This is a genomic window from Actinopolyspora mzabensis (genome assembly GCF_900101095.1).
Lineage (GTDB): Bacteria > Actinomycetota > Actinomycetes > Mycobacteriales > Pseudonocardiaceae > Actinopolyspora > Actinopolyspora mzabensis.
In genome coordinates this window covers 288,116-345,786 of the sequence record NZ_FNFM01000004.1, presented here as the reverse complement: position 1 = coordinate 345,786, position 57,671 = coordinate 288,116, and the positions used below count along the sequence as shown (strand labels likewise).

The window sequence follows — 57,671 nt, the reverse complement described above, 5'->3', positions numbered from 1 at the left end:
TCCCCTCGGGTGGACGAACGGCGATCGTGCACGGCGACTACCGGCTGGACAACGTGCTGATCGACGGGGACTGCGCCATCCGGGCGGTACTCGACTGGGAGATGGCCACTCTCGGTGATCCACTCACCGATCTCGGACTGCTGGTCGTGTACTGGGAGGGATTCAGCGGCATCGCGGACAACCCTGTCGCCAAGGGCGTGGGTCCGGAGTTCGGTTTTCCCTCCGCCCGCGAGATGCTGCGCCACTACGCCGAGCTCAGCAGTGTAGACACTTCCGACCTGGACTGGTACGTGGCTTTCGGCTTTTTCAAGATCGCGGTGATCCTGGAGGGAATCCACTACCGCTTCACGCAGCGTCAGACCGTCGGCGAGGGATTCGAGCACGTCGGCGCCCTGGTCGAGCCGTTGATCGAGCAAGGATTGAGCAACATTTCGGAGAAATGAATGGATTTCACTTTTGACGAGCGCACCGAGAACCTGCGCTCGGAGATCAACTCCTTCATGGCCAGCCACGTCCACCCTGCGGAGGAGGAATTCGAGCGGCAGGTGAGCGACACGGCCGCCCCCTGGTCGGTGCCACCGGTGGTCGAGGATCTCAAGCAGGAGGCGCGTCGGCGCGGACTGTGGAACCTGTTCCTGCCCGGCGATCACGGGGCAGGGCTGACGAATCTGCAGTACGCGCCGCTCGCCGAGATCACCGGACGCAGCCCGCACCTGGCACCGCCCGCGATGAACTGCGCGGCACCCGACACGGGAAACATGGAAGTACTCGACATGTTCGGTGACCAGCGGCAGCAAGAGCAGTGGTTGGGGCCGTTGCTACGTGGCGAGATCCGCTCGGCGTTCTGCATGACCGAACCGGACGTAGCCTCCTCGGACGCGAACAACATCGCCACCCGGATTCGCCGGGAAGGCGACGAGTACGTCATCACGGGACGCAAGTGGTGGTCGTCCGGGGCGATGAATCCGAACTGCCGGGTACTGATCGTCATGGGCAAGACCGACCCGACCGCCGAGCGACACCGGCAGCAGAGCATGATCCTGGTCCCGGTGGACACACCCGGCGTGACGATACGGCGGGGTATGCACGTGTTCGGTTACACCGACGGTGACCACGGGGGCCACGCCGAGATCGACTTCGACGAGGTCCGGATTCCCGCCGCCAACATCATCTCCGGCGAGGGCGAGGGATTCGCCATCGCGCAGGCCCGATTGGGTCCCGGTCGGATCCACCACTGCATGCGTGCGATCGGTATGGCCGAACGGGCCCTGGAGCTGATGTGCCGTCGGGTCACGCACCGGGAGGCCTTCGGACGTCCGCTGGCCGATCAGGGCGTGGTGCAGCACTGGATCGCCGAGGCACGGGTACGGATCGAATCGGTTCGCCTGCTGGTACTGAAAACGGCCTGGCTGATGGACACGGTCGGCAACCGCGGTGCGCACACCGAGATCCAGGCGATCAAGGTGGCGGTGCCGGAGATGGCCACCACCGTGATCGATCGTGCCATTCAGGCGCACGGCGGCGCGGGGGTCAGCCAGGACACCCCTCTGGCCAATCTGTACGCGCACGCCAGGACGCTGCACCTGGTAGACGGCCCCGACGAGGTACACCGCCGTTCGCTGGCCCGCCGGGAACTCAAGCAGTACCGGTGACACCGGAAAACCCTCGAACCCCGCCCGACACCGGACGGGGTTCGGCTGGGAGCGGGCTCTGCCCCACGGGATTCGGCACGACGGGGTTCGACCGCTGGAAGCCGAGACGCACCGGGCCCCCACGACGAGAACGACAACGCAGGACGACCAGGAGGCAGCACCATGACCGTGTTCAGCAGCGCCGATGAACTGCACGCCGCCAGCGGCACCGATCTGGGCAGCAGCGGTTGGTGGACGGTCACCCAGGACATGATCGACCGGTTCGCGGAGGCCACCGGCGATCACCAGTGGATCCACGTCGATCCCGAACGGGCCGCGGCCGGGCCGTTCGGCACCACGATCGCGCACGGATTTCTCACGCTGAGCATGGTCAGCGCACTCAACGCCGAGATCTACGGCGTACGAGGCGCGAGGATGGTCATCAACTACGGGCTGAACAAGGTCCGCTTCCCGAATCCGGTTACGGTGAACAGCCGCGTGCGCGCGAGCTCCCGCCTCGCAGACGTCTCCGAAACGGGCGAAGCCTCGCAGCTGACACTGCACACCACGGTGGAGATCGACGGGGCGGACAAACCGGCCTGCGTCGCCGAGGTGCTCTCGCGGGTGATGTTCTGACGGAGCGGTTCCGCTACCGACCCGGCCCGGCCACTCGGCCGAGGAGGACGAGCGACCGGGCCGGGTCGGACGGCTCACGACGGATCGGTCGCGGCCGAAACGGTCAGGTACCGAGCGGCGGGCTCGAAATCGCCGTTCCGGCCCTGCTCACCCGCCGCCCTTCCGGACGATGCGGTTACGAGTTGGCGTAAACCACCCGTCCGACGGTGTGGCCGTCGGCCACCGATTGCGTGGCCTCGGCCAGTTCCGACAGTCCGATCCGCCGGCTGACCAGCGGGGAAATCCTGCCCTCGTCGGCCATACGAGAGAGGCCGTCGTGGGCCTCGCGGACGGCCGCCGGGTCACGCTCGTTGTAGAGTCCCCAGTGCAGCCCGACGATCGAATAGTTCTTGATCAAGGCGTGGTTCAGCCCGGGAGTCGGGATCTTCCCACTCGCGAAGCCGATGATCAGGATTCGTCCTTCGAAGGCGACGCACTTGGTGGACCGCTCGTAGGTCTCCCCGCCGACCGGATCGTAGATCACGTCGGCCCCTCGACCGCCGGTCGTCTCCTTGACCACCCTCACGAAGTCCTCACTGCGTCGGTCGATCACCACATCGGCGCCGAGCTCGCGGGCCACCTCGGCCTTTTCCGGCCCGCCCACGACTCCGATCACGGTGGCCCCGGCTGCCTTGCCGAGCTGGACCGCGGCACTTCCCACCCCGCCGGAGGCCGCGTGGACGAGCAGCGTCTCGCCCTCCCGCAGCGCGCCCCGACGGTGCAGCCCGAACCAGCCGGTCTGATATCCGATGAACAACGAAGCGGCCTCGGCATCGGACAGGGCGGAGGGTGCGGGGAAGGTACGCGCGGCGTCCATGAGGGCGTACTCCGCGAATCCCCCGGTAGGTACGGCACCGGCTCCGATGACCCGTTCCCCGGTGCTGAAACCGCCGACCCCCGAGCCGAGCTCGACGATCTCACCGCAGAGCTCCACACCAGGGGTGAAGGGCGTTTCCGGCTTGACCTGGTACTGGCCCCGACACATCAACGCGTCGGGGAAGTTCACCGGAGCGGCCGCCACCCGAACCAGAACCTGATTCGGGCCGGGCTGCGGTAAGGGGGACTCGACGAGTTCGAGCACGTCCCGCGGTTCGCCCAGTTCCGAAACTCTGAGTGCCTGCACTGGTCACCTCCAACATTTGTCCCGCGACCGCGGCGGCCGCGGGAGCGATCCGAACTCCGGGAGTTCACGACAGAACTTGTTCGACCGCCCGAGACTTGTTCGGGACTATGGTTCCGTCCGGCGGTATCTGCGTGTCGACCAACCGCCGACCCCGCCCGCTCGGTAACCGCACAACGGACCTGCGGGGGGTCACGCCGGAGCGACAGGCATTGCACCGACCGGTCGGTACGCCGTTTGCCCAGTGGTTTCTCGCGGGGAACAACCTGCACGGCGCTTCTCGCGCCTCTCAGGCCCGCAACGCGTCCAACAGCAGGTCCGCGAACTGATCACCCACCTGCTCCCCGCTCATCGGCCCGTCCCTGCGGTACCAGCTGCCGAGGTGATGCACGGCGCCGAAGAAGAAATCGACCACGAGCTCGGGAGAACGATCCGCGCGGAACACTCCGGCACGTTGTCCCTCCTCGATCAATTGCCTCACTCGTTCGTGGTAGCGCCGACGCTCGGCGCGTACCTCGGCCTGCTTGTCGGCATGCAACAGGTGCATGGAACGGAAGAAGATCACGGTGTCCTCCAGGTAGGCGACCGTGGTCACCACGACGTCCGCGGCCACCGCGCGGAGTCGCCGCTCGACGGACTCCGAACTGTCCGCCGCCTGTTCCATCCGAGACATCTGCACGCGCAGCACTCGCGCGTAGATCTCGTAGAGCAGGTCGTCCTTGGAGCCGAAGTAGTGGTACATGGCTCCCTTGGTGACCCCGGCCGCGTCCACGATCTGTTGCACCGAGGTCGTCTCGAACCCCTGCTCGGCGAACAGTCGCGTGGCCGCACTCAGCAGCCGCTGCGGCACCGGCTCCTGCCCACTGGGTTGCGTCCGGGCGACGGGCTCCCCGCCTTCCTCGGTGAACGAGCTCGGTGCCATCGCTTCCTCCCTGACTGCTGCCACTGGGTACCCAACAGGGTACCGACCGGTCGGTCCCCGTACGCGTCCGTCGACGGGCCCGGCTACGAGGGCTCACTCCGACCCGGCTCCCGTCACGTAGTGGTTGTCGTCGAACGGCTGTAGGTCACCACCACGTCGTCGAGCCCGGTCCCGGAGTCTGCCGCGGCCCCGAGCCGAAGTGACCGATCTCAGTCGGGCCGTTCGATCTTCCTACGCAGTGAGCGCATCCCGGACAACCAGCGATCCGGGTCCGTTGCGCGCTGAACATAATGTCCGGCCACGTCGGGATGCGGCAGGATCAAGAACTCCCCACCCAGCGAATCCGCGACGACCTCGGCTACCTTGGTGGGCTCGACGGCATCGGCGTCGAGCAGCCGCCGCCCCGTCTGACCACTGTCGGCGAGCATTCCGGTCCGCACACCCTGCGGGCACAGTGCCTGCACCGTGACACCTCGATCGGCGTAGGTCGCCGACAACCATTCGGCGAATCCCAGTGAAGCGTGCTTGGTCACCGAGTAAGGCGCGGCTCCGAGCATGGTGAGCAGACCGGCGGCCGAGACCGTCGCCAGGAAGTGACCGCCGCCCGCCTCCAGCCAGTGCGGCAGCACCGCACGTGCCGCACGCACGTGCGACATGACATTGATCTGCCACGCCCTGTCCCAGTCCTCCTCGGGGGCCTCCGGACCACCCGCGGTGGCCACACCGGCGTTGGCGCAGAACAGGTCGATGCCGCCGTAACGCTCCAACGCGGTGTCGACGAGTTCACGCGCCCCGGACTCACCGGCCGCGTCTCCGACCACGGCCGTACCGCCGACCTCCTCGGCCACTTCCCGCGCCGCGGCACCGTCGATGTCGTTGACGACCACACTCGCACCCCGTGAAGCGAACTCGCGACTCATCGAGGCGCCTATACCGTTGCCCGCGCCGGTGATCACGGCCACGGAACCGGCCAGTCGCATGCCGACCTCCTGTCCCCGTCGTTACGAAACTTCCTGTCGATTCGGACGCCCGCGCTGTCGATTCGGACACCGCGCCGGGCGAGCCCCGCGACGCGGTGATCAACCGCTCCGCGCGGGTGCCGCGAGCCCCGCCCGGGCTTACCGGCCGCAGGCGTTCACATCCCGCCGGTGAGCGATACCCCGCCGTCCAGGGTCAGGATCTGGCCCGTTACCCAGGACGCCTCGTCGGAAAGCAGGTAGGCGGCGGCGCCGGAAACATCGGAGGGCACCCCGAGCCTGCGCATCGGGTACTGTTCGGCGACCTCTGCCTCGTTGTCCTGATAGAGCGCGGTGGCGAACTGCGTCTTGACCACCGCGGGGGCAACCGCGTTGACACGCACGTCCGGGCCGAGCTCGACGGCCAGCTCACGCGTGACGTGGCTCAGCATCGCCTTGGTCGCTCCGTAGTACCCGATGCCGGGGGCCGGATTCGACCCGGCCAGCGAGGTGACGTTGAGTACCGCACCGCCGTTGGCGGACATCCACTTCCGGTGGACCAACTGGGTCCAGGCCAGCGAAGCCAGGACGTTGACCTCGAAGGTCTTGCGGGCGATTTCGTGATCGAGCTCGATCAGCGGGCCGTAAGCGGGGTTGATCCCGGTGTTGTTGACCAGCATGTCGACACGGCCGAAAGTGCGCAGGGTGCGGTCGACCGCGTCGGACTGGTGCTCGCTGTCGTCGGCCTTGCCCGCCACCGCGATCGCGTGTTCCGCACCGCCGAGTTCCTCGACGGCCTCCTGCAGCGCATCGGGTTTACGCGCCGTGATGCACACCCGGGCGCCCTCGGACACCAGGCGCTGTGCGATACCGAAACCGATTCCCCTGCTCGCACCGGTGACGATCGCCACCCGACCGTCGAACCGCTTGCTCATACGTTTCCTCTCCTAGTAGTTGTCGCTCAACCGCGCGCTTCGTCCCGAAGCCGCCGCCGAAGGATCTTGCCGGTGGTCGTCTTCGGCAACTCCCCGACCAATTCCACCTCTCGGGGATACTTGTACGCCGCCAACCGCTGTCGGCAGTGGTCGGCGAGCTCCTCCCCGGTGGTGCTCTCACCGGGCACCAGGCTGACGTAGGCCTTGACCGTCTCGCCCCGGTACTCGTCCGGCACGCCCACCACAGCCGCCTCCCGGACGGCGGAGTGCGAGTAGAGGACGTCCTCCACCTCGCGGGGCCAGACCTTGAACCCGGAAGCGTTGATCATGTCCTTCTTCCGGTCGACGACGTAGAACCAGCCCTGCTCGTCCATGAAGCCGACGTCCCCGGTGTGCAGCCTGCCCTCTGGGATCGATTCCTCGGTCTGTTCCGGCTGGTTCCAGTAGGAGGGCACGACCATCGGCCCCTCCACGACGATCTCGCCCACCGACCTCACGGGCAGGTCCACCCCGTCGTCGTCCACCACGCGCAGCACGCAGTTGAACGTGGGGACACCGACGCTGATCGTGCCGGTCTCCTCGTCGACCGGAGCCTCCAGGTGCGGCGGCACGGAGGTCGCCGTGGCCGTGGTCTCGGTGAGTCCGTAGCCGTTGCGGATGTAGAGCCCGAAATCGGAGCGGAACCGTTCGACCATCGCGGCCGGAAGCGGCGCCCCACCCGCGTACACCTGTTCGAACGAGCGAAAATGGTCGGCGGTGGCTTCGGGGTGATTCATCAACGCGATGTAGGCCGTGGCCGGACCGATCATGTACCGCGGACGCCACCGGCGCAGCGCCGCCAGTACCGCCGACGGCTCGAACCGGTACACGAGGTCGAGTCGTCCTCCCAGGGCCAGCACGGCACCGAACTGACACACGAGGCCGGTTATGTGGAACAGCGGAGCCAACGCGATCATGCCGCTGCCGTCGTGGTTACCCGTGCGCTGAGTGAACGCCTGGGCGTTGAAACTGATGTTGCGGTGGGTGTTCGTCGCCCCTTTGGGTGTGCCACTCGTTCCGGACGTGTAAGTCAGCAGTGCGATGTCGTCCGGATAGAGTCGAACGCTCGGAGGAGTAGCGGTCCGGCGTTCGGTCGCCGTCGCCACGAGATCCGCGGTAGCCGCGGGCCGCCGACGCTCCACCCCCCGCAACGGAGTCTCCTCGTGTTCGGCGGCCAGATCCAGCTCGCTGGTGGTCAGTGTCACCGCCACCCCGGTGGCGGCGACGACTTCACCCAGCGCGTCGTGCCAACCGTTCTCGGAGGAGATCACCGCCGCTGGTTGGGCGTCCGCCAGGATGGTGGTCAGTTCGTGGGAGCGGTACATCGGGTTGAGCGGGACGACGATGCCACCCAGCTTCCATCCCGCGAGCACGGCGATCGCGAACTGCGGAACGTTCTGCAGGTAAACCGCGACGCGGTCACCCCCGCCAAGCCCCTGCTCGGCGAGGTACTCGGCCACCCCGTTGGCGAGCTCGTCCAGCTCACGATAAGTGATCTCGGTACCGAAGTAGGTAAGGGCCACGCGATCGGGAAACCGCGAACGGGTGTCCGTCAGCACGGACAGCATGTCCTCGTACGGTGGGGCGATGTCCGCGGGCTCGTCCGCGGCATAGCACTCCAGCCAGGGACGTTGATCGTAGATACCGGACATGAACACCTCCGCAAGACCGACCAGTCGGTACGTCCAGTAGACTGATTACGACGGTCCACGTCAACCCACCTCCGAAACACGGCGAAAAACCGACCACATCTTGACGAGATCCATTGGTCTAGTCCAACTTCGGTGATTCAACCAGTGACACCGGAGGTTTCGATGCACATTCGCCGCATCACCGCCGCCATCGCCGCCGCGGCCATCCCGTTGACGATGACAGCGGCCCCAGCCGTGGCAACGCCCCACAACGAAGCAACGGCAGGCCAGCCGAGCGCCGCGACCGAGAGCGCCGCGCTGCCCGAACACCAGCTCACCGGCTATTGGCAGAATTTCGTCAACGACGCCGAACCATTACGCGTAAGCGACATTCCGGACAACTACGATCTGGTGGCGCTCGCATTCGCCCAGTCGGATGCCACCCGCCCCGGCGCCGTGAAATTCAGCGTCGATTCCCAACTCTCGGGCGCACTGGGCGGTTACTCCGACGCGCAGCTCAAGGCGGACATCGCCGAAAAGCAGAGCCAGGGCACGGATTTCGTGATGTCCATCGGTGGCGCCAAGGGGTCGGTCGATCTGAGCACCGAACAGCGCGTGACCAACTTCGTGGACTCGATGACCACGATTATCGAGAACTACGGGCTGGACGGTCTCGACATCGACCTGGAACACAGTTTCGACACCGCCGGGATGACCAGTGCCGCGCGCCAGCTCCGAAATCACTTCGGTTCGGACTTCATCCTGACCATGGCGCCGCAGACACTGTACGTACAGCCGGGCGGCTCGTACATGCAACTGATCGACAACCTGAGCGACATCATCACCACGGTGCACACCCAGTACTACAACTCCGGCTCGATGCTGGGATGCGACCAACAGGTGTACAGCCAGGGTTCGGTGGACTTCATCACCGCCCAGGCGTGCATTCTGCTGGACAAGCTCAGCGCCGACCAGATCGCCCTGGGGCTGCCTGCCGCACCGTCCGCCGCGGGCAGTGGTTACGTGCGACCCTCCGTCGTCACCGACGCCCTGGACTGCCTGGCGACGACGAGCAACTGCGGACGGTTCGTCCCAAGTCAACCGCACCCATCGATCAGCGGAGCAATGACCTGGTCGATCAACTGGGACGTCAGCAACGGCACCACCTTCTCCACGACCGTCGGCAACCATTTGGACACCCTGCCGTAACCCGGCGCCCGGAGGCCGTGAAGCCGTCACGGCGGGTCGAGCGAGCCCCGGCATCCCGGGTGAGTGAGCCGGCGGGCTACCCCTGAGCGAACGGAGCCCGCTTTTCCGGACCGGGGAAGGGGACGGAACAGCCCCTAACACATTCCCGGGCGTGACGCCTTGTTGAAAGTGGACGACTCGAAGCCCGCAGCGGTGGAAAGTCGTCCACTTTTCGTACCCTTTCCCGAACTTTGATTACACAAAGCAATATTCTTGTCACTTAATGTGATTCTGCTGACAACCCGCACGTTGGCGCACACAAACTCGCCACCAGGGGGTAAGCTGGAGCCATGACAGTCGCGCTGGAGACCGTGCTCGCCAGAGCCGGTCTGAAGGTCACCGCGCATGAATTCCTCGTACTGGTCGAGGACGCGGCCAAAAGACTCACGCCGCCGCAGGCGGATCCCAGCGCGCACTTCGACGAATCCGAACGCGCGACGCTGACCGAGACGGGTCTGGATCTCTCGCCGCTCGCCGAGCGGGAAACCGATCCACGTGCGCGCGCGGTGGCGGAACAGACCGTGCTGCGCGACACCGCGCTGTCGGTGGGCCAAGCCGCCGAGATCGTGGGGGTGGACAGCAGTCGCATCAGACACCGAGTGGCCTCCCGCCGGCTGATCGGGTGGAAGGACCGCGGTGGCTGGCGACTGCCCGCCTGGCAGTTCGCCGAGGACGACGTACTGCCCGGTCTGGAAACGGTACTGGCCGCCATGCCCGGTGACCAACCGGCGCTGGTACTGGCGAACTTCATGACCACACCGCAGCAGGACCTGGAGCTGGGAGACCGCCCGGTGAGTCCGCGTGACTGGCTGATGGCATACGGTAATCCGCAGCGAGTCGCCGAACTCGCTTCGGTCATCGGAACGCCCGCTTAGTCGACGACGGACACAGGACCACCAATGGCTCGGCTCCCACAGCCGCCAGCCCCAGCTGTGCTGCAGGCGCTTCTTCGCCGAACCGAGGACGTCGTCGCGCTCCCCGCAGGGACCCGGCTCGTGCGAATCTTCGCCTCGGGGGGTAATCACCCACAACACTGGAACAGTTTCCGCTACGCGGGGCCACTGCCGCACGCCCGCTTCGACCCGCATCCCCCGAAGCCGCAAGGCGGCCCCACAGTCACCAGGGAACACGGCGTGCTCTACTTCTCACTGGCGGTACAGACCTGCATCGCCGAGGTGTTCCAGGCAACATCCACAGTGGATCGAAAAACGCGCGCGCCGCAACTGGTGATATTCCGACCACGTCGGACGGTCCGACTGCTCGACCTGTCCGGACTCTGGCCGACCAGAGCCGGCGCCTCCCAGGCGATCAGCAACGGCACGAAGGAACGCACCCAGTCCTGGGCACGGTGCATCCGCGCGGCCTACCCGGAGCTGGACGGTCTCTGGTACCGATCGTCGATGGACGCCGGTGAGCCCTCGGTCTGCCTGTGGGACCCCCCGGCGGCAACGGTAATTCCGGAAAGTCCCGACCTACTGCTGCCGCTCGAGCACCCCGGCCTGGACCTGCCGTTGGGGAGGGTCTGCAAGGAGCTCGGCTACACCCTGCTGAACTAGTGGGGTCTCGTTGAGCGGATGGGTCGGTGAGGCGCTCGCCCCCTGAGCGAACGACGAAAACCCCCGGCGAGCTCTCGCCACGAACGAGCGGAGACATCGGAGGAGGGGCCTGCCCGACAGCGGGCCGGACACCTCGCACGCGAGGCGTGCTCGCGAGCAACCTGTCCGGCCCACCACGCAGCCCGGCGGACGCCGCTGTTTCAGCCGAGCTCCGCGTTCTCGGCTTCACGCTGCTGTCGACGCGACTTGAGCAGACTGGCCACGGCGGTGACCAACAGCACGAGAACGATCACACCGAGCGACAGGAAGTTTCCGATCTCGAGCCAATCGGGGGCCAATCCGTAATCGTGCAGCGCGTGCACGATCAGCTTGAACCCGATGAAAGCCAGGATCACGGACAGCCCGGTGGAGAGATAGACCAACCTGTCGACGAGATCCCCGAGCAGGAAGTACAGCTGCCGCAGCCCCATCAACGCGAAGGCGTTGGCGGTGAACACCAGGAACGCATCCTGCGTGATCCCGAAGATCGCCGGTATCGAATCCACCGCGAACATGACGTCGGCGCTGCCGATGGCCACGATCACGATGAACATCGGTGTCAACCACCGCTTACCGTCGATCCTGATCGACATCCTGGTGCCGTGGAACTGCTCCGTTACGGGATAGGCCTTGCGAACCCATCGCACGACCGCGTTCTCCGGATCATCGCTCTCCTCGTTGTTACGGAGCATGCTGATAGCGGTCCAGAGCAGGAAAGCGCCGAAGACGAAGAACACCCACACGAAACGGGAGATCAACTGAGCGCCAACGGCGATGAACAACCCGCGGAAGACCAGCGCGAGCACGATACCGATCAGCAGCACCCGGTGTTGATGGATCGAGGGAACCGCGAAACTGGACATGATCACCATGAAGATGAACAGGTTGTCCACGCTCAGCGAGTACTCCACCACGTAGCCCGTGAAGTACTGGATCGCGAAATCGTGGCCGCCGAACCACCACACCCCGAGACCGAACAGCAGAGCACAGGCGACGTAGAAAACCACCCAACGAGCGGCCTCACCCGCCTTGACCTCGTGGGGCTTGCGGTCCACGATCACGAGGTCCAACAGCAGCAGCACGACCAGCCCGGCCAGGGTGGCCAGCCAGACCCACCAGGAAACACCCAGCGCTTCCTGTTGAGTCCGCTGTGCCGCCTCCGCGAGCACATGCGTCCCGACGTACATCGATCACCTCCGGTACAGGGCTTATGCCGGGGACCGGAGGTCTCTCCCGCCGGCTGAGCCGGCCGGCGGCACCGGGAAAGAACACCGGACATGCCGGAGTTCGTTCCGTGATGACGACACCGCCGCGACAGGAATACTCCCCTCCAAACCTCGTGAATTGTCACCCACGTTCGGCGTGGACCACTATCGGGGGTAGGCACCGAGCACCGTCCACCGAGAACGCCATGACCCCGGAAAACACGGGCGACACGCGGGTCGAACTGTAGCCAAGGTCACTCCCGCGTGGTTAAATGAGGAATCCACCGGCAGTGACGTCTTCGGCTGGGGCCGGTTCCGCCCGACGGAAGGTCCCCGCGGAGCACGGTCGACATCGCGGGGAGGCCGCCGAACCGAGAACGACGGGTCCGGTTCGGTGAGGAGAGAGCGAGCCACGGACGCGGCTCGCGCTCCCTCTACGACGGCTGTGGAATATTCCCATCGCGATGCGATTTCATCCCGGTATCCGATTCATAGCTTCTTCGGTCGTATCGGATTCACGGGACCCCGTGACACGATTCGTTGCCCTAGAGTCACCCGCGTGTTCCAGTCCCGCCGGTATGTCCCGAACTTCGCGTTGCTGCCGATCGTGCTGGTGGCTCTGATCGTGGCAGCCACAGCGATGTGGTCCTCCGAACAGGATTCGGCTGATCGTGTTCCCAGCGTCGCCACGCGGGACGCGAGTATCGACGTGTTGGACGGACCCGAGCGGCAGCAGCGAATACAGCTCGACCTCAGACTGTTCGTTCCCGAACGCACCCCGGCGCCATCGGTGGTACTGGCACACGGCTTCGACGGGGACAAGACCGAACTGGCCGCTCCCGCACGGCGACTGGCCGCACGTGGCTTCACCGTGCTGACCTACTCGGCACGCGGTTACGGGCAGAGCACCGGCAGAATCGCGCTGAACTCGCCGAATTACGAGGTGACCGACGCACGTCGGATCCTGGACTGGCTGGCCCGGCAGCCCGAGGTGGCGACCCAGGACGAGGAGGATCCCCTCGTCGGAGTGGGTGGGGTCTCCTACGGCGGAGCACTGAGCATGCTGCTGGCGGGTAACGATCCCCGCGTCGACGCGATCGCCCCGCTGAACACATACAACGACCTGCGTACCGCGATGCTGCCCAATGCCGCCTCGAGCGAGTCGATACCGACCGCCACCGCCGCGCGCGGCAGCGACGCGGGGCCGGGTGTGTTCCGGCGGGCATGGGCAAGCTCCTTGTTCGGGATGGCGACGCGCCCGCAGCCGGAACAACGGAGCTCGCGGAACACGGAAGCCTCGTCGACCACACCACCGCCACCCGAGGAGAACGACGAGGCGAACCACACGAGAACCCCCCTGACGTGCGGCGACCTCACCGCAGAAGTATGCCGTGCCTACACCGAACTGGCCCGAACCGGACGAGCCGGATCGAGCACGCTCGAACTGCTGGCCGCGGCCTCGCCGAGCAGCGTGACCGGCAACATCGACATTCCCACCCTGCTGGTGCAACGTCAGCGCGGCGAACTCTTCGGATTGGCACAGGCCGACGCGAACGCGCGTCAGATCAGTGCCGCGGGGGGAACCGTCAGCATGATGTGGCTGCACGACGAGGGCAACGCTTCGCTTCCCGCACACGTATGGGAGAAGGTCGGCGACTGGTTCTCGTACTATCTGCACGAGTCCGACGAACCGCGGCCGCCTCGCCCGGAAACGGGATTCCGGTACCAGTTGGTCGATCGTCTCGCCTCGGAACGTCGACCCGCGACGACCTGGCGGACGACGGAGTACCCCGGTCTGGACTCGAACGAGGTGACCCGAACCGAGCTCTCCCTGGAGGGCGAACCCTCCCGAGTGATCAATCCGCCCGGCAACGGTGCGGGCACGAGCGGGCTCTCGAGCACTTCTACGCCCGTGAGCGGTGGGGAAACGGCAGCCGGGAACGACGGCGCCTCGGCGACCCGTGGCAAGGCCACGCCGGGGAGGGTGGCGGTCTTCGAGACCGCACCGGTGGAACGGGCCACTCTGATCACCGGAGTACCCCAGACCCGACTCGCGGTGGCTTCGATTCCGGAACAACCCGGCCACGGCGAGGCGGTGCTGTTCGGCAAGCTGTTCGACATCGGGCCGAACGGCTCCCGGACGCCGGTCGGCGACGGCACCTCTCCCCTGCGAATAACGGGACTGCCCGACGACGGGAGGGCGGTTCGGGTGGACGTCGCCCTGCCCGCCACGATGCACACCCTGCAGCCCGGCCATCGGCTGGCACTGCGGATAAGCACCACCGAAGCCGCCTACACCGGGCCCAGGGACACGGCGGTGCACCTGATCTCCCCGGCGGGTGCGGGAAGTGTCTCGCTCCCCGCCGTTCCCGCCTCCCGGGTCGATGAAGCGTCGATACCGGTGGGTGCCCTGATCGGTATCGCGGCGTTCGTGGTGCTACTGCTCGTGGCGGGGATACTGGCGATCAGGTTCGAGCGTGCGCGTCGGAAACCACCGAATCCGGAGTTGACCGGCGTGCCGATTTCGATCGACGGGGTGAGCAAGTCCTACCCGCGCCATCCGGATGCGGTGAACGACCTGTCGCTGCGAGTCGAGGCCGGCCAGGTGGTGGGACTGCTCGGTCCGAACGGTGCGGGCAAGACGACCCTGCTCCGCATGGTGCTGGGTATGACTCGGGCCGACACCGGCCGGATCCACCTGTTCGGACACTCGGTGACCCCCAGCGCACCGGTACTGTCGCGCGTGGGCGGACTCGTGGATTCCCCGGGACTGTTGCCGCACCTGACCGGCTTGGAGAACCTGCGCAGCTACTGGCGAGCCACCGGCAGACCCATGGAACAAGCCGGGCTGGACGAAGTGATTCGGATCGCCGGACTGGGTGCCGCGGCTGATCACAAGGTACGTACCTACGGACCGGGGATGCGGCAACGAGTCGCCCTGGCACAAGCCATGCTGGGGCTGCCCGACCTGCTCGTGCTCGACGAACCGATGAACGCGCTGGACCCCGCGCACACGCAACGGATGCGCGAGGTCATCCGGGAGTACGCCAGGACCGGCCGCACCGTGCTGATGTCGAGTCATCTGCTCAGCGAGGTCGAACAGACCTGCACACACGTCATCGTGATGCACGAGGGGCACCGAGTGGCGGGCGGAACGGTCGACGAGATCACCGCTGGGGACTCGATGATCGCCTTCCACGTCGATCAACCCGAACTCGCCGCGCGTACACTCCGCTGTCTGGAGGGAATCGGCAGCGTACGGGTCGGCACCGATGTGGTCTACGCCGAACTGGCCGGACACTCCACGGCCACTGCCGTGAACGTGTTGGTCGCCTCCGATGTCTCCATAAAGCGCGTGGGGCCCCACCGCAAACTCGAGGACGCGTTTCTGGAACTGGTCGGAGAGGACCACTGATGCAGCACGAGCGGGACCGCTCGGCCGAACGTGCCGTGGAACCGGCGACTCGCCTCCCGGTAGGGCCCGACGGCAGCGCACCGGGATACCGTGCCAACCGCACCCTGCCACTGCGGGTGGAGCTGCGCAGGCAGCTGGCACGTGGCAGGACCAAGTTGGTGCTGTGCTGTCTGGCGGTACTGCCCCTGTTGCTGGTGGGAACCTTCGCTCTCGGCAACGAGGGGACAACTCCGCATCCCCCTGCCGACTTCGGTGACCTGGCCACGAGCAACGGGACGAACTTCACCGTCTTCACGCTGTTGCTGTGTACCCATCTGTTGCTGGTGCTGCTCGTGGCGCTGTTCTTCGGGGACGCCATAGCGGGTGAGTCCTCCTGGGCGAGTCTGCGTTACCTGATCGCCATCCCCATACCCAGACACCGACTGCTCCGACAGAAAGCACTGGTCGCGGGCCTGCTGTCCTGCCTGAGTCTGCTCGTGCTGACCGGCGCGGCACTGGCTACGGGCACTTTCTGGTACGGCGCGGGCGTATTGCGTACCCCGCACGAGGGAGTACTCCACTTCCCGTGGAACGTGCTGGTTCTGCTGGCGATCTGCGGCTATCTGGCGATTCACCTAACCTGGGTGGCCAGCCTGGCACTGCTGTTCAGCGTGATGGCCGACAACCCGCTGGCGGCCGTGGGTGCGGCGGTGGGTGTCTCGGTGATCTCGCAGATCCTGGACGAGATTCCGAGGCTGGAGCAGTTCCGCATCCTGCTTCCGAGCCACCATGCGACAGCGTGGACCGACCTGCTGGATACCAACATCGACTGGACCGACATGGCGAACGGCACACTGTCTGCGACCGCTTATGCGGCTGTGTTCATCACCGCCACGCTGGTGCGGTTCCACCGGGCCGACATCACCGACTGATGGAGGATCCCTCGGAGCGGATCCTCCCCGGCGGGGTTCGACCACCGGGGAGGAACCGTTCGCGTGGAGCCACTCAGTGGTGCGGCACGTCCCGGTTCTCGGCAGCACCCCAGCCGTGCCAGCGATCCACATCGATCCAGGCACTGACACGCTCACGGCCACGCACGTGGTAAGGGGACCCGGTGTAGTGCCGTGCGAGCCGGTCTATGTCGGCAAGGCTCGGATCGTCCAGCAGTTCGGTGACACGTCCCTGCAGGCTGACATGGGTGTACCAGTCGTCGGTGGCGAGCACGGTCAGCGACACCCGCGGTTCGGCCCGCATGTACTGCAACCGCTTCCGCCCCTCGTCCATGTTGACCAGGATCCGACCGTTCTCCAGTAGATACCAGGTGGCCACCGACACCGGCTGACCATCGGCTCGCACCGTGGTTATCACCGAGGGATTCGGCGCGGACAGCAACTCGGTGACCTGTTCGGGCAACGGTGGCTTCGGCACGGACAAACACCTCACTGTTCGAACAACGCTCGTACTGGGGTCCGGCCGTTTCGTGCCGGCCCGGTCATTTCGTGCCGGCCCGACCGCTGTGGCGCGAGCACCGATTCATGCCGGACCGGGTGCTCACTCGGCCGGTCGAACCAATCGTGGCATCCCCGCGGAGCGCCGACACGCGTATATCCGTCGGCGTGCTTTCCGAGCGCCACACTCACCTTTACGGAGTAGCCTCGGCCACGATGGAGATAGTCCGCCCACGTTGTTTCCTCGCCCTCGTGGCGAGTCTCCGTTTCCCGGGTCGAACGCCGACTCCGAATAATGGCCGCCTACCCGCTCCTCTCCCCCGGGTGCGTGACACCTCCGACGGGCGGAACCGCTCGCGACCACACTCCCGTGGAACGATCCCAGTAGGAGACGGGTGATCACCATGGCAACAACCGCCAACACCGATTCCGACTTCTTCGGATTCGAGGAACTGCTCACCGACGAGGAGCGTAGCGAGCTGGCCGGGATCCGCGAAGCCCTGCAGCGGGAGATCAAGCCGCTGGCCAACGAGGCCTGGGAGCGTGCGGAGTTCCCGTTCGAGACTTTCGAGACCTTCGCGGAACTCGGCATCGCCGGTTTTGAGTTCCCGGAGTACGGCGACGGGGTCGCTCGCCGACCGCTGTTCAACGGGTTCCTCAGCGTCGAGATGAACAAGGTGGATCCCTCGCTGGCCGTGGCCTCGGGAGTGCACACCGGGCTGGCGATGGGCAGCATTTACGGCGGCGGTGACCAGCACCAGCGGGATCGCTGGATGCCGGACATGGTCACCTGGAACAAGATCGGAGCCTTCGGGCTGACCGAGCCCGAGGGAGGTTCCGACGTGGCCGAGGGAATGCGCACCACCGCACGCCGCGAGGGCGACGAGTGGGTGCTCCACGGCTCCAAGCGCTGGATCGGCAACGGCACGTTCGCCGATCTGGTCGTCATCTGGGCCCGCGACGAGTTCGACGGCAACGTCAAGGGCTTCGTGGTGGAGAAGGACATGCCGGGCTTTCGCGCTAGCAAGATCGAGGGCAAGATCGCGCTGCGCTCGGTACAGAACGCGGACCTGTGGCTGGACCACGTGCGCGTGCCGGAGGAGAACCGGCTGCAGCACATCGAGAACTTCCGCGACACCGCGAAGGTCCTGGCCAGGACGCGGGGAAACGTTGCCTGGCAGGCGCTCGGCGTGGCCGCCCGTGCCTACGAACTGGCACGGGAGTACGCGGTCACCCGCGAGCAGTTCGGCAAAACCATCGGAGGGTTCCAGCTCGTGCAGGACTTGCTGGTCAAGATGTTGGGCAACATCACGGCCATGTTCGGGATGCTCACCCGACTCGCCCAGAAAACGGCGGAGGGCACGGCAGGTCCCGATCACGCCGCGCTTGCCAAGAGTTTCACCACTACCAGGATGCGCGAGTGCGTGGCGTGGGCACGCGAACTGTTCGGCGGTAACGGCATCGTGCTGGACTACGAGGTGGCCAAGTTCTTCGCCGACGCGGAGGCCGTCTACTCCTTCGAGGGCAGCCGGGAGATGAACACGCTGATCGTGGGCAAGTCGATCACCGGGCAGAGCGCCTTCACCTGAGCCCCGGAGCCCGATCCCCCGGCGGGGACGAGCGAACAGGTCGTTACCCGTCCCCCGCGAGGTTCAGCTCACGCCGGCTTCGTCCATGGCCCGAAGCTCCTTCTTGAGATCGTTGATCTCGTCCCGCAACCGCGCGGCGAGCTCGAACTGCAGCTCCCTGGCCGCGTTCATCATCTGCTCGTTGAGCTGCTGCACCAGGTCGGCCAGCTCCGCACGCGGCATCGACTTGGTGTCGCGATCCTTGAGCACACCGGAGCTGGTGGTGGCCGAGGCCTCCCCGCTGGGCTTCTTGCCACGCGAGGCGTTGCGCCCGGATCCGCCCTCGGGAACGGTCTCCTCAGTGTCCTCCGACTCCGAGTACACCCGATCGAGGATGTCGGCGACCTGCTTGCGCAGCGGCTGCGGATCGATGCCGTGCTCGGTGTTGTAGGCGATCTGCTTGGCCCGCCTGCGGTTGGTCTCGTCGATAGCCCGGCGCATCGAGTCGGTCACCTCGTCGGCGTACATGTGCACCTGCCCGGAAACGTTGCGGGCGGCACGGCCGATGGTCTGCACCAGGCTGGTCTCGGACCGCAGGAACCCCTCCTTGTCCGCGTCCAGGATCGAGACCAGCGAGACTTCGGGCAGGTCGAGCCCCTCCCGCAGCAGGTTGATACCGACCAGCACGTCGTACTCACCGAGCCGGAGTTGGCGCAACAGCTCCACCCTGCGCAGGGTGTCCACCTCCGAGTGCAGGTACCTGACCCGGATCCCGAGTTCGAGCAGATAGTCCGTGAGGTCCTCGGCCATCTTCTTGGTCAGCGTGGTGACCAGTACCCGTTCGTCCCGGCCGGCACGTTGCCGCACCTCGGCGACCAGATCGTCGATCTGTCCCTCGGTGGGTTTGACCACCACCTCGGGATCGACCAGCCCGGTGGGCCGGATGACCTGCTCGGTGAACTCCCCTCCGGAACGCTGCATCTCGTAGCTTCCCGGGGTCGCCGACAGATACACCGACTGGCCGATGCGATCGGCGAACTCCTCCCACTTGAGCGGCCTGTTGTCCAATGCGCTGGGCAGCCGGAATCCGTGGTCGACCAGGGTGCGTTTGCGCGAGGCGTCGCCCTCGAACATCCCGCCGATCTGCGGCACCGTCACATGGGACTCGTCGATGACCAGCAGAAAGTCCTCGGGGAAGTAGTCGAGCAGCGTGGCCGGGGCCGAACCTGCCTCCCGACCGTCGATGTGCCGTGAGTAGTTCTCGATACCGGAGCAGAATCCGACCTGACGCATCATCTCGATGTCGTACTGGGTGCGCATCCGCAGCCGCTGTGCCTCCAACAACTTGTTCTGGCGCTCCAGCTTGCCGAGCTGTTCGGTGAGCTCCTCCTCGATACCGCGAATGGCCTGTTCCATCCGCTCCGGCCCGGCCACGTAGTGCGTGGCGGGGAAGATCCGCAGGTCACGCACCTCGTGCACCACATCGCCCGTCAGCGGATGCAGGTAGTAGAGCCTGTCGATCTCGTCGCCGAAGAACTCCACGCGCACCGCGAGTTCCTCGTAGGCCGGGATGACCTCGACGGTATCCCCCCGCACGCGGAAGGTGCCGCGCTGGAAAGCGAGGTCGTTGCGCTGGTACTGCACGTCCACCAGGGCACGCAGCAGCACGTCGCGGTCGATCTCCCCGCCCACTTCCAGGGCGATCGAACGATCCAGGTACGACTGCGGCGTACCGAGACCGTAGATGCACGACACGGAGGAGACCACCACGCAGTCCCTCCTGCTGAGCAGGTTGGAAGTGGCCGAGTGCCGCAACCGTTCGACGTCCTCGTTGACCGACGAATCCTTCTCGATGAAGGTGTCGGTCTGCGGCACGTAGGCTTCCGGTTGGTAGTAGTCGTAGTAGCTGACGAAGTACTCCACGGCGTTCTCCGGGAAGAACCCGCGCAGTTCGTTGGCCATCTGGGCGGCCAGCGTCTTGTTCGGCTCCATCACCAGGGTGGGGCGCTGGATCCGCTCGATCAGCCACGCGGTGGTGGCGGACTTGCCGGTACCGGTGGCTCCCAGCAGCACCACGTCGGTCTCGCCCGAGTTGATCCGACGTTCGAGCTGATCGATCGCCTCCGGCTGGTCACCGGCGGGTTCGTAATCACTGACGACGCGGAACCGTCCGTCCTTGCGCGGGATCTCACCGACCGGGCGGAACTCGGAGTGCGCCAGCACGGGGTACTCAGTCGCGAATGCCACTCTCCCAGCTTACGGACTCGGTACGACATCACGCCGCCGACTGCGGATCGCACTCGGATGCGGACAGCACGGCCCCGCAACTCGTAGAGTGGCACCGTGACGACGCAACGGGAGATCGCCGCGGACCTCGGGTTGCCGATTCATCCCCCGAAGGTGGAGATTTTCGATCTGACCGACCGGACGAACACCGACGCCAAGCAACGGGTGCGTCGGGTGGACGAGTACCGAGCGGAACCGTTCGGGCTCTACATGGCACGCCCCATGATCGACCACCCCGATCTGGATTACCTCGAGTCCTGGCTGCTGCCCGGCCTGAACCTGCGGATCAGTGACTACCGAGGAAGGCCGGGACGCGAGAGGAACCAGGACTTCTACGTCGACATAGTGCGAATAGAGCCGGGCGAACACCGCTGGCGCACCGTCGACCTCTACCTGGACGTCGCCGTCAGGCAACGGCAGGACGCACGGGTGCTGGACAGCGACGAGTTCGTCACGGCGCTGCGGGCGGAGCTGTTGGACGACGAGACCGCGCGCCGCGCGATGGACACCACCCACCGGGTGGTGGACGGGCTGGCCCGGCACGAGTACGACCTGCCCGCGTGGTTGCACACCCTCGGTATCGAGCTGAGCTGGCGGCACACCGGTTGACGGAACCCGGGTGCGGCAACACGTGTCCGCCCCTCGGAACAACCGCCGAACTTCGTAATCCGCCGAACGAGATCCGAACGTGACGTCTACAACATTCAAAAGTTACGTAACGGATTCATATTGTTGATCATTTCACAGTTTCCGTGCGGCTATGGTCGAGTTCGTGGGTTCGGTGATCACTCCTCAACACGTTGAAGTCGTCGATGTCGCCAGTGGGCAGCGGCACCTGGGCTCCGGGATCACCCAGCAGCTTGACGACTGCCGTCTCGAGCGGTGGGGGTTGTGCCTGGAATGCAACACGCCCGACGACCCCGTGCACGGCAGCGAGGTGACCTGGTTACTGCCCGGCCTCGGGCTACGCCTCACGCGCTATCGGCCCCGCAGCAGACACGCCCGTCCGGACGGCAGCCTGCTGACAGCGGCCCGGATCGAACGGGACGCGCGTTCCTGGATCACGACGGATCTGCTGCTGGGGCTGGAGGTGCCCGAGCACGGCGCCGCTCGCATCGTCAAGTCCGAGGAGTTCGCCGCCGCGGTCAGCGACGGGATGCTCACACTAGAGGAAGCAGATCTGGCGGTGTGTACGGTGCACCGAATCTACGAGGAGATCCGGCTGCACCGGGATGTCGAACAATGGTTGGCCTACCGAGGCGTGTTCACCGCTTGGTAGCCGAACACGGCGCTGGTACCGGCACTCCGGAACCTATCGAGCTCCCGGAATCGACTCGGCTTCCCGTCAGCACGGTCGCCGGCGGGCCGTGGACGACTCACAGCGGCGGTGGCTGCCATCCGATCTCGGAGGCCCACCGCTCCGCCCGGGGCAGCGCCTGCTCGAACCAGGGTCGTTTCGCCTCGACGTAGCGGCGGGTATCGGAATCGGAGCCGAACCGTGCCGCGAGGTCGCGCTTGAGTGAGGCGTACTCCCGACGAGCCCCGTCATCGGCCCGCAGCCAGGCCGGCAGCAGCAGTGCGAACCGCCAGTTGGCCGCACCCGCGACCCGTAGGTGCAGCTTCGCTCGCAGCCCCGGGTCGGCGGAGACGTGGGTGCGGTTGCGCCACTGCTCCGGATCCGGCTGAGGAGACTGCACATCGTCCGCGGCGGCGTCGGGCCGTACCGGCATCCCGGCTTCGGCCAACGGCTCGGCGATCGCGTCCGCCTCGGCGATACTCCGCACGGTGAGCTGCAGGTCGATCACGTCGTTGGCGGGCAGGCCGGGCACCGAGGTGGAACCGACGTGATCCACGCGCAACGCGGAATCACCGGCGGTCTTGGAGATTCTTGCCAGCAGCCTGCTCGCTCGGCGCGGCCATTCCGGGTCAGGGTCGACGATTCGGGGGCCGGTGAGCGGTAGCGGGCTACGAGAGCGGATGTTGGCCTCGAAGGGCACGAGCCGCTCCCGCCAGAGCTCGTCCACGCTCGACCGGATCCGGTCCAACTCCGCACCGTTGTCCAACCAGATGTCGGCAGCGTCCCTGCGCTGCGCCTCGCTCGCCTGCGCCCCGATACGTGCCCTGGCGTCCTCCTCCGGCAGCCCGCGCTCGACCAGCCGCCGCACTCGCTGCTCCACCGGAGCATCGACGACGACCACCAGGTGGTAGTCGGCCTGGTAACCGTTCTCCACGAGCAACGGGACGTCGTGAACCACGATGGCGTCGGCACCGGCTTCGGCCATCAGCTCGGCGGTCCGTGCGGCGACTCTGGGGTGAACGATGCCGTTGAGGTCGCTCCTGGCGGACTCGTCGGCGAAGACGAGGCGTGCCATGGCGGCACGATCCAACGCGCCGTGGTCATCCAGCACCTGGGACCCGAAGCGGGCGGTTATCTCGGCCAACCCCTCGGTTCCGACGGCCACCACCTCCCTGGAGATCCGGTCCGCGTCGATGACGCGAGCGCCGTGTTCGGCCAACCGGTCGGCGACCGTCGACTTGCCCGAACCGATTCCTCCGGTGAGACCAACGCGCAACATCGGCTTCATCCTGCCAGGCGGTTCACGCCCTGCCGAAACGGTCCGTCGCACGGTGGCGCGAGCCGACCGGTCGACGAAAAACGGCCCCGTCCCTGTTCGCGAACAGGGACGGGGCCGTCGTTGACGGTCTCAGCCGTTCACCGCCGGACTAGCCGTCACGCGCCACCGGAGAGCTTCTCGCGGAGAGCGGCCAGCTGAGCATCGCTGGCCATCGCACTCGGCTCCTGCTCTTCCTCCTCGGCGGGAGCAGCGGAGGTGTAGTTGCCCTCCTGCTGCTGCTCCTCCTCGCCACCGGCGGCAGCCGCGGCGGCGTCGGCCTCGGCGGCCTTGGCGACCTGGCGCATGTGAGCCTCGTAGCGCTCGAGGGCCTCGGCGTACTGCCGCTCCCACTCCTCGCGCTGGGTCTCGTAGCCTTCCTGCCACTCCTGGGTCTCCGGATCGAAGCCCTCGGGGTAGATGTAGTTGCCGTCGTTGTCGTACTCGGCGGCCATGCCGTACTGCGTCGGATCGAAGTCCGAGTCCGGCGTGAAGCCCTCGTTGGCCTGCTTCAGCGACAGCGAGATGCGCCTGCGCTCCAGATCGATGTCGATGACCTTGACCATGACCTCGTCACCGACCTGCGCGACCTGCTCGGGAATGTCCACGTGACGCTCGGCCAGCTCGGAGATGTGGACCAGACCCTCGATGCCCTCGTCGACGCGGACGAAAGCACCGAACGGCACGAGCTTGGTGACCTTGCCCGGCACGATCTGACCGATCGCGTGCGTACGGGCGAACTGACGCCAGGGGTCCTCCTGCGTCGCCTTCAGCGACAGCGAGACCCGCTCCCGGTCCATGTCCACGTCGAGCACCTCGACGGTGACCTCCTGGCCTACCTCGACCACCTCACTGGGGTGATCGATGTGCTTCCAGGACAGCTCCGAGACGTGAACCAGTCCGTCGACCCCACCCAGATCGACGAACGCACCGAAGTTGACGATGGAGGAAACAACGCCCTTGCGCACCTGGCCGTTCTGCAGCTGGTTGAGGAACTCGCTGCGCACGGCCGACTGGGTCTGCTCCAGCCAGGCCCGGCGGGACAGCACGACGTTGTTGCGGTTCTTGTCCAGCTCGATGATCTTGGCCTCGAGCTCCCGCCCCACATAGGGCTGCAGGTCGCGGACACGCCGCATCTCCACCAACGAGGCGGGAAGGAAACCACGCAGGCCGATGTCGAGGATGAGACCACCCTTGACGACCTCGATGACGGAGCCGCGCACGGGCTCGTCCTTCTCCTTGAGGTCCTCGATGGTGCCCCAGGCACGTTCGTACTGCGCGCGCTTCTTGGACAGGATCAGACGGCCTTCCTTGTCCTCCTTCTGCAGGACAAGAGCCTCGACAAAGTCGCCGACGGCCACGACCTCGGCGGGGTCGACATCGTGCTTGATGGAGAGTTCCCGGGAGGGGATGACTCCCTCGGTCTTGTAGCCGATGTCGAGCAGGACCTCGTCCTTGTCGACCTTCACGATAGTGCCTTCGACGATGTCGCCATCGTTGAAGTACTTGATGGTCTGGTCGACGGCGGCGAGGAAGTCCTCCTCCGTCCCGACGTCGTTCACTGCGACCTGCGGCTTGGTGGCGGCTGCAGTCGGGACGGTGGTGGTGTCGGTGGACATCAGGTGGGTTGCTCCGGTACGGGTAGGTCGGTTGTCGAGTCTCTAGGTTCTCATGCACCCGGATCGGCTCCGCACGGACCACCCCCTGCTACCGCCGAGGCACCCCACGGGCGGCGGGAACCGCCGTTGACCACACCGACGTTTTACTTCCCTCCGGAAGCCGCAGCTTCCGGCGGGAAGCAGCACGTGCGGTGGCTTCCCGCGCGGTGTTTTTTCCGAGAATGACCGCTTCCGGAACGAATCCCGAAGGCGGACGGACCACGCGAAAACGGACTGCTCCGGCGCCGTGCGGTAACACTGGCCCTGGCGGAGACAGACCCCTGGTGCGAGCGATAGCGTACCCGTCTCGGCGATCGTGGGGCAAATCGCCCGGCGGTTCCCGAAAGCGATCGGCATCGGTACGCACCGCACACCACACGAGCCCAGGGAGGCGACCGTGACCAATCCCACCCCCGATCCGACGGGCCAGGCGGCGGAGTCGCAGCACAGCAACGCCGAGAGAATTCTCGGGACGATCGGGGTGGCCAACCGCGCGGCCGGAGCGACTGAGTCCCGTTCGGCGAGCAGGATGTGGTGGGACGCCGACGCGGACGACTACCAGGCCGAACACGGTTCGTTCCTGGGGGACACCGAGTTCGTGTGGTGCCCGGAACGACTCAGGGAACGCGAGGCGCGCCTACTCGGCGATGTGGCCGGCTCACGCGTACTGGAGGTCGGCTGCGGAGCGGCGTCCTGCTCCCGCTGGTTGGCCGCCCGTGGAGCACGGCCGGTGGGGCTCGACATCTCCGGCGGCATGCTCGGGCACGCCCTCGCGGGCAACGAGCGCAGCGGGATTCACGTCCCGGTGGTACAGGCCAGTGCCGACATGCTGCCCTTCGCCTCCGACTCGTTCGACATCGCCTGCTCGGCGTTCGGCGGGGTGCCGTTCGTGGCGGATTCGGGGGCCGTCATGCGTGAGGTGGCGCGTACGTTGCGCCCCGGAGGACTGTGGGTGTTCGCGGTAACGCACCCGATCCGCTGGGTGTTTCCGGACGACCCCGGCCCCGAGGGGCTCACCGCCGTGGGCTCCTACTTCGATCGCAGTCCCTACGTGGAGATAAACGGCACGGGCAGGGCCACCTATGTCGAGCACCACCGAACCCTGGGCGACTACGTCACCCAGCTCGACGAAGCGGGTTTTCGGCTCCGCGGCCTGGTGGAACCGGAGTGGCCCGACGATCTCACCGAGACCTGGGGCCAGTGGAGTCCGCTGCGCGGCAGAACTCTGCCCGGGACCGCGATCTTTCGGTGCGAGCTCGTGACTTGACGAGCTGGCCGACGTCTCTCGTGGCGCGGGCATCTCGCCCATCGGAACATGGCAGCACAACCACCGGAATCCCACGAAGGAAGCGCAGCAGGGTCGTGACCAGCGCTCAGGAACTACTGGAAATTCAGCAGGCGAGGTTTTGCCGGTTGGATCCGGCACTGCCGGAGGCCTACCCGTTACCGCGCGGTGGCGAGCCGGTGATGGCTCGGTTGCGCGGTGGCGAGCCGGTGGCGGGACTGACGGCGCACACCAGTCAGCCACCGGGGTCGCTGGCGAGCCTGTGGTCGACCGCCGAGACCTACGAACTGTTCCCGCTGCTGGGCGATGCCCCGCGGGAGGGCATGGACGCACTGCTGCACGCGCTGCGCCGGCAGCTCGGCGAGCTGGGGGCGCAGGAGCAAGACTCATCCTGCCTGGTCACCTGGCCCAGCAGGGACGTGGCGGCGACTCGCGCCCTGCTGGACCACGGTTTCGTCCCGTTGTCGTGCCTGGCGATACGAACACCCGCGACTACAGTAGATACGAAACTGTCTGGTACCGTAAAGATGCGCCGGGCGGAGCCCGCCGACGTGGACAGTGTCTTGGAGCTGGCGATGGCCGAACTCGAGTACGCCACCCTCGTCGGTGCCTCCGTTCCGCGCTCCGGCGCGGCCGGACTCAAGCGCGACGCCGTGTCGGTCCGACTGCGCACGAAGAGCGGACCACGCGGGATTCGCCGCGCGGACGGCGCCGCATCCGGCGATCCGGTCTGGTTGGCCGAACGGGACGGGAGCCCGGTCGGACTGGCCGAGTGCGGCTGGGTCGACGCCGACAACCACCACAGTGGACACCGGCTCGGCAACGGGCTCTGGGGTTACGTCAACTGCCTCTCGGTTCGCGAGGAGGAGCGGGGCACCGGCATCGGGCGAGAACTGATGTCGTTGGTGCACGACGACTTCGCCGCCGCGGGCGCGGTGGGCAGCTATCTCTACTACAACCCGGCGAACCCGTTGTCCCCGGTGTTCTGGCACCGCAGGGGCTATCGCCCGCTGTGGACACTCTGGGAGATCAGACCGGCAACCGCGCTTCGCTGAGAGCCGCGGCGATGGGTGTCGGTCGCTAACGCGAAAGGCACGCCGAGTCGTGGAGATCGTCGCAGCGGGCGCCGGAGTCACCGGGCCACACGGGACACTGCTCGAACCGACCTCCCTGCGGGCTTCGTCGGGAGAACTGCGGCTGGTATCAGGACCGCCGAGATCCGGGCGCACCGCACTGGCCCTGCTGCTCGCGGGCAGACTCCGCCCCGACTCGGGGACGGTGCTGCGGAACGGACGGCGAGCACCCGCCGAGCTGCGCGGAACCGTGGCCGTCGTCGACGCACCCGGTGTCACCGAACCGGAGGGCAGCGTCGAGCTGCGCGAGGTGGTCGCCGAAGGTCTCGGGATCGCCGGACGGCGCTTCGGCGGACAAGCGGTTCGCGACTGGCTCGCGGAACGCGGTCTGCGGCAGCAGGCCAACCTCAGGTTCGAACGGGTTCCCCCGCACTGCCGCACGCGGCTGCTGCTGGACCTCGCTCGCGAGGCCCGGGGTGTCGAGGCACTCGTACTCGACTGCCCGGACCGACACGGCGGCGAGGCGATCAGCTGGTACGGCGCCGCGCAGGAGGCGGCCTCCCAAGGATATGCCGTCGTCGCGCTGTGCTCACCGCACACCGCCATCGAGCTCGACCACATCCCGGCGCGTATCGGCACGGACAACGACTTGCCCCCGTCGCCGCGGCGAACCGACCAGCCCACCGATTCCGACCTGTCCACCGATTCCGTGGCGAACGTCGACCCCGGCTCGTTCTGAGGAAATCAACATGACCATGTTCCGGCTGGCACGGACCGAGCTCCGTCGACTGACCTCCGGCAAATTACCCAAGCTCGCCCTGGTGGCTGTCACGCTCGTGCCGCTGCTGTACGGCGCGATGTACATCTACGCCAATCTCGACCCCTACGAACGTCTGTCCGCCGTTCCAGCCGCCGTCGTAGTCGCCGACGAAGGAGCCGATACGGAGGACGGCAGCGGACTCGAGGCCGGCGAGAGGGTCTACGACCGCCTCGTCGAGTCCGGGGACTTCGACTGGCACCGGGTCGGTGCGCAACGGGCGACCACCGGGGTCTCGGCGGGGCGCTACACGTTCGCGCTGGTGATCCCGAAGGACTTCTCGCGTGCGCTGCGGTCACCGAGCGATTTCGACCCGAGGCAGGCCCGGCTGCGGCTGGTGACCAACGACGCGAACAACTATCTGGTGGGCACCATCGCCGACCGGGTGGCCACCCGGGTCCAGCAGTCGGTGGGCTCCGACGCGGGCAGCGACGCCGCCCGGCAACTGCTACTGGGACTGAGCACGGTGCACGACCGAACGGCACGAGCGGCCGACGGCGCGGGGGAACTGGCGAACGGTGCGGGCGAGCTCGACGCCGGGTTGGAAAACGCCAGGCGGGGCGCCGAAAAACTGGCGACGGGCAACCACGAGCTGCTCGAATCACAACGGAAGCTGGCCGACGGCTCCGCGAGGTTGGCCGAGGGCTCGGGTCGGGTCGCCGCGGGCAGTCAGCGGCTCGCCGACGGGGTGGACGAACTGCGCGAGAAGACCGCGGACCTTCCCGCCAAGAGCGAGGAACTGGCCGAAGGCGCCGAACGGGTCGCGGCGGGCAACGCCGAACTGGCCGCCACGGCCGAACGACTCGGCGGCACCTCGCAACACATCGTCGACAAGTTGGACGGGGCCAATGAGCGGATCGCGAACCGCCTGCGGACGCTGGGGCTCGGCGAGGGGGAGATAGCGCGAATCACCGGCACGCTGGACGAGCTGAACCAGCCACTCGACGAGACCAACAGCCGGGTGCAACAGCAGGTTTCCCGGGTGAACGAACTCGCCGACGGTTCCGCGCGGGTGGCGCGCGGAGCTCGTCGACTGGCCGACAGCGCCCCGGAACTGGCCAACGGCGTCGAGCGGCTCGACGCGGGCTCACAGCGGGTCACCGCCGGGGCGAACGAGCTCGATCGAGGGCTGGGCGAACTCGTGGAGAAGCAGCGCCAGGCGGTCTCCGGAACGGAGAAGCTGGCCGGAGGCGCCGACGAGTTGGCGGCGGGAACGAACAGGCTCACCAACGGTGCCACGGAACTGGCGACGGGCTCGGACGAACTGGCCGACAAACTGGCGAACGGAGTGGACGAGATCCCGAACCCGGACAGCGGAGCGCGAGAGGCCACGGCCGAAACCATCGGAGACCCGGTCAAGGTGAGCGAACGGGCGCAGACCAGCGCGGGCAGCTACGGCGCCGGGCTCGCGCCGTACTTCATGGGGCTGGCGTTGTGGATCGGCGGGTTCGTGCTGTTCCTGCTGCTGCGGCCACTGTCCAACCGAGCGCTGGCGGGCGGGGTCGCCCCGTGGCGTATCGCGCTCGGTGGCTGGCTCCCGGCGGCGATCGTGGGAACCGTGCAGGCCGTGCTGCTGTACGGGGTCGTCCGGTTCGGCGTCGGGATAGAGCCGGCCAGGCCGGTGGCGACACTGGCATTGCTGGTGCTGACCTCGCTGGCGTTCACCGCCGTGGTGCATTCGCTCAACGCGGCCTTCGGGCCACGCGGCAAGTTCCTGGCACTGGTGTTCCTGGTGCTGCAGCTGGTCAGCGCCGGTGGAACCTTCCCGTGGCAGACGACACCGGCACTGCTGCATCCACTGCACCACGTACTGCCGCTGAGCTACGTCGTGGACGGCCTGCGGCAGCTGCTCTACGGCGGCTCGATGGAGAACGCGGCACACGCGGCAGCGGTACTGGGCAGTTACCTGCTCGGGGGGCTGTTGCTGAGCACGGCGGCAGCGGCACGCCAGCGGGTGTGGACCGCGAAACGGCTGCGCCCGGAACTCGCCCTTTGACGTGGCGCGAACCGTGATGTGACCGGTGATCGAACCGTTCGGGCGGTGGTCTCCGACATGGACCACCGCCCGAACGGTGTCACTGCTCGGGGTGCTGCGAGGGATCGTCGTAACGGGCGACCTCGATCAGGTTTCCGTCCGGATCGCGCAGGTACAACGAGGTGATCGGGCCGTTGGTGCCGGTGCGGACCACGGGACCGGCCTCGATCCGCACGTCGTTGGCCCGCAGGTGCTCCTGGACGTCACCGAGCGCGTCACCGGTCACCAGGCACAGATTCGCCGAGCCGGGGACCGGGTGGGTGGCTGTGGGCTCCACCAGTTCACTGGCGGCGTGCAGTTTGATGGTCTGCTGTCCGAAACGCACCGCGCGCCGTTCCTCCTGGAACTTCACGGGCTCCATACCGAGAATGTTCTCGTAGAAGTCCAGCGCACGATCGACATCGGCCACGGTAAGTACCAGGTGGTCCAGTCTGTCGACGTTGATCATGATCCTCCTTCGCCGACGCCAGGCACACTCCCCCAACACCACGCGTCGACACCGCGGTTTCTAGTGTCGTTCAACTACGTCGGGGCCCCGGCGATTCGTTTCCCCTGATCGAGTGAACAGGCGGAACCCCCGACGTAACCGGTACCGCCGACGCATCAATGAATCCAGGGCAGCCTAACGGCAGCCGTTGATCGCCGAAGCAGCAGGCCGACACGGTTCAGTGTGTGCCCGCCGCGCTCCGGATCGGTAGGGGAAACCGCCCTCCGCGTCGCGGAGGGCGGTTCCGCCGAGCGAGCACCCGACACCCCGACCGGAAACTTCGCTCAGTGGGCGGCCGCGTCCCAGGAGACACCGGTACCGACCGAGACCTCCAGCGGAACGTCGAGTTCGGCGGCCGAGGTCATCTGTTCCCGCACCACACGCCGGACCGCCTCGGTCTCGCCCTCGGCCACCTCGATGATCAGTTCGTCGTGCACCTGCAGCAACATGCGGGAGGCCAGGCCCTCAGCCGTCAACGCGCGGTGCACCCCGAGCATCGCCACCTTGATGATGTCTGCCGCGCTGCCCTGGATGGGAGCGTTGAGGGCCATGCGCTCGGCCATCTCGCGCCGTTGCCGATTGTCGCTGGTCAGGTCCGGAAGATACCGGCGCCGCCCCAGGATGGTGGCGGTGTAGCCGTCCTTGCGCGCGCGCTCGAGGATCTCGTGCAGATAGTCCCGCACGCGCCCGAAGCGGGCGAAGTAGGCCTCCATCTGCTGTTTGGACTCCTCGTTGGAGATCTGCAGCTGCTGGGCCAGTCCGTAGGCGGACAGCCCGTAGGCCAAACCGTAGGACATGGCCTTGACCCGCCTGCGCAACTCCTGATCGACCTCGTCGATGGGGACCCCGAAAGCCTGCGCCGCGACGTAGTTGTGCAGATCCTCGCCGGTGCGGAATGCCTCGATCAGCCCTTCGTCGCCGGAGAGGTGGGCCATGATCCGCATCTCGATCTGGCTGTAGTCCGCGGTCAGCAGGGTCTCGTAGTTGTTCCCCACCACGAACACCTCGCGGATGCGCCGGCCCTCCTCGGTACGGACCGGGATGTTCTGCAGGTTGGGCTCGGTCGAGGACAACCGCCCGGTGGAGGCGATCATCTGGTTCAGCGTGGTGTGAATCCGCCCGTCGGAAGCCACCGCCTTGTCCAGCCCTTCCACCGTGGTCTTGAGCTTGGTGGCGTCCCGGTGCTCCAGCAGGTGCCGCAGGAAGGGGTGCTCGGTCTTGTCATAGAGCCCCTGCAACGCCTCCGCGTCGGTGGTGTAACCGGTCTTGGTCCGCTTGGTCTTGGGCATGCCCAGCTCATCGAACAGCACGGTCTGGAGCTGTTTCGGCGAACCGAGGTTGATCTCCTTCCCGATCACTGCGTACGCGTCCTCGGCAGCCTGCTTGACCCGTGCGGAGAACCTGGACCCCAGTTCGGCGAGCCGATCCTGGTCGACCGCGATCCCCGCACTCTCCAGATCGGCCAGCACCAGCAGCAGCGGCAGTTCCAGATCGGTGAGCAGCCCGCGATTCTCGATCGCACGCAGCTGCTGGTCCAGCGCGTCGGCCAGTTCCAGCACCGCCTTCGCCCGGGTCAGTTCCGCGGCGGCGGCGTTCTCCCTGAGCTGCTGTTCGTCCTCCAGCAGTGAGAGCTGACCGCTACCGCCGCCCTGGTCGACGGTGAGATCACGCTGCAGGTAGCGCACCACGAGGTCGGGAAGGTCGAAGGAACGCTGTCCCGGACGAACCAGGTAGGCGGCCAGTGCCGTGTCGCTGTTGAGCCCCCCGAGCGACCAGCCACGGTCGCGGATGGCGTGCAGCGCCCCCTTCGCGTCGTGTGCGGCCTTGGGGACGGCCGAATCGGCCAACCACTCCGCGAACGCCGCATCGTCGTCCGAGGTCAGCGCGGTGACGTCGACGTAGGCTCCCTGCCCCGCAGCATTGACCACGGCGATCCCCGCGAGATCACCGCCGTTCCGGGACGAACTCCCGGGACAGGCCAGCCCCACGCGTGAACCGTCCCGGGCGTGACGCTCCAGCCAGGTGCGCAGCGTACCGGGTTCGACGATTCCACCGGAGACCTCGAATCCCTCTACGACCTCCGGTTCCTCGGTGGACAGGGTGGCGAACAGTCGGTCACGCAGAACCCGGAACTCCAGATCGTCGAACACCCGGTGCACCGCGTCCCGGTCCCACTGCCCCATTCGCAGGTCCTCGGGCCCGGAATCGAGCGCGACGTCGTCGACCAGCTGAGTCAGCTGCCGGTTGAGCAGTACCTGAGCGATGTTGTCCCGGAGCTTCTCCCCGGCCTTGCCCTTTACCTCGTCGGCCCTGTCGACGAGGTCGGCGAGCGAGCCGAACTGCTGTATCCACTTGGTGACCGTCTTCTCGCCCACACCGTCGATCTTGGGAAGGTTGTCGGACGGATCGCCGCGCAGCGCGGCGAAGTCGGGATACTGCACCGGGGTGAGCCCGTACTTCTCCTCGACCGTCTCGGGCGTGAAACGGGTCATCTCGGAAACGCCCTTGCTCGGGTAGAGCACGGTCACGTCCCCGCTGACCAGCTGCAGCACGTCCCGGTCCCCGGTACAGATGCTGACCCCGAAACCGGAGTTCACAGCCTGTCCGGCCAGGGTCGCGATAACGTCGTCGGCCTCGTAGTTCTCCCTGCTCAACACCGGTATGTTCAGCGCACCGAGCACTTCTTGGATCAGGCTCACCTGGCCGCGGAACTCCTCAGGGGTGGAACCGCGGTTGGCCTTGTAGTCGGGAAAGGTCTCGGACCGGAAGGTTTGCCGCGACACGTCGAAGGCCACCCCGAGATGTGTGGGCTGCTCGTCCCGTAGCAGGTTGATCAGCATCGAGGTGAAGCCGTAGACCGCGTTGGTGTGCTGTCCGGTGCCCGTCTGGAAGTTCTCCTTGGGCAGTGCGTAGAACGCTCGGTAGGCCATGGAATGGCCGTCGATCAGCAGCAGGCGTCGGTGCTCGGATGCCATCACGGCATGCGAGTCTAGGCTTACCCCCCGACAGAGGTCGCGCGCAGGGCAGGAGTTCGAACAGTGACCGAGAACACCGATATCACGTCGCTGAACGGTGCGGAAGCGCTGGAGGCGACGGCGACGGTTCCGCCCGAGGAACAGCTGGGAAACCGGATGGGCATAACGGTGACCGAGTATGCCCCTGATCGTGTGGTCGGAACCATGCCGGTGGCGGGAAATCGGCAGCCCTACGGGCTGCTGCACGGTGGCGCCAACGCGGTGCTGGCCGAGCAGCTCGGCTCCATCGCGGCGGCGCTGCACGCGGGAGCGGATCGGATCGCGGTGGGGTTGGAACTGTCGTGCACCCACCACCGGGCGGCGACCGACGGCACGGTGACCGGGGTGGCGACGCCGCTGCACCGGGGTGGTGCCACGGCCACGTTCGAGATCGTCATCACCGACGAGTGCGACAAACGTACCTGCTCGGCACGGTTGACCTGCGTGCTGCGCGACAAACCGCCCGCGAACTGAAGCGGAGCCGGAGCGGACACAGCGCCCCGATCCGGGGCCTGTGCTCCGCGGTCGAGCTGCTTCACCCGGAAAGCGTCAGGCCGCCCTGCGGCGGACCCGGTGGTTCGAGCGGGCGCGGTCCTTACGTGGTCATTCCCCCGGATCCATGCTGTCGAGCACGGCCTGGGCCACGGCCTTCATCGTGGTGCGCCGGTCCATGGCGGTTCGCTGCAACCAGCGGAACGACTCGGGCTCGGACATTTCGTGGTTGCTCATCAGCAGCCCCTTGGCGCGCTCGATCGTCTTCCGCGACTCCAGCCGCTCGGAGAGATTCGCCGCCTCGGCCTCCAGTGCCTGCACCTCGGTGAACCTGGAGACCGCCAGCTCGATGGCGGGAACCAGATCCCGCTTGGCGAAGGGTTTGACCAGGTAGGCCATGGCTCCGGCCTCCTTGGCCCGCTCCACGAGGTCGCGCTGGCTGAAGGCGGTGAGGATCACCACGGGGGCGATACGCTCGCCCGCGATGGAGGAAGCGGCCTCGATGCCGTCCATCTTCGGCATCTTCACATCCAGAATCACCAGATCGGGGCGCAGTTCCTCGGCGAGCCGCACCGCCTCCTCCCCGTCACCGGCCTCACCGACGACCTGATATCCCTCCTCGCGAAGCATCTCCACCAGATCGAGCCTGATCAGCGCCTCGTCCTCGGCCACGAGCACGCGGTGCTGAGTAGCGTTCGTCGCACTCGCCGCGTTCGGGTCCTCGGCAGCCGGCGTGGTCACCGGATCCTCCTGGATGAGTCTCGGGTCTGCCGATGCGGTCGCATCGGAGACTGCAGCTTATCGTCCTGCGCACCCCCGCCACAGCGGCAGGGGCCGCACGAACGGGCCCTCAAGTCGGGCGTGCCAGGCAGGCGAGGTGAGAGGATTCCACCGGACGGAGCAGCTCGGCCCGGCCGGGCCGCACCGGGGAGCGGCGCCCCGAGCGGAGAGCACGAAGAGGGCAGCACACCCCGCTGTCGGGCAATGATCACCCCTGTCGTATGCTGTACGCAGCAGCGGCCCCCGTAGCCCAATAGGCAGAGGCGGCGGACTCAAAATCCGTGTAGTGTCCGTTCGAGTCGGACCGGGGGCACCCTTTACAGCAGCCGAAAACAGCCGCTGCGCTGGCGCGATGCGAACAGCGGCCGATCACGGGGTCTGCGGTTGTGCCCGGCGATACACGGCACTCTGCGGGGGTTCGCGGCCAATGTGCGGACACGAAATCAGCGTCTACTCTCCAAGCGCTCGTCGAATACAGTGCTTCGCTTTCTCCGCTGCCCGCTCAGCACCTCGGTGTAGATCCGGAGGAGCACGCTGACGCTGTCCCCGTCGGCCACTTGGGTGGGCGGAACTCCGATGACCGGCCGGGCGAACACGGCGGCATCCCGAAGCTCACAGCTCCTCGAAGCACTGTTCCCACAGCCACTTCGGTGGCCCGTACACCGCACGCACGGTCAACTCGGTTATCTCCCCTTCGGCCGTGGCTCCGAACGGATTCCAGCGAATCACTGTTTCCTCGTTCTCATCCGTTCCCCAGGGCCGGGTCGAGCTGCGCCACATCCCGTCATCGAGTGTGTTCATCAGGCCGTCCAGCACTCGACGGTGATCCCTTTCGAAGGTATGCATCGACGCCTGTGCTCGGTACTTACCGGCACCACTCGTACATGTCTCCTCGGGAATCAGCCACGTCTTCTCGGCGGAGACACGCGGCCGGATATCCTCCAGCAGGTTCCGAAGCGCATCCTCGGCAACAGCGGTGTGGGAGCAACGCACCTCGGCGGTGACAACGAGCCAGACCTGCCCCAGGACATCCTGCAAGCCACTGAACACTTCGACAAATTCGGATAGCTGCTCATCGGTGAAGTCGCCCTCCGGCAGGTCGTCCTCCTCGAGGTCCTCATCCGGCTCGAATCGCGAGGTGTTGTTGTCGACGATTCCGAGCGGGTCGGCACCGAGCCGCACGTAGATCCCCTCTAACCACCGGGCACCCGTCGAATTCCCCAGAACTTGTGGGTTCCGCACCACTCCGATCGATTCGCGGGGCCACTGCTCGACGGTCGCGCTGTCCTCCGGAATCCCGAAGAAACGGGCCGTGTCCCGAACCGCGGCCAGCATTCGCTCTTCCCGAGTCGTACTCGCGTCGCTCGCGACGGTGCCGAGCAGCGCCGCATGGTAACCGTCCTCCGCACGAGCACCGGCCGGTAGTAGTTCGAGCGCTTTCCCGTCCAGCTCGCGCAGCGGCTGTCGTATCAACCCTGCGGCGGTGGTCAGATCCGCGGCCGCGAGCCACAGCTGTGGGCGAACCACTATCTCGTCCGGCTGGTTGCCGACATCCGGGAAGACCGAATGCACCCGCCCCGAATCGTAGGTCTCACGTCTTCGGAACGGGTACTCCGCTTCCGGGTAATCCGCACGTGCGTACGACGCGGTGAAACCCGATATCGAGGATACGGTCACACCCATTTTCGGAAAGAACCGAGGTGGCGCCACGAGATCGGCGAAGACTTCGTCCTCGTCATCCCCCTCGTCCCCGATGGTCCTGTACCGGTCTTCCGAGAATCTGAACTTCTCGAGAGCCGGATAAGCGGCGGCGAGGAACGAATCGCCGATCGAGGACGAAGAATCACGGGACGTCACCGAAGTAACGACGGAACTGTAATTCGGCCCGTCCTCCTCGAGTCCTCTCGATTCCACACGAAGCGTCGAGCACTCCAACATCTCGGCGATCGAACAAGATCTGTCCAGTGCTTCGAAGATCGTGTCGGCATCGACATCCAAATGGACCGAAGTCACCACGTCGTTTTCGTCGAAGTGCATTCTACCCTCGAAGCACTCCACTCGCTCCGCCTACCGTGTTCACTTTCCCGGCGCCGTTGTTCACGCGGGCCAACGTATACCGGCCGGTACGTGGCGAGCAAAGCATTTCGGGGAGCCGCGCACCGGACACCGGGTGCCCCTCGACCCGATGACCGGTTGAGAGGTAGGCTCAAAATTGGACACTCGCCCAAGACGAATGCCCAAAACGATCGGGAGAAGCAGCGGGGTGAAGACATGGCCGCGACGGCTAAGGAACGGGGGCGTGAGGCGCGTGAACGGTTGCTGCGCGCGGCGGCGGAGCTGATCACCGAACGCGGCTGGACCGGAGTGACCACTCGCGCGGTGGCCGAGCGGGCCGGAGTGACCGCCGGAATAGTGCACTACCACTTCGACTCGGTGGACGCGCTGCTAGCGGAAACGGCCGTCGGGACGATGCGTGCGGCAACCGCATGGCTCGAGACAGCCCTCGAACAGGTGGGCAGCGCGGACGAAGCGCTGACGACCCTGCTTGCCGCGCTGGATTCCTACGGTGGGAACGATCCGGAATCGGTGTTGTTCGTGGAGGCGTACCTCGCCGCTACCCGTGATCCCGGCTTGCTGGAACGGATCAGCGCCGTGCTCACCGATCTTCGCAAGGCACTGGCCGACCGATTCATCGAACACGGAATCACCGATGCCGAAGCCAGCGCCGCGGTAGTGGTCGCGAGCCTCGACGGTCTGATGCTGCACCGCGACCTGAACCCCGCGCTTACCACCGGGACCGTACGAGCCGTGCTGCGCAGGCTGCTCACCACCGAGCAGGACGGCGAGGGCAACCGACACGAGGAAACCGCCGACGAGGGCGCGCGCACCGAGAGGGGAGACCGATGGTGAAAGCGATCATCTGCGGAGCGGGCATCGCCGGACTCACCCTGGCGCGACGACTGAACACTCTGGGCTGGCACGTGGTGCTGTTGGAACGAGCACCCGGTCCGCGCACGCAGGGCTACATGATGGACTTCTTCGGTCCCGGATACGACGCCGCCGAGGCGATGGGGTTACTGCCGAGATTGCACGAACTCGGCTACCAGGTCTCGGAGGCGTGTTTCGTCGACCGTGACGGCCGGACCCGCGCTCGGCTCGACTTCGAGCGGTTCTCCCGGGCGATGAACAGTCGCATGGTGAACATCCTGCGTCCGGACCTGGAACTGGCGTTGCGGGAGAACCTTCCCACCGAAGTGGACCTTCGGTTCTCGATCGGTCCCGTTCACGTCGACAACCGTTCCGACGGAGTGAGGGTGACGCTGAGCGACGGTCGGGTGCTGCACGCGGATCTGCTGGTCGGCGCGGACGGTGTTCATTCCACGGTACGAACGCTGGTCTTCGGCGAGGAACGAAACCACCTGCGGCATCTCGGTTTCCACACCGCCGCGTTCACCTTCCACGCCCCCGAGATCCACGCCCGCCTGGCGGATCGATACTGCCTCACCGACACCGTGGACCGCCAGATCGGACTCTACGGCCTGCGCGGCGAAAAGGTCGCGGTGTTCGCCGTCCACCGCACGAGCGATCCCACGCTGCCCACCGACCCGCGCGCCGCACTGCTCGACAACTACGGTTCCCTCGGTTGGGTCGTTCCCACCGCGCTCGCCCGCTGCCCCGCTGCCGAGGACGTGTACTACGACCAGGTCGCGCAGATCGAGACACCCCGCTGGCACAGCGGTCGCGTGGTGCTGGTCGGTGATGCCTGCCACGCCGTCTCGCTGCTGGCGGGCCAGGGTGCCTCGCTGGGGCTGGCCGGTGCGTACGTACTCGCCGAGCGGCTGCGGCGCGCCGCATCGATCGAGGAGGGAGCCGAAGAGTACGAACGGCTGTGGCGACCAGTGGTCGAGGAGAAGCAGCGGACCGCACGCAGCGGTGTGCGCTGGTTCCTGCCGCACACGACCACGCAACTGGTGATGCGCCGCATCGCGCTCGGCCTGGCTCGGCTGCCCGGCATCGCCCGCCTGGTGGCGCGCTCGCAGACGGGCAAACCGGTAACGACCATCACCGAGCTCGAGCGGCAGTAGGGAATCACGGGTTACTCGGCACGGTGTTGAGCGATGCGCGGGACGCGGAGACCGCGAACACGAGGGAGACACGGCGGGCCACGCAGGTGTCCGGGCCGGTGACGGAAACCCCTGGAATGCCCGTTGCCACGAGCGGATCGACTTCGGAAAGGACCCAGTGAGCCGGCACGAGCCCACTCCCCCGCCAGCAGCGCAGCCACAACCACGTCTGATGCGTCGGGAGGGTGTGCGGCGCTCCGAGGTCGGGGCGATCGAGCTCCTCTTCGACCTGGTCTACGTCTTCGCGATCGTCCAGGTCTCGCACGCGCTGCTGTCCCATCTCAGCTGGGTGGGAGTGCTGCAGGCGGCCCTGCTCTTCGGGGCCGTTTGGTGGGCCCGGAACTACTCGACCTGGGCGATGAACTGGTTGGATCCGAGCAGCGGGCTCGTGCGGGTCCTCAACGGACTGCTGATGCTCGCGGCGCTGGGCATGTCGCTCGGATTGCCACACGCCTTCGCCGAGGACGGCCTGTAGTTCGCCCTTTGTTACGTGGGCGCCCAGGTCGGGCGCGCGGTGTTCATGGCCGTGGCGCTGCGTGGGCACGTACTCGGGAAGAACTACACGAACCTGCTCGCCTGGAGCGCTTCGGCATGCGTGCTCTGGCTCGTCGGCGCGTTTCTCGACCCCACCGCACGACTGGTCGTCTGGCTGGTCGCACTGGTCGTGGACGTGGCGGCTCAGCGATTCGAGTTCCGCTTCCCCGGGCTGGGAACGGCGCCGATGCACACCTGGCCCACCGATCCGGAACACCTCGCCGAGCGCAACCGTGGCGTGTTCATCATCGCGCTCGGTGAGTCCATCCTGATCGTGGGATTCACGCTCCCCGAACCGGAGCCGATCACCGTCCGCGCGATCGTGGCCACCCTGCTCGGTTTCGTCGGACTGTTCGTGCTGTGGTGGGCCTACTTCGCACTGGTTGGACAGGACACGCAGACCAGTCGGGGCGACGCGAGCACCAGTGCGCTGCGTTCCGCGTTCGCCTGCGCTCACGCGCTGATGGTGGCGGGTGCGATCGTCGTGGCCGTCTCGATCGAACTGCGCATCGGTCATGCCGAGGCCGACCCGGCGGTGGTGCTGACCACTGTGGGAGGTCCACTGGCCTATCTGGGCGGCAACATCCTGTTCCTGCGTTCGCGGACCGGTTCGGTGGCCCGTGCCCGTTGCGTGGCTGCGACGGCGCTGGTCGCGGTCGGTGTGCTCGGTCTGGTAGTCGGCCACACGATTCCCTCGCTCGTCGTCGGGCTGGCGACCGTGGCGATCATGGGGACGCTGGCCGTGGTCACCCAGCTCACGTCGAAGTCGAGTTCCCCGGAGACAGCGGCGTAACAACGCCTTTCGGGGCGAGCAGGGTGTGGTCCGGCGGCGGCCAGCGCCGAGCTGACGCAGCGCACTCCCGCGTTCGGCGCTCACCGGGTCGAAGATCCCATACCGCCCGGTTCACGGAGTTCGCCGGCCGATTCGCGAAGAGCCGGTAACCACAGCAGCCCCGCGAGGGGCACTACGCGTTCCCGGACAAGCGTTCGGTGGCACTTCAGCACCATCCGCCACGATCCTCCATTGACGTGATACCGATCACTGTCTACTGTGCTGTCGAAGCGCTTCGAAAAACGGAAGTTCGTTCGGTGCGGATGAGAACAACTTATGCCAACGATCGCCGATCTCGCCCGGCAAGCCGGTACACCGATGAGCACCACCTCCTCCGTTAGTAGCGGAGAACGGTCCGTTCCGGTGAACACGGGCAACCCTGCGGGTCGGGGTGTTCACCGCTGGGCGTACCCGCCACGCCAGGGTTCACGGCTGCCGAGCCCTCCCACTGACGTGAGCACCGTTGAGCTTCCGCCCCAGCGGCGAGGAGAACGGGCCGGTGACCCCCGAGCGCGCGGGAACGCGGGTTCGGCCGCGCCGTCTAGCTCGCTCACCCGAGCGAACGAGACGGCGGAAGCCCGGCACCTCGCGAACGACAGGAACGCCACGGGACCGGAAGAAGGTGGCAACGGTGCGATTACCGGCAAGCATAATCGAATCGCTTCGACGACCTCGTTTCGGACGAAGCGGAATCGACCGTTCGGCGGAAAGCGGGAGGCCCGCGGCGGGATCGGACGACCCCGGGGCCCGCGGCCCCCGTTGGCCCCGTTCGAGAGCCAGGATGATCACACTCGGTCTGGCACTGCTGCTGGTCACCGCGGGCTGCACGGGCGGGGTGAGTTCCCGGCCCGCCGACGTGGTGGTCGAGCTCGACCACTACACCAGCGCCGAGGCCGGTCGCCAGTTCCGCTCGGTACTGGACCGGTGCGCCGAACGGTTCGGGCTGCGCGTCCGCAGGCAGAACGTCCCGGTCGACCAACTGATGCCCAAAGTCCTCCGGGACGCCACGGCCCATTCCCTCCCCGATCTGTTGTTCGTGGACAACCCCGACCTGAAGACCGTGGCCAAAACGGGAGCGCTCACCGAGCTGAGCCAGTACGGACTCAGCGGCGAGGGGTTCTACCCCGGGATCGTCGAGGCCGGTAGTTACCGGGGGAAGCTCTACGGCCTGGCGCCCGGTGTGAACGGCCTCGCGCTGTTCTACAACCGCACCATGTTCGAGCGGGCCGGGCTGGAGCCGCCGGAAACCTGGCAGGAGATGCGGAGTGCGGCCCGGGAGTTGACCGAGGGCTCGACCCACGGGATCGCGTTCTCGGCGATCGCCTCCGAAGAGGGTTCCTGGCAGTTCGAACCCTTCCTGTGGAGCAACGGCGGCTCGCTCGACTCCCTGGACTCACGGCGGCCCGTCGAGGCGCTGGAGTTCTGGTCCGGTTTGGTCGAGGACGGCCTGGCATCGAGATCCGTGGTCAACTGGAACCAGAACGACGTCATCGACCGCTTCGCCAGCGGAAACGCCGCTATGATGATCAACGGATCCTGGGCTTTGTCCTCATTGGACGAATCCGGGGTGGATTACGGCATCGTCACGCTCCCGACACCGAGTCAGGACATCGCCCCGAAGGTGCCGCTGGGCGGTGAGGTCGGCGCGATCCCGGAGACGACCCCGGAACGGCAGCGCGACGCCGCTCGAGTGCTGGACTGCATGCTCGAGCGGGACAACATGCTGGACTGGACGAGCGACCACGCCTACGTACCGGCACGCACGAAGGTGGCCGAACAGTACGCCGCGGAGCGTCCGGTCATGAAACCGTTCGTCGAGGAGGTGGCAACCGGCCGGGCGCGCACCGCCGAACTGGGGCCACGCTACCGCGAGGTCTCACAGGGGTTGGCCGACGCGATCCAGGCCACGATCGCGGGATCGACCAGCCCGCGAAAAGCATTGGAACGGGCGGCGCGCATCGCGGCGAACGCGGACTGACGTCGACGGTGTCGAGTGGATGGTTGCCATGACGACGAATACGCGAACGACGAGCGGAACCAGCGGTCCGCGAGCCACCCGTCGAAAACCGGGCGGCAACCGCGAAGGTCTGGTCAAGTGGACCTTCGTCCTGCCGATGATGCTGTTCCTCCTGCTGTTCTTCTGCTATCCGGTACTGCGGAACCTGGCGATGAGCTTCCAGCAGTGGACCGTCGCCTCGTTCTACGAGGGCGGTTCCCCGTTCGTGGGACTGGACAACTACATCGCGCTGGTCACCGATCCGATCTTCGGCGGGGCGGTGCTGAACACCGCCCTGTTCACCGCGGGATCGTTGTCGTTCCAGTTCGTGATCGGACTGGGACTGGCGGTGTTCTTTCAGCGGCGTTTCCCGCTCAGCGGAACGTTGCGCGGTCTGATGCTGTTGCCGTGGTTGTTGCCGCTGGTGGTTTCCGGGGCGGTCTTCCGCTGGATCTACGACGAGGGTTTCGGGGTGCTCAACCAGCTGCTGCTGGGGCTCCACCTGATCTCGGATCCGATTCCCTGGCTTTCCAGCACCCAGTACGCCCTGACCTCCGCGATCATCGCCAACATCTGGGTCGGTGTGCCGTTCAACCTGGTCATCCTGCACAGCGGACTGCAAGCTGTGCCCGCTTCGCTGTACGAGGCGGCTGCCCTGGACGGGGCGGGGCCGTGGCAACGGTTCCGGATGATCACCCTGCCGCTGTTGCGTCCGGTGATCGCCATCGTACTGATGCTGGGGCTGATCTACACCCTCAAGGTGTTCGACATGATCATGATTCTCACCGGCGGTGGCCCCGCCAACGCGAGTGAAACGCTGACCACCTGGTCCTTCGCCCTGTCGTTCGAGGAGTTCGACTTCGGGCAGGGAGCGGCGGTGGGCAACCTACTCATCGTGGTCGCGCTGGTGTTCGCGTTGTTGTACCTGCGTTCCATCCGGAACACGTTCAGCTCAGGGGGAGAGCGCGGATGACCACCACGCGACGCGTCCTGAACACCGCTGTCGGAATCGTACTGGTGCTCGTATTCCTCGCACCGGTCTACTGGATGGTCAACGTTTCGCTGCAGAGCAGCGACGCGTTGCTGCGGACACCGCCCGCCTGGTTCCCGTTCGACCCGACCTGGAGCGGCTATGCCGAGGCCATCCGCACGCAGGGTTCACATCTGGTGACCAGCCTGGTGATCGCATTGGGCACCGTGGTGTTCACGCTGGTGGTGAGCGCCCCGGCCGCCTACGCCCTCGCGCGGTTCCGGCTGCGCGGCACGCTCGCGCTGGTGCTGGTCGTACTGCTGGTGCAGATGGTTCCCGGAATCGTGATGGCCAACTCGCTGTATCCGATCTTCAGCGGGGTCGGGCTGCTGGACAGCTACCCCGGCATGATCCTGGCCGATTCGACGCTGACCGTACCGTTCGCGGTGCTGATACTGCGCACCTTCATGAGCGGGGTTCCCGGCGAACTGATCGAGGCGGCCCGGGTGGACGGCTGTGGCCAGTGGCGCACTTTCGGCTCCGTGGTGCTCCCGGTGTGCCGCAACGCGGTTATCACTGCAGGGCTGTTCAGTTTCCTGTTCGCCTGGGCGGACTTCCTGTTCGCGGTCAGCTTCACCACCGGCAACACCATTCAACCGATCACGGTGGGGATCTATCGCTTCGTGGGGAACCAGACGACGAACTGGAACGGGGTCATGGCCACCGCCGTACTCGCCTCCATTCCCGCCGCCGTGCTGCTGCTGACGGCACAGCGCTACGTGGCGGCGGGAATCACGGGGGGCGGCGTGAAGGAATGACGTCACGAGGTTCGCGGAAACGGATCGTTCCGCGCTCACCGAGGAGCGGTTCCGGAGCTCTTCGACACGACCGAGCTCTTCCGGTCCCGCGGACCCGGGTGAGGCTCCGATCGACCACGGCTACAGGAAGGCGGAATCATGCGAGGTGCCCACGAGAGCGACGGGGCATTGGAGTGGAACAACGGCCAGGAGACCCTTCGGATCGAACCCTGGGGCGGGGACAGCCTGCGGGTGCGAGCCGGATTCGCTCCGCTGGTCGACGATCTTCCGGGAGCGCTCGTCGAACGCCCCGGATCGGGCGAGGTTCCCGAAATAACCGTCGAGGAGTCCCTCGCCCGGATCACCAACGGTGCGCTGGCGGCCGAGATCGACACGGCGGGAATGCTGCGTTTCGTCGACACGAGTGACGGTACGGAACTGCTGGCTGAGCAACCCGCGCACTTCTGGTGGCCCGGCCCGCGGCTCTACGGGTCCAGCTCCGGCAGCAGCAGGCGCATGGAGCAGTGTTTCCGGGCCTACGACGGGGAGCGGATCTACGGGCTGGGGCAGCACACGCACGGACTGCTCGACCAGAAGGGGACCGTGCTGGATCTGGTGCAGCGCAACGCGGAGGTCTCCATTCCCTTCCTGCTCTCCAGCAGGGGATACGGCTTTCTGTGGAACAACCCGGCGGTCGGCAGGGTCGAGTTCGCGCACAACGGGACCAGGTGGGTGGCCGACAGCACCAGGCAGCTGGACTACTGGGTCACCACCGGCCGGACGCCTGCCGAGCTGCTGGGTAACTACACCGAGGTCACCGGCCGTCCCCCCGTGCTCCCGGAGTGGGCCGCCGGGTTCTGGCAGAGCAAACTGCGTTACCGCTCCCAGGAGGAGCTGTTGGAGGTGGTCCGGGAGTACCGGCGTCGCGAACTGCCGCTGTCGGTGATCGTCGCGGACTTCTTCCACTGGACGCACCTCGGCGAGTGGAAGTTCGACCCGGCGGAGTACCCGGACCCGGCGGCCATGCTGCGCGAGCTCGACGAGGCCGGAGTGCGCCTGATGGTCTCGATCTGGCCCTCGGTCAACCCGCTCAGCGAGAACTTCGAGCGAATGCGGCAGGAGGGATTGCTGGTCGAGACCGAGGCCGGAGTGCCCTACCACGCGCCGTGGCGGGACAAGGGGTTCGACGTCGAGATGCCCGTTGCCTTCTACGACGCCACGAACCCCCGGGCCCGCCGGTTCGTCTGGGACCGGGCGCGGGAGCACTACTACGACCTGGGAGTGCGGGTCTGGTGGTTGGACGCCTGTGAACCGGAGATCCGCCCCGGTACTCCGGAGAACCTGCGGTTCGCGGAGGGGCCGGGCCGGGAGGTGTTCAACCTGTATCCGCTGCGGCACGCGCAGGGATTCCACGACGGGATGCGGGAGGAGGGCGAGACCGAGATCGTGTCACTGTGTCGTTCCGCGTGGGCCGGCAGCCAACGCTACGGTGCGGCTTTGTGGTCCGGCGACATCGACGCCACCTTCGAGTCGCTGCGGGCTCAGGTGCGTGCCGGACTGAACGTCGCGTTGTCCGGGATTCCCTGGTGGACCACGGACATCGGCGGGTTCCACGGTGGCGATCCCGATTCGGAGTACTTCCGGGAGCTGGTGGTGCGGTGGTTCCAGTACGGGGTGTTCTGCCCGCTGTTCCGGCTGCACGGAAACCGTGATCCGCGGATGCCGCTGGGTCCGGAGATGACCGGTGGCCCCAACGAGGTGTGGTCGTTCGGCGAACAGGCCTACGAGTCGATCCGCGAGATGCTGTTCCTCCGGGAGCGGCTCCGGCCGTACCTGATGGAGCAGATGCGCGTGGCCCACGAACGCGGTCTGCCGCCGATGCGCCCGTTGTTCGTCGACTATCCGGACGACGAGGGTGCGTGGGATGTCGAGGACCAGTTCCTGCTGGGGCCGGACGTGCTGGTGGCTCCCGTGACCGAGTACGGCGCACGGGAGCGTTCGGTACGGCTGCCCAGCGGCGACAGGTGGGTCGGCGCTTGGGGAGGTCGGGCGTTCGACGGCGGCACCACGATCACGACCGAGGCTCCGCTGGAGACGGTGCCGGTGTTCCGCCGTGAGGGCGCGAGCGTGGAACTGGGCACGTAGGCGGGAAAACCGCAGTGGTGAGCTCCTGGTGCGCGGCGGGACGCTCGCCGCACGCACGGGCGCGCGATCCCCGTTGTGGGCTCCGCCCGGTTCCGGTGGCGTCGACGCGTGTCGGCACCACCGGAACCGGGAGCACACGGCCACTACGGGCCGCGCGCTCGGCGGGACGAAGCGGCACGAGGGCGGTTCGATGTGGCGGGACGGCGGTTACAGGTCCGAGCGCCCCTTCGTCTCCGGTCGGGGGCGGGTTGCCCACTCCGGCGGGCAGGAACGCTCGGGAGTTATTCGAAGGACGCCAGGAAGCTGCTCACCGCGGCTTCGGCGGCACCGAGCAGGTGCCCCTGCTCTCCCAGCCGAGCGCTGCCGAGCTCCACCGGCAGTTCGGGCAGTCCCCGGATGCGTTCGAGGTTGTAGCGCAGTTCGCCCTCGGCATACCGCAGCAGAGGCCGCAGCAGCCCCCCGAGCAGTACCAGCCCCGGATCGAAGATATTGATCATGTTGGCCAGGCCGGTCGCGACCGGTGTACAGAGCTGCCGGAACGCGTCGAGCGCTTCGGCTTCCCCCTGTTCGGCACGCTCGAACAGGCGCTCCAGTTCGGACTGTCTGTCGGCGGGCTCCACGACACCGATCCGCCGCAGCAGGGCATCGGCCCCGATCTCGGTTTCCCAGCACCCCCGAGCACCGCAGTGGCAGGTTCTGCCGCCGGGATTCGTGATCATGTGCCCGATCTCGCCCGCGTATCCGGTGTTGCCGGTGAGCAGCTGGTCGTGCGCCACGATCCCGGCGCCCACACCGACACCCGCGGAGACGTAAACCAGATCGGTTCGATCCCTGCCCGCACCGCGCCGGTGTTCGGCCAGGGCGGCCAGCCGGGCCTCGTTGCCGACCACCACCGGAGCCGTGATCTCCGCCAGCTCGCGCAGTCGTTGTCCGAGCGCCAGCTCGTGCCAACCGAGGTTGGGAGCGCGGGTGACCACCCCGTCCTCGTCCCGAACCAGGCCGGGCACCGCCACCCCCACCGCGATGGGCGGGGCCTCGGTGGTCGTCACGAGTTCCCGGACCAGTCTTGCGAGCTGCTCCAGTCCCGGGGTGGGGTCGCCGGGCACATGCTCGTGCTGGGTTGCCATCTCCTCGAGAACGTTGCCCCCCAACCCCACTCTGCCGATCCGTACGGTGTCCACGTCAACGGCTATGGCGAGGACGTAGGCGCGTTCGTCACGCAGCGAGACGATCAGCGGGGGACGCCCCCGGCCGGTCCTGCCCGGCTGCTGCTGGCTCGACCCGCTTTCCAGCACCAACCCGCGTTCGGTCAGCTCCCCCACCAGGTCCGCGATGGCGCTGCGGGTGAGCCCGGTCACCTGGCCGAGTCCGACCCGGCTGGTGGGGCCCCGCAGATGCAGGTGGCGCAGCAGCGCCCGGAGATTGTGACGTCGCAGGCTCGCCGGATCGCGGCCCTGCGCGGTCGATGCGGTCACGTGGTCCTCGCTTCACGGCTCATTGCTTCCCTCGCCAGTCAACGTTCGCCAGTCAACGTTGCACCGTTGCGCGGCGCCAACGGGTGTGGGGGTTGACACGCCGCTCATTTTGTTTTTACCTCTTACAAATAATATTTAACACGTCACAACGAAGGATCCGCGGCAGCGGCGAACCGGTGAACGACGGAATCCGGTCCCGCTGTCGAAACCGAACGACATTTGGCACCGAGTTGACGGAGAGCTGGATGAGACGACGACCGACACGTCTCCTGGTGACCCTCGGCCTGTGCGTGAGTTGTGCGCTGTCCACCGCACCCGCGCTGGCCCAGGAGAGAGCCGAAGAGACCCCCGTTTACCTGGACCAGAGCTACTCGGCCCGGGAACGTGCCGCCGACCTGGTCTCGCGGATGACGCCGTCCGAGAAGGCGTCACAGCTGATCAGCAGTCAGGCACCCGCCATCCCCCGGCTCGAGGTGCGTTCCTACGGCTGGTGGAACGAAGCGGCACACGGCGTCGCACGGGAGCAGTACAACGAGGAGGGCAACCCCGAGATACTGACCAACACCACCTCGTACCCGGTGAGCCTGTCCATGGGCTCCACCTGGAACCCCGACCTGATGTACCGGGTCGCGCAGGCCACCTCCAGCGAGGCCCGCGAGGTGGTACGTGACAACAGTCTCGACCTCAACTTCTACTCCCCCACCATCAACCTGAGCCGCGATCCGAGGTGGGGCCGCAACGACGAGACCTTCAGCGAGGACCCGGGCCTGACCGCGGCCATGGCCTCGCAGTACGTCAACGGCATGGAGGGCAAGGACAAGCAGGGCAACCTGCTGCCCTCCTCGGAGGGCTACCTCAAGACCAGCACCACGATCAAGCACTTCGCTGCGAACAACAGCGAGTTCAACCGGCTCACCGGCACGTCGAACATGGACGAGCGGACGCTGCGCGAGTACTACACGGCTCCGTTCAAGGAAGTGATCCGCGAAAGCTCGCCCGCTTCGATCATGACCGCCTACAACAGGGTCAACGGGGTGCCCGCCTCGGCCGACGTCGGTCTGCTGGACACGCTGGCCAGAAAGACCTTCGGGTTCGACGGGTTCTTCACCTCCGACTGCGACTCGGTCTACGAGATCCAGCACGGCCACCACTGGAAACCGGAGGGCGAGGAGGAACCGCTCGACCACATCGAGCGCAACGCCTACGCCAACGCGGCCGGTGTGGACCTCAACTGCAACCAGGGCTACCACGACGAGCACAACTTCGGTAACACGCTGCCCGAGGCCGCCCAGCAGAAGATCGAGACCCACAACGGCGTCTACACCGAGAACTTCATGGACGCCTCGTTGATCCGGATGTTCACGGTGCGGATCCGACTCGGCGAGTTCGACGACCCCGACCAGGTGCCCTGGGTCCAGCGCGCCAGGGAACGCGTTCCCAAGGGCAGCTGGGAGAACGCGGAGTCGAACGACGCGGTGACCCAGACACCGCAACGCCTGAACCTCGCCAGCGAGGCGGCTTCCGAATCAATAGTGATGCTGCGCAACAAGCCCACCGAGGAAGGTGGCAAGTTGCTGCCGCTGCGGATACCGGAGTCGGGGCAGTACCGGCTGGCGGTGATCGGTGACCACGCCAATCCGGAGCAGATGTATCTGGGTGGCTACTCCAGCGACCAGGGGCCGTCCGGCCGTGCCAACGGCGTCAACGGCTACGAGGGGCTCAAGCGGGCCGTCGAGGAGATCAACCCCGACGCGGTCGTGGACTACCTCCCCGGCACGAAGCCCGGTACCGAGCACCAGCTGAACCGGAACTCGGTGCGCGCCTCCGCCGACTTCGACGCGGTGGTCGTCTACGGCGGCACGGACGAGAGCACCGCCAAGGAGGACGAGGACCGGGAGACGCTGCGACTGCCGGAACCGCAGACGGAGCTGATCAACAAGGTAGCGGCGAACAACCCGAACACGGTGGTCTACATGGAGACCATCGGGGCTGTCGACGTGAGCAGCTTCGCCTCCGATGTGTCGGCGATGCTGTGGAGCTCCTACAACGGGCAGCGCAAGGGCGAGGCGCTGGCCGACGTGCTGCTCGGCGAGACCAACCCCAGCGGGCACCTGCCGTTCACCTGGTACCGGAACGATTCCCAGCTGCCGTCGATCGGCGACTACGGGATCAGGCCGACCGACTCGCAACCCGGCCGGACCTACATGTACTTCGACGGCCAGGCCGCCTACCCGTTCGGTCACGGACTCGGCTACACCGAGTTCGAATACGGTGATCTGCGGATCCACCGCGAACACGTCAACGCCAACGGCAAGGTCCGCGCCAGTGCGCGGATCACCAACACCGGAGATGTCGCGGGCTCCGACGTGGTGCAGCTCTACGCCGCCGCGTCGAAGGCGGACCGGGCCGAACGTCCGGACGAACGGCTCGTCGGCTTCGAGAAGGTCTCGCTCCGGCCGCACGAGAGCAAGCGTGTCGAGTTCACGATCCCGGTGCGTGAGCTGGCGCTGTTCGAGCAACAGCGGAACCGCTACGAGATCAGCGACAGTGGATACGAGTTCCGCCTGGCCCACTCGAGTTCTAGCTCGGACGCCGCCGACAGCGAGCGTGTGACGGTGCACGGCGAGCTACGCCCGACTCCCGCCGCTGTGAGCACCACACCGCGGGCTGCCGGGGACGCCGAGCGCGGGATCACGGTGCGCAGGGTCTTCGATCGCGACACCGTGGTCCGGCCGCGCACGACGGTCTCGTTCGACGACGGCACGCTCGTCGGACATGTCGCGGACGAGCGCGACAAACCCCTGCCTCCCGGAATGCGGGTGCACTACCGCAGCAACCGACCGGGGGTGGTGTCGGTGGATCCGCACGGGGTGATTCGCACCCGTGATTCCGGAGTCGCCACGGTCACCGCGACCGTGCGCTATCGCGGTCACACCGAATCGACGGAGTTCGTCGTCAAGGTTCGGTGACCGAGTCGGGGAGCCGGTGGTCACCGGCTCCCCACCCGTCCCCAGTGGACGGCAATGCCGTTCCCCTGAAAGGAGCAACAAGTGAGCGACTACTCACCCGCCGCGGCCGACAAGTTCTCATTCGGACTCTGGACGGTCGGTTTCCAGGGAGCCGATCCGTTCGGAGCTCCCACTCGGCCGGAACTCGACCCGGTGCGGGCGGTACACCGCCTGGCGGAGTTGGGAGCCTGGGGAGTCACGTTTCACGACGACGACCTGATCCCGTTCGCGGCGGACGAGTCCGAGCGGCAGCGGGTGATCTCGCGGTTCCGCGAGGCGCTGGACGAGACCGGCATGACCGTGCCGATGATCACCACCAACCTGTTCGGACACCCGGTCTTCAAGGACGGTGGCCTGACGGCCAACGACAGGGACATACGCCGGTTCGCACTGCGCAAAATGCTGCGCAACGTCGAACTCGCCGCCGAACTCGGCGCGAAGACCTTCGTCGCCTGGGGTGGTAGGGAAGGCGCCGAGACCGACGCGGGGATCGACGCCCGTGCGGCCTTCGCCCGCTACAAGGAGGGCATCGACACGGTCTGCGAGTTCGTTCGGGACCGCGGCTACGACCTGCGGTTGGCGCTGGAGCCCAAACCCAACGAACCGCGTGGCGACATCCTGCTGCCGACGGTGGGACACGTGCTCTCGTTCATCGAGCAGCTCGAACACCCCGACATGGTCGGTGTGAATCCGGAGGTCGGTCACGAACAGATGGCCGGGCTCAACTACGTGCACGGCATAGCCCAGGCACTGTGGGCGGGCAAACTGTTCCACCTGGATCTCAACGGCCAGCACGGCGCCAAGTTCGACCAGGACCTCCGGTTCGGCGCGGGCGACCTCAAGAGCGCGTTCTTCACGGTCGACCTGCTGGAGAACGCAGGCTACCAGGGGCCGAGGCACTTCGACTTCAAACCCTCGCGCACCGAGGACGACGAGGGTGTGTGGACCTCGGCTGCGGGGTGCATGCGCAACTACCTGATCCTGCGGGAGAGGGCGGCGGCCTTCCGCGCCGACCCGCGAGTCCGGGAGGCGCTGCAGGCGTCCCGAGTGGACGAACTCGCTCGTCCCACGCTCGCCTCCGGCGAGAAGCCCGAGGAACTGCTGAGCGCCTCGGAAGGGTTCGACCCGGATGAGGCGGGTAAGCGCGCCATGCACTACGAGTGGCTGGATCAGCTCGCGCTGGAGCACCTGATGGGGCTGAGCTGACCCCACGCTCCACAGCCGCGGGGCGACTGCCACCGGCGGCAGGCAACACTCGTGTCGAGCGCGTGTGTGACGAGCACACGCGCTCGACGCGTGTCGTCACGTACGAGAACGAGACCCGAGCGCGCCCGTGAGGTGCTCTCCTGGTCACCGCGAAAGGAGTCGTCGTGTTCGTTCTGGGGATGGATTCCTCCACCCAGTCCACGAAGGCGCTGGTCGTCGACGCCGAGGACGGCAGCGTCGTCGCCGAGGGCAGGGCCTCCCACCCACCGCACTCCGAGATAGATCCGGAGGTGTGGTGGCGGGCTTGCGGCGAGGCCGTGCGGCAGGCGGTCGATGCCGCCCCCGGTCCCGTCGAAGCCGTGTCCGTGGCCGGACAGCAACACGGCATGGTCGCGCTCGACTCCGCGGGCACGGTGCTGCGGGACGCACTGCTGTGGAACGACACCCGTTCGGCGCCGCAGGCAGAGCGGCTGACGGAACGGCACGGCTCAGCGGCACTGGCCGAACGCACCGGGCTGGTCCCGGTGGCGAGCTTCACGCTCACCAAACTCGCCTGGCTCGCCGAGAACGAACCCGCCAACGCGGCGCGGTTGGACCGGGTGCTGCTGCCGCACGACTGGCTGACCTGGCGGTTGTCCGGGAGTCCGGATCGTGCCGTCACCGATCGCGGGGACGCCTCGGGAACCGGCTACTTCTCCCCCGCTTCGGGGGAATGGCTGCCGGAACTGTGCCGCGAGGTGCTGTCCGACCGTGCCCCGCGGCTGCCCGAAGTGCTCTCCCCGAACGAACCCGCCGGGGAGGTCACCGAGCTCGAAGAGCTGCGCGGGGCGACCCTGGGGCCGGGCACCGGCGACAACATGGCCGCGGCGCTCGGCCTCGGCATCGAACCCGGTGATGTGGTCGTCTCCGTCGGAACCTCGGGTACCGCCTTCGCGGTGACCGAACAACCGGGTGGCGACCCCACGGGAGCGGTGGCCGGATTCTGCGACGCGACCGGCCGTTACCTACCGCTGATCGCCACGCTGAACGCGGCCCGGGTGCTCGACTCGACGGCGAACGCGCTGGGCACAGACCTCGCCGGGTTGGACGAACTCGCGCTGCGGGCCGAACCCGGCGCTGCGGGGCTGACGCTGTTGCCCTATCTCGACGGCGAGCGCACCCCCAACCTGCCCGACGCCACGGGCACGTTGACCGGAATGCGCACCGGCAATCTGACCCCGGAGAACATGGCACGCGCGGCCGTGGAGGGAATGCTCTGCGGACTCGCGGACGGGATCGACGCGCTGCGGAACGTGGGGGTGACCGTGCGGCGGGTACTGCTGATAGGGGGCGCCGCCGAGTCGGCCGCGGTGCGCGCTATCGCTCCGATGCTGTTCGGAGTGGACGTGCAGGTACCGGAGGCGGCCGAGTACGTCGCCCTCGGCGCCGCCAGACAGGCCGCCTGGGTGGCCAAGGGCTCCGAGGCGCCACCGGATTGGCCGTTGCGTTGCGAATCGCACGAGGCCCGGGACGTGGGTCGTGGGGAGGAGATCCGCGAGAAGTACCGCGATGCCGTACAGCGGGTGTACGGCTAGTCCGAACCGGACGGCTTGGTGGGACCGAGATGGTCCCACCGAGCGCCACGGGAGGGGATTTCCGTGTACTCGCGTTGATGGCAGAGGGCCACGACAACGGCCCCGAGCAGTGAGAGCACGGCCGAAACGAGGGCCGCATAGGTCATTCCGATGGCGAAGTCCCGGCCCGGTTCCTGCCCGCCCGGAGCCAGCGAGAGCATCGCGGCGATCAGCGCAATCCCCAGCGACGAGCCGACGTAGCGGGCGGTGTTGTTGGCTCCGGAGCCCATCGCCACCCGGTGGTTCGGCACACTCCGCACAGCCAGCCCAGCCAGGGCAGCGTTGGCGAATCCACTCCCGACCCCGGCCAGCGCCAGCCCCGGGACCAGCCACCACCACGAGGACCACTCGGTGATCCCGACCAGGGCAAGCTCACCGAGACCGCACAGGGCCAGTCCACCCGCGACCTGATGCCGGGCACCGAGTACTCCGATCAACCGACGAGCCTGCGGTGCCACCACGAAGGAGAGACCAGACCAGACCCCGAGGATGCCCGCACCCGCGAGTGGGCCAAGACCGAGCACCCGCTGTGCCGCCGCTGGTACGTAGGTCATGAACCCGATCACCGCGACACCGATCATCACCGCTCCCACCGTGGCGGCGAGGAACGCAGGACGCCGCAACAGTTCCAGTTCCAGCATCGGCTCCGCGACCGTTCGTTCTACCAGTACGAAGGCGATCAGCAGTACCAGCCCGAACGCGAGGAACACCAATACCTTCGGCTGTGCCCAACCCTGCCGACTCTCGGTGAGGGCCGCCACCAGGAGAGCGAGACCACCGCCGAGGGTGACCACTCCGGCGATGTCGAGCCCGCGTGGATGATCGCTGCGGGATTCCTCGAGACTCAGCGCCGCCCAAAGTGTCAGCAGGGCGGCGAGAATCGCGATGACCCAGTAGGCAGCGGGCCAGGCGGCGACCTTGATCAACAGTGCCGAGAACACCGGCCCCACGGCGATACCGGCACCCACCATCGCTCCCCACAGCCCCGTGGCTCGCGCCTGCTCCGGACCGGGGACGAAGACGTGGCCCAACAGCCCGAGTCCCGAGGCAAGCAGGGCAGCGCTGGCACCACCCTGCACGATGCGGGCGAGCACGAACATCACTGTGGTGGGTGCGAGGGCGCACGCCACGCTGGAGAGCCCCAGCAACGCACCGCCGAGTACGAAGACCCGCTTACGCCCGAAATCGTCGGCCAGGCTCCCGGAAACCAGCAGGAACACAGCCAGCCCGAGGCTGATACTGCCCAGGATCCAGGTCCGGCCCGAGGCTCCGGAGTCGAGGTCCGCACCGATGATCCCCACTGTCGAGACCGGCGCGGTGAAGTTGATGAGAACAAGCAGGGTGGCCACGCACGACAACGTCAGCGTCACCCACGCTGCCACGGCTCGGTCGGCCACGGATTCGGTCGTCACTACTACTCCCCGAAGTTCGGTGACTGAACTGTTCGGTGATCACACTAGCAGTGTTGGTTCAATGAGCGAACTCAAACATTCGAAAGGTGAATTGTTAGAATGGTCGCGTGGGATTGGGACGTGGCTACTCGAGACAGGACTGCTCACTGGCACACGCGCTGGAAGCGCTCGGGGAACGTTGGACACTTCTCGTGCTTCGCGACTGCTTCTACGGGGTGAGGCAGTTCAAGGACTTCCAGGCACATCTGGACATTCCGCGCGCCGTGCTGGCCGATCGGCTGAAAACACTCACCGCCAGGGGAGCACTCGAACGGCGGGAGCACTCGAACGGGGTGCACTACCTGCTCACCGAGCAGGGGATGGAACTGTGGCCCGCGATATTCTCCCTCGCCCAGTGGGGCGAACGCTGGCTCTCCCCACACGGTTCCCGTCGCGTCTTCAGCCACGCCGACTGCGACACCGACCTGGAGGCCACCGGCCACTGTCCCACGTGCGGCGCTTTCCCCGGCCCCGGCGAACTGCTGGTCCGGGAAGGCCCCGGAGCGGACCCCACCCTGCGGGACGACCGAGTCAGCGCGGCACTCCGCCGTGGCCCGCACCGCCTGTTGACCAACCCGTTCCCGGAACCCGACTACGCGGGCACGGCGGGCGTCTGAACGGCGAGCCCGGAGAAACGACCGGAATTCGACGCCGCTGGGCCTTCCGCCACACTGCGACGAATCCCGAGACGCCCTCCTGAGTGACTCAACGACGGGCGGTGCCGCTGCCGGCTACCGGTGTGTAGGTTGGCGCGGAAACATCGGCGTCGGCCACGGAGGATCCATGCAATCGATCGAGCTGAACGGGACGAGCCCGACCGTGCGGGACGGGGCCTGGGTGGCTCCGACCGCCACGTTGGCCGGTGCGGTCACCCTGGCGGAGGGGGCGAGCGTCTGGTACGCCTCGGTCGTACGCGCCGACTGCGACAGCATCTCGATCGGGCGCCACAGCAATCTCCAGGACGGCTGCGTCGCACACGCCGACCCCGGAATCCCGGTGGAGCTCGGCGAGTACGTCTCGGTGGGTCATCGCGCGGTGCTGCACGGCTGCACCGTCGAGGACAACGTGCTGGTGGGCATGAGCGCCACCGTGCTCAACGGGGCGCGCGTCGGTTCCGGCAGCATCATCGCGGCGGGCACCGTGATCCTGGAGGGCACCGAGATCCCGCCGAACTCGCTGGTGGCGGGTGTGCCGGGCAAGGTACGCCGCGAAACCACCGGGGAGGAGCGAGAGCTCATCACGGCCAACGCCCAGCACTACCTCACGCTCAAGAACCAGCACTCCGAAGCGACGAACTGAAGAACCGATCCGGAGAGTTCTCCTACCCGGCGCCCGGAAGCATCCGCGCCGGCACGGCGAAGCCGCCGAAGCGCTGAGCCACAAAGCGACAGGGCGGTTCAGCGGCCCGGCACCGGAGGTAGCGTTGTCGGCCATGAACGATGGGAACGAAACCGGCCACGACTGGGGAGAACCACGCAGCAAGACCGTCACCTGGTACGACCCCACCACGGGTGCCCGCGCGGCCACCGGCATGTCCGGACTGGACTACCTGTCGGCGATGCATCGCGGCGAGCTGCCGCCACCACCGATCAGCGCACTGTTCGGTGACATGCGGATCAGCAGCGTGGCCGAGGGCGAGGTGGAGTTCAGCTGCCTCCCCGACGAGTCGGCCTACAACCCGATCGGCATGGTGCACGGCGGACTGGCCTGCACCCTGCTCGACTCGGTGACCGGCTGTGCCGTGCACAGCACGCTTCCCGCCGGTACGGGCTACAGTTCGGCCGAGATCAAGGTCAGCTACCTGCGCGCCATCCACCTCGACACCGGAGAACTCCACGCCCTCGGCAGGGTTACCAAACCGGGACGACAGGTGGCGTTCGCGGAGGGCGAGCTCCGGGATTCGACGGGCAAACTGCTCGCCACGGCATCGAGCACCTGTACCGTTCTCGGTTGACCTCGGGCCCGGCCGGGCCCGAACATCCGGTGCGCGCCGGCGGCAACCACCACCTCGCCCCATCGGGAACCGCTCAGCCCGCCAGCGAGCCGCCGGTGGAATCCGGTGCGGAGCTCAGCGCGCGGGAGATCCCGCGAGCTGCCATCCGCACGGCCGGAGCCAGCGAGCTCGGCCGGACGCTGCCGAAACGCAGCACCACCGAGAGCGCCGCCACCACCGCACCGGAGCCGTCGAAGACGGGCGCTGCCACCGAGAGGGCGTCGGAGGTCACCTGCCGGTCGCTGACCGCGAACCCGTCCCTGCGAACGTCTGCCAGCACCCTTCGCACCCGCTCCGGGTCGGTCAGCGTGTGGGAGGTGAACCGGCGCAGCGGCGCCGCCAACACGCGTTGGCGGACCTCGGACGGAGCGTGCGCGAGCAGCACCAAGCCCACACCGGTCGGCGGCATCGGAAACCTGCCACCGATTCTGGTCCGCACTCCCACCGAGGCGCGCCCGGCGAGCCGTTCCACGAACACGACCTCCTCGTCGGCCCTGACCCCCAACTGCACGTTTTCCCTGGTGACCTCGTAGAGATCCTCCATGTAGGGCAGCGCCACCTCGCGCAGTCCGGGCCCTCGCGGGGCCAGCGCGGCGATCTCGAACAGCGCCAGTCCGACCC

The 57,671-nt window shown here is 66.9% G+C and carries 45 protein-coding genes, 1 tRNA gene and 1 pseudogene (2 of these 47 running past the window's edge); 30 read left to right on the top strand and 17 right to left on the bottom strand.

The genetic code is table 11. The features are described 5' to 3' along the window. From BLR41_RS08685 to BLR41_RS08675, 3 genes are all read left to right on the top strand, one after another. A protein-coding gene (locus BLR41_RS08685) for a phosphotransferase family protein (protein ID WP_092627468.1) crosses the window boundary here: on the top strand, positions 1–443 show its 3' end. Its footprint begins 598 nt before the window's first position; the window shows 443 of its 1,041 coding nt (coding positions 599–1,041); its start codon lies beyond the left edge, outside the window; the stop codon is at positions 441–443. After that, positions 444–1,652 carry an acyl-CoA dehydrogenase family protein gene (locus BLR41_RS08680; protein WP_092627467.1) on the top strand — a complete coding sequence of 403 codons (1,209 nt, stop codon included), beginning with the start codon at positions 444–446 and terminating at the stop codon, positions 1,650–1,652. Between the two features lie 162 nt (positions 1,653–1,814). Continuing rightward, positions 1,815–2,267, top strand: a complete 453-nt coding sequence (locus BLR41_RS08675; RefSeq protein WP_092627466.1) for a MaoC family dehydratase — start codon at positions 1,815–1,817, stop codon at positions 2,265–2,267. Positions 2,268–2,442: 175 nt separating this feature from the next. On the opposite strand, the gene BLR41_RS08670 is transcribed toward BLR41_RS08675, so the two are convergent. From BLR41_RS08670 to BLR41_RS08650, 5 genes are all read right to left on the bottom strand, one after another. Beyond that, positions 2,443–3,429 (bottom strand): NADPH:quinone oxidoreductase family protein, encoded by a 987-nt coding sequence (locus tag BLR41_RS08670; RefSeq protein ID WP_092627465.1) that lies wholly within the window; start codon positions 3,427–3,429, stop codon positions 2,443–2,445. A gap of 286 nt (positions 3,430–3,715) precedes the next feature. Next, positions 3,716–4,348, bottom strand: coding sequence for a TetR/AcrR family transcriptional regulator (locus BLR41_RS08665; RefSeq protein ID WP_092627464.1), 633 nt, complete (start codon positions 4,346–4,348; stop codon positions 3,716–3,718). A 209-nt stretch (positions 4,349–4,557) separates the two neighbouring features. Further along, positions 4,558–5,328 (bottom strand): SDR family oxidoreductase, encoded by a 771-nt coding sequence (locus tag BLR41_RS08660; RefSeq protein ID WP_092627463.1) that lies wholly within the window; start codon positions 5,326–5,328, stop codon positions 4,558–4,560. A gap of 155 nt (positions 5,329–5,483) precedes the next feature. Then, positions 5,484–6,239 carry an SDR family oxidoreductase gene (locus tag BLR41_RS08655; protein WP_092627462.1) on the bottom strand — a complete coding sequence of 252 codons (756 nt, stop codon included), beginning with the start codon at positions 6,237–6,239 and terminating at the stop codon, positions 5,484–5,486. 26 nt (positions 6,240–6,265) lie between these two features. Further along, positions 6,266–7,930 carry a class I adenylate-forming enzyme family protein gene (locus tag BLR41_RS08650; protein ID WP_092627461.1) on the bottom strand — a complete coding sequence of 555 codons (1,665 nt, stop codon included), beginning with the start codon at positions 7,928–7,930 and terminating at the stop codon, positions 6,266–6,268. A 162-nt stretch (positions 7,931–8,092) separates the two neighbouring features. On the opposite strand from BLR41_RS08650, the gene BLR41_RS08645 reads away from it, so the two are divergent. The 3 genes from BLR41_RS08645 to BLR41_RS08635 all read left to right on the top strand — a co-directional run bounded on the left by BLR41_RS08645 (position 8,093) and on the right by BLR41_RS08635 (position 10,713). Beyond that, positions 8,093–9,118, top strand: a complete 1,026-nt coding sequence (locus BLR41_RS08645) for a chitinase (RefSeq protein ID WP_092627596.1) — start codon at positions 8,093–8,095, stop codon at positions 9,116–9,118. 329 nt (positions 9,119–9,447) lie between these two features. Continuing rightward, a complete protein-coding gene (locus tag BLR41_RS08640; RefSeq protein ID WP_092627460.1) occupies positions 9,448–10,032 on the top strand; it encodes a DNA-binding protein in 585 nt (194 codons plus the stop codon). Positions 10,033–10,056: 24 nt separating this feature from the next. Next, a complete protein-coding gene (locus BLR41_RS08635; protein WP_092627459.1) occupies positions 10,057–10,713 on the top strand; it encodes an RES family NAD+ phosphorylase in 657 nt (218 codons plus the stop codon). Between the two features lie 200 nt (positions 10,714–10,913). On the opposite strand, the gene BLR41_RS08630 is transcribed toward BLR41_RS08635, so the two are convergent. Then, positions 10,914–11,939, bottom strand: a complete 1,026-nt coding sequence (locus BLR41_RS08630; RefSeq protein WP_092627458.1) for a TerC family protein — start codon at positions 11,937–11,939, stop codon at positions 10,914–10,916. Between the two features lie 577 nt (positions 11,940–12,516). Between BLR41_RS08630 and BLR41_RS08625 the strand changes: the two genes are divergently transcribed. Together BLR41_RS08625 and BLR41_RS08620 are read left to right on the top strand one after the other, a co-directional pair. Continuing rightward, positions 12,517–15,372: an alpha/beta fold hydrolase gene (locus BLR41_RS08625; RefSeq protein ID WP_245694005.1), complete on the top strand. Its 2,856-nt coding sequence runs from the start codon at positions 12,517–12,519 to the stop codon at positions 15,370–15,372. Continuing rightward, the gene (locus tag BLR41_RS08620; protein WP_092627457.1) at positions 15,372–16,283 is read left to right on the top strand and encodes an ABC transporter permease subunit; all 912 of its coding nucleotides are present in this window, start codon (positions 15,372–15,374) and stop codon (positions 16,281–16,283) included. Before BLR41_RS08625 ends, BLR41_RS08620 begins: the two co-directional genes overlap by 1 nt. A gap of 73 nt (positions 16,284–16,356) precedes the next feature. On the opposite strand, the gene BLR41_RS08615 is transcribed toward BLR41_RS08620, so the two are convergent. Next, complete coding sequence (locus tag BLR41_RS08615) at positions 16,357–16,779, bottom strand: PPOX class F420-dependent oxidoreductase (protein WP_092627594.1); 423 nt, start codon at positions 16,777–16,779, stop codon at positions 16,357–16,359. A 424-nt stretch (positions 16,780–17,203) separates the two neighbouring features. Between BLR41_RS08615 and BLR41_RS08610 the strand changes: the two genes are divergently transcribed. Continuing rightward, complete coding sequence (locus BLR41_RS08610) at positions 17,204–18,388, top strand: acyl-CoA dehydrogenase family protein (protein WP_092627593.1); 1,185 nt, start codon at positions 17,204–17,206, stop codon at positions 18,386–18,388. Positions 18,389–18,451: 63 nt separating this feature from the next. Here the strand turns inward: BLR41_RS08610 and uvrB are convergent, their stop codons facing one another. Beyond that, complete coding sequence (gene uvrB, locus BLR41_RS08605; protein ID WP_092627456.1) at positions 18,452–20,614, bottom strand: excinuclease ABC subunit UvrB; 2,163 nt, start codon at positions 20,612–20,614, stop codon at positions 18,452–18,454. 96 nt (positions 20,615–20,710) lie between these two features. Here uvrB and BLR41_RS08600 point away from each other — a divergent pair, with 96 nt between their 5' ends. Next, positions 20,711–21,262 carry a ribonuclease FAU-1 family protein gene (locus tag BLR41_RS08600; RefSeq protein ID WP_092627455.1) on the top strand — a complete coding sequence of 184 codons (552 nt, stop codon included), beginning with the start codon at positions 20,711–20,713 and terminating at the stop codon, positions 21,260–21,262. Positions 21,263–21,413: 151 nt separating this feature from the next. Continuing rightward, entirely contained in the window at positions 21,414–21,932 is a 519-nt protein-coding gene (locus tag BLR41_RS08595) for a ribonuclease FAU-1 family protein (protein WP_245694004.1), read from the top strand. A 97-nt stretch (positions 21,933–22,029) separates the two neighbouring features. Here BLR41_RS08595 and coaE read toward each other — a convergent pair whose 3' ends face one another. Beyond that, complete coding sequence (coaE, locus tag BLR41_RS08590) at positions 22,030–23,229, bottom strand: dephospho-CoA kinase (RefSeq protein WP_092627454.1); 1,200 nt, start codon at positions 23,227–23,229, stop codon at positions 22,030–22,032. Positions 23,230–23,384: 155 nt separating this feature from the next. After that, the gene (gene rpsA / locus BLR41_RS08585) at positions 23,385–24,884 is read right to left on the bottom strand and encodes a 30S ribosomal protein S1 (protein ID WP_092627453.1); all 1,500 of its coding nucleotides are present in this window, start codon (positions 24,882–24,884) and stop codon (positions 23,385–23,387) included. Between the two features lie 436 nt (positions 24,885–25,320). Here rpsA and BLR41_RS08580 point away from each other — a divergent pair, with 436 nt between their 5' ends. The 4 genes from BLR41_RS08580 to BLR41_RS08565 all read left to right on the top strand — a co-directional run bounded on the left by BLR41_RS08580 (position 25,321) and on the right by BLR41_RS08565 (position 30,094). Then, the gene (locus BLR41_RS08580) at positions 25,321–26,190 is read left to right on the top strand and encodes a class I SAM-dependent methyltransferase (RefSeq protein ID WP_092627591.1); all 870 of its coding nucleotides are present in this window, start codon (positions 25,321–25,323) and stop codon (positions 26,188–26,190) included. A 95-nt stretch (positions 26,191–26,285) separates the two neighbouring features. Then, entirely contained in the window at positions 26,286–27,263 is a 978-nt protein-coding gene (locus BLR41_RS08575) for a GNAT family N-acetyltransferase (protein ID WP_092627452.1), read from the top strand. Positions 27,264–27,312: 49 nt separating this feature from the next. Continuing rightward, positions 27,313–28,020, top strand: coding sequence for a hypothetical protein (locus BLR41_RS08570; RefSeq protein WP_092627451.1), 708 nt, complete (start codon positions 27,313–27,315; stop codon positions 28,018–28,020). A gap of 10 nt (positions 28,021–28,030) precedes the next feature. Beyond that, positions 28,031–30,094: a YhgE/Pip domain-containing protein gene (locus BLR41_RS08565; RefSeq protein WP_092627450.1), complete on the top strand. Its 2,064-nt coding sequence runs from the start codon at positions 28,031–28,033 to the stop codon at positions 30,092–30,094. Positions 30,095–30,173: 79 nt separating this feature from the next. On the opposite strand, the gene BLR41_RS08560 is transcribed toward BLR41_RS08565, so the two are convergent. Next, positions 30,174–30,581, bottom strand: a complete 408-nt coding sequence (locus BLR41_RS08560) for a VOC family protein (protein ID WP_092627449.1) — start codon at positions 30,579–30,581, stop codon at positions 30,174–30,176. 323 nt (positions 30,582–30,904) lie between these two features. Further along, positions 30,905–33,595 (bottom strand): DNA polymerase I, encoded by a 2,691-nt coding sequence (gene polA, locus BLR41_RS08555; protein ID WP_092627448.1) that lies wholly within the window; start codon positions 33,593–33,595, stop codon positions 30,905–30,907. 90 nt (positions 33,596–33,685) lie between these two features. Between polA and BLR41_RS08550 the strand changes: the two genes are divergently transcribed. Then, a complete protein-coding gene (locus BLR41_RS08550) occupies positions 33,686–34,108 on the top strand; it encodes a PaaI family thioesterase (RefSeq protein WP_342745349.1) in 423 nt (140 codons plus the stop codon). Positions 34,109–34,237: 129 nt separating this feature from the next. Here BLR41_RS08550 and BLR41_RS08545 read toward each other — a convergent pair whose 3' ends face one another. Continuing rightward, complete coding sequence (locus tag BLR41_RS08545) at positions 34,238–34,867, bottom strand: ANTAR domain-containing response regulator (RefSeq protein ID WP_092627447.1); 630 nt, start codon at positions 34,865–34,867, stop codon at positions 34,238–34,240. A 278-nt stretch (positions 34,868–35,145) separates the two neighbouring features. Between BLR41_RS08545 and BLR41_RS08540 the strand changes: the two genes are divergently transcribed. Beyond that, a tRNA-Leu gene (locus BLR41_RS08540) sits at positions 35,146–35,219 on the top strand. Between the two features lie 299 nt (positions 35,220–35,518). On the opposite strand, the gene BLR41_RS08535 is transcribed toward BLR41_RS08540, so the two are convergent. Next, positions 35,519–36,943: a hypothetical protein gene (locus BLR41_RS08535; protein ID WP_143013026.1), complete on the bottom strand. Its 1,425-nt coding sequence runs from the start codon at positions 36,941–36,943 to the stop codon at positions 35,519–35,521. A gap of 234 nt (positions 36,944–37,177) precedes the next feature. Between BLR41_RS08535 and BLR41_RS08530 the strand changes: the two genes are divergently transcribed. The 7 genes and pseudogenes from BLR41_RS08530 to BLR41_RS08500 all read left to right on the top strand — a co-directional run bounded on the left by BLR41_RS08530 (position 37,178) and on the right by BLR41_RS08500 (position 46,304). Beyond that, on the top strand, positions 37,178–37,816 hold the full coding sequence (locus tag BLR41_RS08530; protein WP_092627445.1) for a TetR/AcrR family transcriptional regulator: 639 nt from the start codon (positions 37,178–37,180) through the stop codon (positions 37,814–37,816). After that, positions 37,813–38,991, top strand: coding sequence for an FAD-dependent oxidoreductase (locus BLR41_RS08525; RefSeq protein ID WP_092627589.1), 1,179 nt, complete (start codon positions 37,813–37,815; stop codon positions 38,989–38,991). Before BLR41_RS08530 ends, BLR41_RS08525 begins: the two co-directional genes overlap by 4 nt. Positions 38,992–39,202: 211 nt before the next feature. Next, positions 39,203–40,357: pseudogene (locus BLR41_RS08520) on the top strand (low temperature requirement protein A). 820 nt (positions 40,358–41,177) lie between these two features. Further along, positions 41,178–42,374 carry a sugar ABC transporter substrate-binding protein gene (locus BLR41_RS08515; RefSeq protein WP_092627444.1) on the top strand — a complete coding sequence of 399 codons (1,197 nt, stop codon included), beginning with the start codon at positions 41,178–41,180 and terminating at the stop codon, positions 42,372–42,374. 28 nt (positions 42,375–42,402) lie between these two features. Then, a complete protein-coding gene (locus BLR41_RS08510) occupies positions 42,403–43,365 on the top strand; it encodes a carbohydrate ABC transporter permease (RefSeq protein WP_092627443.1) in 963 nt (320 codons plus the stop codon). Further along, positions 43,362–44,180, top strand: coding sequence for a carbohydrate ABC transporter permease (locus BLR41_RS08505; protein ID WP_092627442.1), 819 nt, complete (start codon positions 43,362–43,364; stop codon positions 44,178–44,180). Before BLR41_RS08510 ends, BLR41_RS08505 begins: the two co-directional genes overlap by 4 nt. A gap of 138 nt (positions 44,181–44,318) precedes the next feature. Beyond that, positions 44,319–46,304 (top strand): glycoside hydrolase family 31 protein, encoded by a 1,986-nt coding sequence (locus tag BLR41_RS08500; RefSeq protein ID WP_092627441.1) that lies wholly within the window; start codon positions 44,319–44,321, stop codon positions 46,302–46,304. Between the two features lie 281 nt (positions 46,305–46,585). Here BLR41_RS08500 and BLR41_RS08495 read toward each other — a convergent pair whose 3' ends face one another. Further along, on the bottom strand, positions 46,586–47,779 hold the full coding sequence (locus tag BLR41_RS08495) for an ROK family protein (RefSeq protein WP_092627440.1): 1,194 nt from the start codon (positions 47,777–47,779) through the stop codon (positions 46,586–46,588). Positions 47,780–48,024: 245 nt separating this feature from the next. Between BLR41_RS08495 and BLR41_RS08490 the strand changes: the two genes are divergently transcribed. The 3 genes from BLR41_RS08490 (at position 48,025) to xylB (ending at position 53,567) form a co-directional block, all read left to right on the top strand. Next, on the top strand, positions 48,025–50,748 hold the full coding sequence (locus tag BLR41_RS08490; protein ID WP_092627439.1) for a glycoside hydrolase family 3 C-terminal domain-containing protein: 2,724 nt from the start codon (positions 48,025–48,027) through the stop codon (positions 50,746–50,748). 81 nt (positions 50,749–50,829) lie between these two features. Then, positions 50,830–51,993, top strand: a complete 1,164-nt coding sequence (gene xylA / locus BLR41_RS08485) for a xylose isomerase (protein ID WP_092627438.1) — start codon at positions 50,830–50,832, stop codon at positions 51,991–51,993. Between the two features lie 179 nt (positions 51,994–52,172). Continuing rightward, positions 52,173–53,567, top strand: a complete 1,395-nt coding sequence (gene xylB / locus BLR41_RS08480; RefSeq protein ID WP_092627588.1) for a xylulokinase — start codon at positions 52,173–52,175, stop codon at positions 53,565–53,567. On the opposite strand, the gene BLR41_RS08475 is transcribed toward xylB, so the two are convergent. Continuing rightward, positions 53,564–55,018, bottom strand: a complete 1,455-nt coding sequence (locus tag BLR41_RS08475; RefSeq protein ID WP_218120008.1) for an MFS transporter — start codon at positions 55,016–55,018, stop codon at positions 53,564–53,566. The genes xylB and BLR41_RS08475 overlap by 4 nt on opposite strands. Before the next feature lie 107 nt (positions 55,019–55,125). On the opposite strand from BLR41_RS08475, the gene BLR41_RS08470 reads away from it, so the two are divergent. From BLR41_RS08470 to BLR41_RS08460, 3 genes are all read left to right on the top strand, one after another. After that, positions 55,126–55,674 (top strand): winged helix-turn-helix transcriptional regulator, encoded by a 549-nt coding sequence (locus tag BLR41_RS08470; RefSeq protein ID WP_092627437.1) that lies wholly within the window; start codon positions 55,126–55,128, stop codon positions 55,672–55,674. A 166-nt stretch (positions 55,675–55,840) separates the two neighbouring features. After that, positions 55,841–56,356, top strand: a complete 516-nt coding sequence (locus BLR41_RS08465; protein WP_092627436.1) for a gamma carbonic anhydrase family protein — start codon at positions 55,841–55,843, stop codon at positions 56,354–56,356. Between the two features lie 133 nt (positions 56,357–56,489). Then, positions 56,490–57,011 carry a PaaI family thioesterase gene (locus BLR41_RS08460; RefSeq protein ID WP_092627435.1) on the top strand — a complete coding sequence of 174 codons (522 nt, stop codon included), beginning with the start codon at positions 56,490–56,492 and terminating at the stop codon, positions 57,009–57,011. Between the two features lie 73 nt (positions 57,012–57,084). Here the strand turns inward: BLR41_RS08460 and BLR41_RS08455 are convergent, their stop codons facing one another. Further along, positions 57,085–57,671 carry the 3' portion of an IclR family transcriptional regulator gene (locus BLR41_RS08455; RefSeq protein WP_092627434.1) on the bottom strand. It continues 214 nt past the right edge of the window, so the window shows 587 of its 801 coding nt (coding positions 215–801); its start codon lies beyond the right edge, outside the window; its stop codon occupies positions 57,085–57,087.

Bases quoted from the DNA above. Each gene is read 5' to 3' on its own strand.
- BLR41_RS08680 (WP_092627467.1), top strand. From the start codon at position 444: ATGGATTTCACTTTTGACGAGCGCACCGAGAACCTGCGCTCGGAGATC.
- BLR41_RS08675 (WP_092627466.1), top strand. From the start codon at position 1,815: ATGACCGTGTTCAGCAGCGCCGATGAACTGCACGCCGCCAGCGGCACC.
- BLR41_RS08665 (WP_092627464.1), bottom strand. From the start codon at position 4,348: ATGGCACCGAGCTCGTTCACCGAGGAAGGCGGGGAGCCCGTCGCCCGG.
- BLR41_RS08660 (WP_092627463.1), bottom strand. From the start codon at position 5,328: ATGCGACTGGCCGGTTCCGTGGCCGTGATCACCGGCGCGGGCAACGGT.
- BLR41_RS08655 (WP_092627462.1), bottom strand. From the start codon at position 6,239: ATGAGCAAGCGGTTCGACGGTCGGGTGGCGATCGTCACCGGTGCGAGC.
- BLR41_RS08650 (WP_092627461.1), bottom strand. From the start codon at position 7,930: ATGTCCGGTATCTACGATCAACGTCCCTGGCTGGAGTGCTATGCCGCG.
- BLR41_RS08645 (WP_092627596.1), top strand. From the start codon at position 8,093: ATGCACATTCGCCGCATCACCGCCGCCATCGCCGCCGCGGCCATCCCG.
- BLR41_RS08640 (WP_092627460.1), top strand. From the start codon at position 9,448: ATGACAGTCGCGCTGGAGACCGTGCTCGCCAGAGCCGGTCTGAAGGTC.
- BLR41_RS08635 (WP_092627459.1), top strand. From the start codon at position 10,057: ATGGCTCGGCTCCCACAGCCGCCAGCCCCAGCTGTGCTGCAGGCGCTT.
- BLR41_RS08630 (WP_092627458.1), bottom strand. From the start codon at position 11,939: ATGTACGTCGGGACGCATGTGCTCGCGGAGGCGGCACAGCGGACTCAA.
- BLR41_RS08620 (WP_092627457.1), top strand. From the start codon at position 15,372: ATGCAGCACGAGCGGGACCGCTCGGCCGAACGTGCCGTGGAACCGGCG.
- BLR41_RS08610 (WP_092627593.1), top strand. From the start codon at position 17,204: ATGGCAACAACCGCCAACACCGATTCCGACTTCTTCGGATTCGAGGAA.
- BLR41_RS08595 (WP_245694004.1), top strand. From the start codon at position 21,414: ATGGTCGAGTTCGTGGGTTCGGTGATCACTCCTCAACACGTTGAAGTC.
- coaE (WP_092627454.1), bottom strand. From the start codon at position 23,229: ATGTTGCGCGTTGGTCTCACCGGAGGAATCGGTTCGGGCAAGTCGACG.
- rpsA (WP_092627453.1), bottom strand. From the start codon at position 24,884: ATGTCCACCGACACCACCACCGTCCCGACTGCAGCCGCCACCAAGCCG.
- BLR41_RS08565 (WP_092627450.1), top strand. From the start codon at position 28,031: ATGACCATGTTCCGGCTGGCACGGACCGAGCTCCGTCGACTGACCTCC.
- BLR41_RS08560 (WP_092627449.1), bottom strand. From the start codon at position 30,581: ATGATCAACGTCGACAGACTGGACCACCTGGTACTTACCGTGGCCGAT.
- polA (WP_092627448.1), bottom strand. From the start codon at position 33,595: ATGGCATCCGAGCACCGACGCCTGCTGCTGATCGACGGCCATTCCATG.
- BLR41_RS08535 (WP_143013026.1), bottom strand. From the start codon at position 36,943: ATGCACTTCGACGAAAACGACGTGGTGACTTCGGTCCATTTGGATGTC.
- BLR41_RS08530 (WP_092627445.1), top strand. From the start codon at position 37,178: ATGGCCGCGACGGCTAAGGAACGGGGGCGTGAGGCGCGTGAACGGTTG.
- BLR41_RS08515 (WP_092627444.1), top strand. From the start codon at position 41,178: ATGATCACACTCGGTCTGGCACTGCTGCTGGTCACCGCGGGCTGCACG.
- BLR41_RS08510 (WP_092627443.1), top strand. From the start codon at position 42,403: ATGACGACGAATACGCGAACGACGAGCGGAACCAGCGGTCCGCGAGCC.
- BLR41_RS08505 (WP_092627442.1), top strand. From the start codon at position 43,362: ATGACCACCACGCGACGCGTCCTGAACACCGCTGTCGGAATCGTACTG.
- BLR41_RS08500 (WP_092627441.1), top strand. From the start codon at position 44,319: ATGCGAGGTGCCCACGAGAGCGACGGGGCATTGGAGTGGAACAACGGC.
- BLR41_RS08490 (WP_092627439.1), top strand. From the start codon at position 48,025: ATGAGACGACGACCGACACGTCTCCTGGTGACCCTCGGCCTGTGCGTG.
- xylB (WP_092627588.1), top strand. From the start codon at position 52,173: ATGGATTCCTCCACCCAGTCCACGAAGGCGCTGGTCGTCGACGCCGAG.
- BLR41_RS08465 (WP_092627436.1), top strand. From the start codon at position 55,841: ATGCAATCGATCGAGCTGAACGGGACGAGCCCGACCGTGCGGGACGGG.
- BLR41_RS08460 (WP_092627435.1), top strand. From the start codon at position 56,490: ATGAACGATGGGAACGAAACCGGCCACGACTGGGGAGAACCACGCAGC.